This is a genomic window from Streptomyces sp. NPDC001852 (assembly GCF_042891825.1).
Lineage (GTDB): Bacteria > Actinomycetota > Actinomycetes > Streptomycetales > Streptomycetaceae > Streptomyces.
Window position 1 is genome coordinate 117,629 of sequence record NZ_JBIATN010000014.1, and the last position, 57,671, is coordinate 175,299.

A 57,671-nucleotide genomic window follows, 5' to 3' on the forward strand; every position below is an offset into this window, starting at 1 on the left:
CCTCATCCGTGATACCCATTTTCAGGAGTTGGAGCCCAATCGAACTGACTTCTTCCCCTGCTGCGACGGCACGCTCCAGCCATGCACGCCCCTCATCCGTGATACCCATTTTCAGGAGTTGGAGCCCAATCGAACTGACTCCTTCCCCTGCTGCGACGGCACGCTCCAGCCATGCACGCCCCTCATCGGTTTCACCGCTGCTGATTAAAGAGGTACCGACGATCGCCGCTTCTCCGGGGGTCACGTGCGCTGTGAAATGCTCAAGCCATGCACGCCCCTCCTCCACCAGATCTTCATTCACAAGCGAGCTGTATACTACGAGGATAAGGGTCAGCTTTTCGTCGCTTTTTTCAACGGCGCGCTCAAGCCAAGCGCGCCCCTCTACCGCTTCACCCTGCGCGATCAACTGACATCCAATTACGACGGACAGCGCCAATCGATCATCATCGTCTACGGCACGGTCAAGCCATGCACGCCCCTCTGCCGTTTTACCTAGGGTTATAAGCCCGAGGCCAATTTCCATGGCTACAAGTGCTCGATGATCACTACCTGCGGCACGCTCAAGCCAGCTATGCCCCTCAGTCGCCTCGCCTTGCTCAATGAGAAACAGTCCGAGATCCGCTGCCGCATCAATATTCCCGCCGTTCGCGGCGCGTCTGAGCCACTCACTCCCTTCATGTTCTTTTCCTTGCTCAATGAGGAGCAGTCCGAGTTCTTTTGCAGCGTCAAGGTTTCCGCCGTTTGCGGCTCGCTTCCAAGCAAGCTCTGCAATAGACGGTAGGTCGTGCGAGTGAGCAGTCGACCCGATGGCCAAACATGCATCGAGCGCCGCATTCTCTATAAGTACTGTCCATTGCGATTCGGGAATGGTGATTGCCAGGTGGCTCCTGTTCTGAGCACGCTGGACGAGGATGTCTGTAACGCGATAGCCGTCAAGATGACCAATCTCCGTCGCGTCAGGAGCCAAAAGAGAAGCTGCCCCTCGGACTGGCCTGCAGGCCCATTCCATCGCCCGATCAAACCAGTCCTCGACCGGCTGAATCCGCTGCGATCGGCTCAGATGTGCGGCACACAAAACCTCAAGCGCCCTTGCTGGGAGGGGCTCCGGGTGTCCGCACAATCGTGCATCCACAGCTGCACTGACAACAGCTGCACCAAATGGGTCCGCGGCCTGTTCCCACCGGTGAATTAGCTCAGGAGCAGCAGCCAGTGCCTCGGTGAGGCGAGCGCCTTCTTTCTGAGCTAGTGCCTCCGCAAGCCGAGGATCCGCGTCGGCCAAGTCCCTTGCTCTCGCCTGTTCGGAGGGGCTAAATTCCGAAATGGTGAATTGGCGAGCCAGCCGGAGAATTTCTCTAGCATCCCTGTCTATCTCCTGGCCATCTCGAAGAGAAGCCAGGCCGCTCATTCTTTCATAGTCAAGCGAATTCATCGTACCCACGAGCACGACTGGCCTCGTGCGGTCTAAGAGTATCCGCCGTACCGTTTCCAACTTCAGTTGTCCAGGCCCGATGAAGATCTGGGTTTCATTAAGCCAAACCACTGTTCGCGTAAGGTCCGAGCCGCTGTTTACTAATGCTGTCAACTGCTCAGCACTGGAAGGCATGCACATGCGCCAATCGGGCAGCACTGCATTGACCGCCTCGTATGCGCACCGGGTCTTTCCTGCTGCGGCTGGGCCAACGAGCAGAATGAACCCTCCATTCAGGCTTGCTCGCCGCAGCGCGCTATGCATATCTGTATCGACATCACGTGATACGTACGTTGGGAGCTCAACCGGTAACTCGGAATTAGCGCCAGGCGGCAGTGGGATAGAAGGATGGATACCCAGGAGCGCCCGGTCATTTACCTCTCGAACCAATGGCAAGGCACGGTCGGCCCCAACCAGCAGTCGAAGGGACGATTCTTCTTGCTGAGCTTGTTCCCCATCCAATCTTGCCCGCTGTGTCAAGGTGTCAAGTCGGGCCTGCATCAGTGGCGTGGCCACCAGGAGCAACACGCCGCCCAGTCCGGCGACGACAGTTGTCACCCACGCTGGTCCTGGCAACTTCACTACGTTGAGTACCGCAGGTCCCACAGTGAACAGAGCTACCGCAAGCAGTGGGCCAATCAGCGCAGCCCATGCCATCCCTCGCCGTCGCATGTCATACAGGATGCCGCATCACGCCTGTATGGGTGGAGTGTTGCTGGCTGAGCGGGGGCGGGGGCGGGTGGAGCGAGAGCCGTGGCAGTACAGCAGTGGAGTACAGCAACAACCGTGACCGCAGCCAACCGACAATGGCCCTCGACGGTCGACCGACCAGCCCACCAGACCTCTATGACTGCCCAGCCGATAGTTCGGGACGAAGAGGCCGTGCCAGAACCGTGCCAGGTCGTGCGGGGAACCACGGGGAATGGCGGGGACCAGGTCGCCGGCCAGTCAGGCGCCGTAGCCGCTCCACCACAGGTCAGCCCAGCAATCGCCCCTACAAGACCCGAGCTTCCCAAGCTGAGAGCGCGAGTTCGATTCTCGTCACCCGCTCCACGATGAAACCCCAGGTCAGTGACCTGGGGTTTGTTCATTGTCCAATCCGTCGGGGATGCGGCTCCTCAGGTCGCGATCATGGTGAGCTGCTCGATGCCGTGGCGCTTGCGGAGTTCGACGATGGCCTCGGGGCCGACCTGGTTGTTGACCAGCCGGCCAGTTCGCGCAGGTACTCCTCGTGAGGGGGCACGAAGATCATGCTGCCGGGGCCCGCCCGCAGCACGTTCCGGCCGTGCCCAGGAGTTCGGTGACCAGTTCGCGCAGCGCGTCGACCTGGGAGCCGGGGCGCATCAGCGCGACCTGCGCGTGGGTGTGGTGCAGCACGCGCGCGGCGACCGGGCGGCGCTCGGCGTCGTAGGCGCTCGCGCCGCTGCCGGCCCACGCTCAGCCGGTGAAGAAACGGTTGTCGAGGGCGATCGTCAGTAGCCGGTCCATGGTCAGTGCCGGCTGCGGGCGGGTCACCGGGGCGCTCTCGGCGTACGAGTTGACCTCCCGCACCGCCACCCGGCGGCCGTCCGGACGCAGGGTGTCGACCAGCCACACCACGGCCGGACCGCCTTTCTCCGAAGGCTCCTTGACCTTTTTGACCTCGGTGCCGTCGGCCAGGGTCAGGGCCTCGCAGTCACCGGAGACACCGGCGCAGCCCATGTTCCCGGCCAGGTCGGCGGTCATGTCGTACTGCGCGTCGGCCTCCACCATGTTCTTCCCGTGGCCGTCGTCGTACACCAGCTGGACCAGACCGTCGCTCGCGTTCAGGTCGGAGACGGTCCCGGTGTGGGGCAGGTGTGACTTCAGCACGCTGGTCATACGGGCCCCGGGCACCTGCTTCCTCCCGGCGGAGGGGCTCGCGGAGGGGGCTTCGTGCCGGGCCGGCAACGCGGCGATCGCCTTGTCCCAGGCCGGGCTGCGCACGACGGAGGCCAGCTGGGCCATCGACAGCAGCGGGTCCGCTCCGCCGGACGAGCCCTTCTCACCGCCGCCGCCGTACTCCTGCACGGTCAGCTGCACCCCGTCGGAGGTGGTGAGCACCACGTACCAGCGCTTCTGCCCGGTGTCACTGCTGGGATAGGTGAACGACTTCGTGGTGTTGAGCACCGCGCCGCGGGGGAGCTTCTGCGTGGTGCACTTGTCGTACGGGCGCACCTCGACCGGAAGGCAGCCGCCCTGGCCCTGCTGGTCCGCGGGGACGCCGGGGTCCAGGCGCGCGATGTCGATGTCGACACCGGAAGAGCCGTGCGCGGTGGAGTAGGTGAGCCGGGCGGCCGGCCAGACGACGGGGCCGTCCGACCGGGAGCCCCGGCCCGAGGCGGCGGAGACGGTGCCGCCGGGCGGCAGCAGGCTCGTCAGCGTACGGACCATCTCCTCCCCGCTGACGGACGGCCGAGGGGAGGACGGCTGCCCGGTGGAGTGGCCTCGGGCGCCCGGCCTCAACTGCTCCGGCGCGCCGGCACCGCCCGGACCGCGGAGGGTGTCCGTGAGCGTCAGGGTGCCGCCCGCGGCGACCAGCGCGAAGGCGGCCGTGGCGGTGGCCACCTGGGTGGCGCGGACCAGCCGCATCCGCCGGCCCCGCGCGATGGAACGGCGCACCAGGTCGGCGGAGTGGGGTGGGAACTGGGCGGCGGCGCGGCTCATGGCGCGCGTCAGCCGTTCGTCGCGGTCCTCGGTGGGTGACATGGTGGATCTCCGTTCGTCTGGGCGTCGGTCGGCCCGGGGGGAGCGCCGTCAGGCCGGGCTCGTCATGCGGCCAGGTCGGCCAACTGGTCGCCGAGTAGGGCGCGCAGCCGCTCCAGGGCGCGCAGGCTCCGGACCCGGACGGCTCCCGGCGTGAGGCGCAGGATCTGCGCGGTCTCCTCCACCGAGCGGTCCTCCCAGTAGCGGAGCACCAGCACGGCACGGTCCTTGGCCGTCATCCTGGCCAGGCCGTCCAGCAGGGCCATCCGCAGTTCCGCGTCCGGCGCGGGGCCGGCCGTCTCGGGCAGCCGGTCGCTGGGGCGTTCGGTGGAACTGCGGCGGCGGCGCTGGGAGATGAAGGTCCGCACCAGCACGGTGTTGGCATAGGCCACCGGGGAGTCGACCCGGTTGATGCGCCGCCAGGAGCGGTACATCTTGGCGAGGGTCTCCTGGACCAGGTCCTCGGCGAGGTGCCAGTCGCCCGCGAGCAGGCAGGCGGTCCGGAACAGGGGCCCGCTGCGGGCGGCTGCGAACTCCAGGTAGTCCGCGGGTGCTTCCCTCACCGTGTGTCCTTTCATGGTCGGACGTCATCTCTCACACGCGCTGGGGGTGCCTCCGCGTTACGCGTCCGACAGGGGATGCGGAGGGTGCCGAGCGCCTCGGCACGACGCGGGCGTTCCGGACGTACCGCAGGGGGCGGCCGGCGTCATGGATCGGGGATCCGGGGAGCGTGGGTGGCGTCGGGTGCTGCGGCGGTACGGTGTGCGGCAGCCGATCGCGTGTTCTGCGATCGCTGACCACCAAGGGGGTTACATGAAACACCGCCGCCCGCGCCACCGTCGCAGAACGATCGCCAGAGCGGTCGGTACGGCGGGCGCACTGGCCGTCGCCCTGGGTGCGGGGATGACACCGGCGATGGCCGCCGGGAAGGCGTCCACCCAGCCCGCGGCCACCGGCTTCTCGCCCGACGAGCCCGACCGGAACGCGCCCTGGGCGCCCGAGAACGACGAGGGGGCGCTGCACCACAAGGCCGTGCACCCTGAGGCCCTGAGGTCCGGCCGCACGGACACGTCCGGTCTCCAGCTCAACATGCCCGCGCCGACGGGGCCGTACAGCGTGGGCATGGTCGGCCTGCACCTCGTCGACAAGTCCCGTACTGATCCCTACGTGCCCGGCAGCACCTCTCGCGAGCTGATGGTGTCGCTCTGGTATCCGGCCACCAGCACGTCCGGGCACTACCAGGCGCCGTGGATGCCGTCGATCTCCGGCGCCCACTTCCTCGCCACGCGCGGGCTGTCGCCGCAGGAGGTGACCCTGCCGAGGACCGCGGGCCACGTCCTCGCCCCGGTGAACACCCATCTCGGCAAGCTGCCCGTCCTGCTGTACTCGACCGGGCTGCACTCGGACCGCGCCATGGGCACCGCGCTCGCCCAGGACCTCGCCAGCCGCGGCTACCTCGTCGTCACCGTCGACCACACCCACGACGCCAACGAGGTGCAGTTCCCCGGCAACCGGCTCGAGGTCAACACCATGCCGGCGGGCGCGCACTCCTCCGACACCCTCAACGTGCGCGCGCACGACATCCGGTTCGTCATCAACCAGCTCTCCACGATCAGCAACGGCGGCAACCCGGACCCCGGCCACCCCACGCTGCCCTCCGGGCTGTCGGGCGCCGTGGACATGTCCCGGATCGGGATGTTCGGCTGGTCGCTGGGCGGTGCGGCGGTCGACACCTCCATGCAGCTCGACAAGCGCATCGCCGCCGGTGCCGACCTGGACGGCCAGTTCTTCGGGTCGGCGCCGAGCAAGGACCTGGACCGGCCCTTCATGCTCTTCAGCTCCGGCACCCACAACCGCAACAACGACGGGTCGTGGCGCACGCTGTGGTCGCATCTGAAGGGGTACCGGGTCGACATCCAGCTCCACGGCGCGGCGCACCTGTCGTTCAGCGACAACGAGTGGATGGTGCCGCAGGAGGCGGCCCTGCTCGGGCTCTCCCAGGCACAGCTCCAGCAGCAGTTCGGCACGATCGATCCCGACCGGGCGGTCAAGGTCCAGAGTGACTACCTCGCGGCCTTCTTCGACCAGGAGCTGCGCCACCAGCACAGCACCCTGCTCGACGGCCCCGACAAGAGGTACCCGGAGATCTCGTTCGTCCGCTGACCGGACGCCGGCCGGGCGCTGCCCGGCAGCCGGCCGGACAGCCGGCCTGACGTCCGAAGGGCGGGTCCCGTTCGCGGGTCCGCCCTTCGGCGTGCCGGGGGCCGGCGGTCCCGCATGCGGCGGCCGTCGCCCGTGGCCCTTCACACGTACGACACAGGGACGTAAGTGTGATGGAAATGTGATCGCACGAGGCTAGAGTGTTTGTCCTATCGAACATTCGGGCGCTCGGCGCCAATTGAGGAAGGATCCCCTGCCCTGCCCTCCGCACCCCGGGCGCCGCGCCGACACCGCACCCGCCGCCGCGCCGATATGCCGATGCTCGGCGGGGTGCGCCCGCCGATCGCCTCACTCGTCGTACTCCTGCTGGTCGTGGCCGCCCTGACCGTGATCGGCCTCGACGGCGTACACACCGACCCGGTACCGCAAGCCGTGCTGAACGGCGAGCAGCAGACCGCCGCGGACACCGCGCTGTCGGTGCGCACCGCGATCGACGTCGAGGCGAGCACCGTACGCCGTACGGCGGGCGCGTACCCGGCGACGAGCACCTCGACCCCCGCGACCGCGCTCAAGGCGCTGACCTCCGCCAGGAAGCCGGTCCTCGGCAGCGCGCTGCTCGACCCGCACACCGGCAGACTGCTGGCGGCCGGCGGCAAGCCGGTGCCGCTGGCCGGGGTGGACGTCGCCAGGACGGCGTCCGGGCACGGCGCGATCCGGCCCCGGCTGGTGGCCTCGGGCGGCACACGGCAACTGCTGTACTTCGCCAGGGTCACGCTGCCCGCACAGCAGGAGGACGCCAACCAGGACCAGAACCAGGCCCCGAGCCGGACCGAGCGGCAGTGGCTGCTCGTGCTCTCCGAGGCGCTCCCCGCCCTCACGACGTACGGCGACGGACGCACCGCCGAAGTGCTGGACGCGAGCGGCACGGCGCTCGCCACCACGGCCCACGGCACCTCGCCGGCCGGCGCCGACAGCGGTCTGCCCGCCGCGGCGGCCGGCGCGGCGAAGGGGTCGGGGAGCGGCACCGACGCCTCGGGGAGCCTGCTGGGCGCCGCCACGGGCAGCCGGCACACGGTGGCCGGCTGGGCCCAGGTCGCCTCGATGACCGGTCCGGGCGACACCGACGACCTCGGTCTGGTGGTGCTGACCACCCGCCCGGTGCCCACCACGACCAGCGCCGCCGACTACTCGCGCTTCGCGCTCGAGGCCGCGGGGGCGCTGGCCGGTCTGGCGCTGCTGCTCGGGCTGGCGCTGCACTTCCTGGTGCAGCGGCCCCTGCTGCGGCTGTATCTGTCCGCCGGCCGCCTGGCCCGGGGCGCGACCGAGGACGGGCCGGGCACGCTGGAGGAGCTGTACCGGCCGGTTCCGGTGCACGGCTTCGGGGAACTGGCCCGGATCGGGCGGGCGCTGGAGTCCCTGCGCCGGCAACTGCTCGGCGAGAGCGGCCCCGAGGAGTTCCCGGCCCGGCGCGGACCGGGCTACCGGGCGCTGGCCGTGGTCGGCGTCGTGGTGGTGGCCTGCTGGGCGGTGCCGATGATCTTCACGCTGAACCGGGCCGACACCGCGACCGCGGTTCCGGGTCCGGTCCTCGCCGACCAGCAGGCGCGCACCCAGCTCGCGGCGAACCGTATCCGGCAGTCCCTCGACCAGTCGTACACCGACCTGAGCGACGTGGCGGCGGGTCTGCCGGGCAGGAGCCGCGCCGCCCAGACCGAGGTTCTGCGGCACACCCTCACCGACCACAAGCAGTACCGCTCGCTGTATCTCCTGGACCGCTCCGGCGGCATCACGCTGAGAGTGGGCGACACCCCGCTGCGCACCCTCGTCCACGTGCCCGACGGCGGCGGGATCACCACCGTCAACACCTCGGGCCGGATCCCGGCGATCGCCGCCTACGCCCAGGTCCGGGCGGTCAAGGGCAAGGCCCCGGCCGCCGGGGTCGTCCTGTTCGGGGAGATCGACGTGAAGGCGCTCAACTCCGTCCTGCCCAGGCCGAAGCTGGGCAGCGTCTGGGTGACGAACGACGAGACCAAGGTGCTGGCGGCGAGCGTGGGCTACCGCGCCTTCCAGTCGCTGCCCGATTCCGGCCTGACCCGTCTCGCCCGCTCCACCCAGGGCGCCGCGGGGACCGCGGGCACCGCGACCTCGGCGGTGCTCCGCTCGTCCTCCGGCCCGTCGGTCGACGCCGCCGCTCCGCTGGCGCAGAGCGGCCCGACGGCCCGCCTCGGCTGGCACGTGGTGACCGCGGAGCCCGCGGCGGCGCTCCAGATCCCCGCGGTGCAGGCCGAGCAGCGCACCATGCTCGCCGGGATCCTGGGTCTCACCCTGGGCGCGGCCTGCCTGGGCTGGCTGCACGTCGTGGTGATCCGGCCGCTGCGCTCGGTCGCCGTACTCGTCGAGCGGCTCGCGGGCGGCGACCGCCGCACCGTGCTGCACCCGGTCAACCACGACGAGGTCGGCTCGGTCACCCGCAGCCTGGAGTTGATGCGCCAGGCCCTGGCGGAACGCGACCGGGCGGCCAGATCCGGTCACGCCGCCGGGCCCTCCCGGTCCCTGCGCGAGACCACCCTCCAGCGGTAGAAGGACGGAATCGGCGTGCTCTTCCTCTATGTCATCGTCCTGCTGTGCTGCGCCGCGCTGTGGATCGCCGGAATCGTGGAGCAGCGACGGCACTTCGCCTCGCTGGAGCAGATACCGACGCGGGTGCTGGTCAACGGCATCCGCGGCAAGAGTTCCATCACCCGGCTGTGCGCGGGCGCGCTGCGCGGCGGCGGCCTGGTCACGGTGGCCAAGACCACCGGCACCGCGGCCCGGTTCATCCACCCGGACGCCACCGAGGAGCCGGTGTACCGCAAGTTCGGGCTGTCCAACATCGTCGAGCAGATCGGCATCGTGCGGCGGGCGGCGACCTACCGGCCGGACGCGCTGGTGATCGAGTGCATGGCGGTGATGCCCGCGCTGCAGGAGATCAACCAGGAGAAGCTGATCCGCTCCACCATCGGCGTGCTGTGCAACGTCCGCGAGGACCATCTGGAGGAGATGGGGCCGACGCTGGACGACGTCGCCCGCTCGCTCTCCCGCTCGATGCCGGTGGGCGGGGTGTGCGTGACGGCGGAGAAGGACCGCTTCCACATCCTGCAGGAGGAGGCCGCCGCCCGTGACTGCAAGCTCGTCTACGCCGATCCGGAGACGGTCACCGACGAGGAGCTGCGCGGCTTCAGCTGGTTCACCTTCAAGGAGAACGTGGCGATCGCCCTCGCCGTCGCCGAACTGCTCGGCATCGACCGGCAGACCGCGATGCAGGGCATGTGGGACGCGCCGCCCGACCCGGGCGTGCTGTCGGTGGAGCGCTACATCACCCCCGAGGGCAAGAAACTGCGGTTCGCCAACGTCTTCGCGGCCAACGACCCCGAGTCGACGCTGATGAACGTCAAGCAGCTGGAGGACCTGGGCGCGATCAGACGGCCGCTCAACGTGGTCATCAACTGCCGCCCGGACCGGGTGGAGCGCAACGGCCAGATGGGCGCGATCGTCCCCGACCTCGCCGCCGAGACGGTGTTCCTGATCGGCCACCCGACCAAGAGCGCCCGCGACGCGATCCCGGCCTCTTTCACCGGGCGGGTGGTGGACCTCGGCGGCGACAAGCGCGACCCCGAGGAGCTGACCGCGGCGATGCTCGCGGAACTCGGCCCGGCCTCCTCCCTGGTGGCGATCGGCAACATCCACGGCCAGGGCGAGCTGTTCCTGGAATGCCTCGCCGAACTCGCCCTGGACGACTCCGAGGACCCGCTCGACGCCGTACCCGACGGCGACGGACTGGACCAGGAGACCATGCAGATCGCCGTACCCCGCCGGCAGATCGCGGTGGCCCGGCCGCCCGAGCCGGAGCCGTACAGCTGGGTGGCACCGCTGGAGACACCGGCGTACGGCTTCCACATCCCGGAACAGCGCGAACTCGCCCGCCGGTACGCAGCCCGCCAGGGCCGGCCCGACGGCAAGGGCGCCGCAGACGACCACTCCTACGACCCGTCCCAGTCCTCGAGGAACCCGTGATCCCCGCCCACCTCACCGCACAGACCGCCGCGCTCGGGATCGCCCTCGGGCTGGTCTTCTCGCTCGTCTGCTACCTGACCACCAACCTCTCCCCCGGGGGCATGATCACCCCGGGCTGGATCGCCCTCACGCTCGTCACCGACGTGCAGATGGCCGGCCTGATGGTCGCCGTGGCGGCGGTCACGTACTTCCTGACGAAGCTGCTGCAGCGCACCGTGATCCTCTACGGCAAGCGGCTGTTCGCCGCCGTGGTGCTGTGCGCGGTGCTGGCGCAGACCACCGTGATGCTCGCCCTCAACCACGAGTTCCCGCTGCTGTACACGTCACAGACCCTTGGCTTCATCGTCCCCGGCCTGGTCTCCTACCAGATGGTCCGCCAGCCGATGGCGGCCACGCTCATCTCGACCACGGCGGTGACGCTGGCCACGTACGTGGTGCTGGTCGCCGGTCTGCTGATCGGCGCCCTGCCCACCGGCTGACCTGTCCACCGCCCCTCACCTCGCACTTCCAGGAGGATCGGCCATGCACTCCCAACCCGTCGGCAGGGGCAGCCGCCCGACGCGCCGCGCCGTGCTCGGCACGATCGCGGGCCTGGCGGCCGCCGGGGTGGCGGGCGGGTACGCCTGGGACCACCTCGGGCACGGCAGCGGCGGCAGCGACGACCGCACCGGTACGGCCGCCGACGGCACGGGCGCCGGCCCGAGCGCCCGGGCCACCGGGCCCCACACCTTCGAGCGGCTGTCCGCCCCCGACCGCACCGTGGTCCGCGCCGCCGACGGCGGCACGCTCGCCACGTTCACCGACGGCGCCCGTACGGCCGTACTCACCGGGCCGAACCGCACCTTCAGCGAACCGCGGACCACCGAGGCCAAGGTGAGCACGGACGCGTGGGTGCGGGTGCTGCCGCACGAGTGGCAGCCGGGCATGGAGAAGTCCGCCTGGTTCAAGGGCTGGTTCCGCAAGGCGCTCGGCGACACCAGCCCGGACGTCTTCGCGGTGGCGTTCGAGTACAGCAGTGCCGGGGCGCCCGACAAGCACAACGCCGCCGGCGTGCGCTACGCGGGCACCGCCCACTTCGGCCCGCGCAACGCCAAGGTCAACAACCCGCTGGACTTCGCCTACCACGACGAACAGTCCGACTTCTACGACTATCTGGGCATCGACTGGACCTTCCCGGACGGCACGCGCGTGCAGCCGGAGCAGGACCGCTACGGCGACGTCGACTGCTCCGGCTTCCAGCGTCTGGTGTGGGGCTACCGCATGGGCATCCCCCTGCACAACACCAACACCCGGGGCGCCGGCCTGCCGCGCCGCGCCTTCGCCATCGCCGCCTACGGCCCCGGCCGCCTGGTGATCCCCGACACCGGCACGCAGCCCACCGATCTGGGCGCGCTGCAACCCGGCGACCTGGTCTTCTTCGCCATCATCAAGGACCGGCCCAACTTCATCGACCACTGCGGCATGTACATGGGCCTCGACGACCAGGGCCGGCACCGCTTCTACTCCAGCCGCTCCGCCGCCAACGGCCCCACCCTGGGCGACCTGTCGGGCCGCTCGCTGCTGGACGGCACCGACTTCTACGCCCGAGGCTTCCGGGCGGCCCGCCGCCTGTGAGCCGGCCGCCCGTGCACCACCGCCCCACCTGACCTGCTGATCCGAGGACCACTGCCATGACCGCCATCCCCGCCGTCCAGCCCACCGGCGCGCACCGAGGCCGCCGGGCGGCCGGCCGCCGCTCCGGCCGGCCGGAAGACGCCCCGCGCTGGGAGCGCCCGGCGCTCGCCGCGGTCCTGGTCACCGCCACGGTGCTGTACTCCTGGGGCATGGGGCACGCCGCGCTCCACCCCTTCTACGGCGCGGCGATACGGTCGATGGCCGCCGGCTGGCGGGCCTTCTTCTTCGGCGGGCTCGACGCCGCCGGTTCGATCAGCATCGACAAGCTGCCCGGCGCCTTCTGGCCCGACGCGGTCTCCGTCTGGCTCTTCGGCCCGCACACCTGGGCGGCCGCACTTCCGCACGTCGTCGAGGGCGTGCTCACCGTATGGCTGCTGCACCGGATCGTCCGGGCCTGGGCCGGTCCGCTCGCCGCGCTGATCGCGGCGCTGACGCTCACCCTGACCCCGGTCACCGTGGTCCTCAACCGTGCCACCATCCCGGACACCGCGCTCACCCTGCTCCTGGTGGCGGCCGCCGGAGCGCTGCAGAAGGCGGTGCGCACCGAGCGGCTGCTGCCGCTGATCACCTGCGGGGTCTGGGTCGGGCTCGCCTTCCAGACCAAGATGCTGCAGGCGTGGCTGGTGCTGCCGGTCTTCGCCGCCGTGTACCAACTCGTGGCGCCGGGCGCGCCGTTGAAGCGGGCGCTGCGCGTGCTGCTGAGCGGTGTGGTCGCGCTGGCGGTCTCCTGCTCCTGGGTGCTGATCGCCTGGGCGACACCGGCCGCCGACCGCCCGTACCTCGACGGAACCTCCGACAACAGCCCGTTCGCCCTGGTCTTCGGCTACAACGGCCTGAGCCGCTTCAGCAGCGACGCCACCGCGTTCGGCGCCGTCGCGGGCACCGCCGCCAGCCGCACCACCGGCAACACCGGCTGGGACATGCTGATCAACCACGCGGTCGGCCCGCAGATCGCCTGGTTCCTGCCGCTCGCCGTGCTCGCCGCGGTCCTCGGTGTGGTCCGGCGCGCCGGGCAACCGCGAACCGACCTGCTGCGCACGGGATTTGTGCTGTGGGGTGGCTGGCTGGCCGTGCACGCCGTGGTGTTCAGCGCCTCCAACGGCAACCACGCCTACTACACGGCCGTCATCGCCCCGGCGCTCGCCGCACTGACCGGCGGCGGGTTCGCGCTGTTCTGGTCGGAGCACGAGGCGACGTACGGCGCGAAGCGCGAGGCGCCGGGCGAGGCGCCGTACGACGCCATGCACGACGCCACGTACGGCGCCAGGTACCACGGCACGTACGAGCCGGTGCGGGAGGCGGGGCACCCGACGGGGCACGAGGCGGGCGGCCGATGGCACATGGCGCTGCCGGCGGCGATCGTGCTGACGGCGGCGTGGGCGCTGGTGCTCGACTGGCCGACCCGGTTCGTCGCGTGGCTGCTGCCGGTCGCCGTGATGCTCGCGCTGTGCGGCGTGGTGGGCCTGTGGACCCGCGGCCCGCGCACCTCCCCACGGTTGGTCCACGCCGCCCTCGCCGCCGGGATCGCGGCGACCCTGGTCGTACCGGCCGGCTGGGCCTTCTCCAGCCTCGACCCGCTCTACGCGGGCGCCTCCACCTCGCCGATGACCGGTCCGGTCGGCAGCGCGTACCATCCCCGCCACGCTCCGCGGCGGATAGGGCTCGACCAGCCCAGCGCCCGCGACACCGCCCTGCTCGACTACCTCACCACGCACCGCCACGGCGAGAAGTACCTGCTCGCCACCCAGGCCGCCTACACCGCCGAGCCCCTGCTGCGCGCGAAGTCCGAGCCCATCCTGGTCATGGGCGGCTTCACCGGCAGCACCCCCTTCCCCAGCGCCCAGGAGCTCGGCGGCCTCGTCAGCGCCCACCAGGTGCGCTACGCGCTGCTCACCACCCAGCGCCCCACCACGCCCGCCACCACCTGGGTGAAGTCCCACTGCACCCGCATCCGCCCCTCCGCCTACGGCCGCCGCACCGGCGGCAGCTTCACCCTCTACGACTGCAGCCCCAAGGGGTGAGGCGACACCCCCTGGCAGGACGGGACAACGAACAAACCCCAGGCCGCTGACCTGGGGTTTCATCACCCGGTGGGGTGGCCGGGGCCTGGTCGCCCCGGCCGCCCCACCGCCCTGCTCAGTAGCGGGGCTTACGGGTGAGGGCGATGCCACCGAGCAGGAAGGCGACGCCGAGCACACCGGCGACGATGGCCGAGGTGGTGTCGGCCGGCTTGTGGCTGGCGTCCATGACGGCGGTGAGCAGTCCCGCCACGGCGCTGATGTAGCAGAAGATCGTGATGAAGATCTTCACGTTGGGGTTCACTTGGGTGCCTTTCGTTCGGTGGTGCGAGGGGTTTTCCCAGGGGTTTCCTGCGGTCCGCGACCGGCGGGAGCGGTCGCGGCGACGGTGAGGCCGAGCAGCATCACCCAGGCGTCGGGGTCCGCCCGGAAGCGGTTCCAGCGGTCCGAGGCGAGGGCGAGTTCGGCCAGGGAGAGGACGCCCCGGGCCACCAGGGGCTCCAGGCGCTGCGGGCCCAGCTGCGGGGCGAAGGCGTCCGTGGGGTGATCGTCGTTGGTGGTGGCGAACGGCCTGAGGACGACGTCCTCGAAGCCCGCCGCCCGCAGCAGCCGGGGCAGGCGGCGGCCGATCGCACGGTCCCCGCCCGCGGCGCGCTGCGCGGCGGCCATCTTGGCGTGCACGCCGCCCAGTTCCGGGTAGGACGGGTCGGCCGCACCCCAGCAGGCGGAGTCGACCTCGGTACAGGCGACCCGGCCGCCCGGCCGCAGCACCCGGCGCACCTCGGCCAGTACGGCGGCCGGGTCGGGCACGTGCTGGAGCACATAGCGCAGCAGGACGAAGTCGACGCTGCCGTCCTCCAGGGGCATGGCCGCGGCATCAGTGACCAGCAGGGTGACGCCGGGGCCGGCGGCGTGGGCCAGCAGGTCGGCGTCGATGTCGGCGGCGACGAGCGCGGTACCGGCCGGCAGCGCGGGGCGGAGCCGGCGGGTCACCGCGCCCGATCCCGCGCCGACCTCGACAACGGTGGGGCGGGGACCACCGGCGGTGGAGCAGATGCCGAGGTCGCGGAGGATGCGCAGTTCCTCGGCGAAGGAGAGTTCGGCCTGGGCCTCCAGGCGGGCCAGCTCCGCCGGCAGGCCGCCGCCGGTGGTGCGGGCCGGGTCGTACGAGCCGCCCGGCGGGCGGGCCGTTTCGGGGACGAGCGCGCTCATCGGGGCCTCGCAATCATGGTCATGCCGTGCTTCGGGCGCAGGGTGACCAGGGCCTCGGGCTCCACCTCGAACCCCCGGGCGGTCTCCAGCCGCACGGACTGGGCGAGGGTGGCGAGCACCAGCACCGCCTCGAGCATGGCGAGGTGCTGACCGACGCAGATCCGGTCGCCGCCGCCGAACGGCAGGTAGAGGTGGCTGGGCAGGGCGGCACCGTCGAAGCGGTCCGGGCGGTACGCGTCGGGGGCGTCCCAGTACGCGGGGTGCCGGTGCAGCACCCACTGGCTGACGCAGACGAGCGTGCCGGGCTCGACGTGGTAGCCGCCGATGACGTCGGCGCCCACCGCCCGGCGGGAGATCAGCCACACGGGCGGGTAGAGCCGCATCGCCTCCTTGACGGCCCGTTGACACACCGGCAGGTCGGCGAGGTCCGCGGCGGTGGGAGGACGGCCGCCGAGCACCCGGTCGACCTCCTCGCGGACCTTCGCCGCCTCGTGCGGGTGCCGGTCCAGCAGATGGAGTGTCCAGGTCAGGGACTTGGCGGTGGTCTCGTGCCCGGCCATGACGATGGTCAGCACCTGGTCGCGCAGATCCTCGTCGGAGACCAGGTGGTCGGCGGACATCATGGAGTCCAGCAGGTTTCCGGCAGGGCCGGAGCCGGGCGCCGACGGCCCCGCCGCACGCCGTGAGGCGATCAGTGTGCGGGTCACCATGTCCAGGAAGGCCCGCGCGCGGCTGAAGCCCGCGAACCGGCGTGCGGTGTCCGCCGGGTCGGGGTCCGGGTCGGGCACGTAGTGGCCGATGCACCGGTTGACGGCGTCCACCGCACGCCCGAAGCCCTCGCCGATGCCGTCGAGGTCGGCGCCGAGGATGGCCCGGGTGAGGATCCCCAGAGTGAGCGCGGTGAGGTGCTCGTCCACCGCGAGCGGGGTGCCGGCCTCGATCGCCGGGCGCCAGCGCTCCAGCATGCCGGAGGTGGCATCGGTGACGATGCCGTCGAAGGTCCTGACCGAGCTGGGCCGGAAGGCCGGGGCGGTCAGCTGGCGTTGGCGGGCCCAGTCGTCGCCGTTGCTGGTCAGGAGCCCGTTCCCGAGCAGCGGACGCAGCATCGCGTCGTCCGGGGTGCCCTCCTTGGTGTAGTTGGCCCCGTTGTCCTTGAGTACATGGCGGGCGTATTCCGGGGTGTTGAGCAGGTAGACGGTCTCGCCGTCGGCCCGGTGACGGGTGATCCCGCCGTAGGTGCGGGCCAGTTCGGTGATGAAGGACAGGGGCGACTCCCGCATCACCGCCATGTCGATGTCCCCCGGCGGGCCCGGTGGAAGGGCCTCGCCCCGGGGGCCTGACCGCGGGACGCCCTGCGTCGTCGTGTGCGTAGGCACGGTGCGGACCACCTCCGTTTCTTCTCTCATGTCGCATACGCCGTACGTATTCCACGCGCCATACGTAATCGGAATTCCCGAATACGTACGCCGCGATCGGCCATACGCATTCGGATACGTATTCCGATGCGTAATCCAATACGTATTCATGGCTTCACTCGACTCGGAATCTACCGCACCCGCCGAACGTGCTCAATACTTATCCCTGGAGCCGGAACTGACGTCTTGGCAGCCTTCCAGACGGCGTGCAATTGTTCATTCGCCGGCAGCGGAAAGCAGACGCCGCAGGCAAACCGGAACCAGAAAAGGAAAAGTCTCATGGCTTTGGACCAGCGGAAGCGGGCCGAGTTCGTCAACGGCTACACCCGCGCCCTGATCAGCGCCTGGTCGAGCGAGGAGTACGCGGCCCGGCTCCAGTCGGACCCCCGTGCCGCGCTCGCCGAGGCCGGCCTGGAACTCCCGGCCGACGCGGAGATCGTCATCGTCTCCACCGCCGCCGAGGGCGAGCAGGAGGGCAACCTCGAGGTGCAGGTGGAGCTCTACGAGATCGGTCTGGCGACCGGTCGCTACGAGTTCCACATCCCGAAGACGCCGCAGATCGACACCGCCGAACTGAGCGAGGGCGACCTGTCGGACATCGCGGCCGGCGGCAACTCCTGCTGCTGCCCGTGCTGCTGCTGCACCTGATCCACCCGATCAATCTGAAATCCACCTAGGAGCGATCCAAGTGGCAACTGCCGTCGGGGAGAACCCGGTCTCGGTCCGCGGTCTTCGCAAGAGTTATGGCGACTGGCACGCGGTGCGTGGGCTGGACTTGGACATCCATCCGGGAGAGGTCTTCGCCCTGCTCGGGCCCAATGGCGCGGGAAAGACGACGACCGTCGAGATCCTGGAAGGCGTCCGCCAGCGAACCGGCGGTGACGTCCGAGTCCTCGGCTGCGACCCAGCCGAGGACCGGCGCGGGTGGCGCGCGCGCATCGGCGTGGTGCCCCAGAACACCGGCGCCTACGCGGACCTGACGGTACGCGAGGTCGTCGAGCACTTCGCGGCGTTCTACCCGGCGCCGCTCCCGGTCGGCCAGGTCATCGACATGGTCGGTCTGGGCAAGCACGAGAAGAAGCAGAGCACCGACCTGTCCGGCGGACAGGCCCGGCGCCTCGACGTCGCCGTGGGCATCGTCGGCGACCCGGACCTGATCTTCCTGGACGAGCCCACCACCGGGCTGGACCCGGTGGCGCGCCGGGAGGCCTGGGACCTGGTCCGGTACTTCTCCGAGCGCGGTACCACCACCGTGCTCACCACCCACTACCTCGACGAGGCCGAGGCGCTCGCCCAGCGCGCCGCGGTGATCGTCGCCGGCCAGGTCGTCCTGTCCGGATCCCTTGCCGAGTTCGGCGCCCGCTCGCAGACCCCGACCACGGTCTCCTTCCGGATGCCGCCGGAACTCGCGGGACGTACGCTGCCTGTTCTGCCGCCGCAGTCCCAGCCGCTCGCGGACTCCGCGGACGGCGTGCTGCGCATCGCCACGCAGACCCCCACCGCGCTGCTGTCCGCGCTGCTCCCCTGGGCGCGTGAGGCGGGCGTCGCAGAACTCCCCGAGCTGCGGGTGCACCGCCCCACGCTCGAGGACATCTACCTCGATCTCATCAGGGAGAACGTCAGCGGCACCGACCGCGGCACCGACGACCTCACCAGCGACCGCACCACCGAGGCGGGCACCCGATGACCCTCACCGAATCCTCTACGGGCCGCAGCGACCGGGCCGTGCCGACAGCGGAGCGTGCGATGGCCGAGTCGACGGCCGAGTCCCCCCGAATGCCCGGCGTCTGGCGGGCCTCCGCGGCCCGCTCCAAGGTCGAGCTCAGGGCGTTCTTCCGCAACAAGCAGTCGCTGGTCTTCACCCTGATGTTCCCGGTGATCCTGCTGGTCGTCTTCGGCTCGATCTTCTCCGGCAAGGTGGCCGGCACCCAGACCGACCTCAAGCAGGTCTTCATGGCCGGCATCGTCGCGGCCGGCGTGATGAGCACCGCGTTCTCCGGGCTCGCGATCAGCATCGCGATCGAACGGGACACCGGTACGGTGCGCCGGCTGGCGATGACGCCGATGCCGAAGTCCGCCTACTTCATCGGCAAGCTGGTGCGTGTGATCGTCACCACCGCGCTGGAGACGGCACTGCTGCTCGGCATCGCGCTGACCCTGTTCGGCCTTCCGCTGCCGAGCACGGGCGAACGCTGGGCGACCCTGGGCTGGGACCTCGCCCTCGGGACCGTCGCCTGCGCCATGGCCGGTGCCGCGTACTCGGCACTGATCCCCAACAGCCGTTCCGCGGCGGCGATCGTGACGCCGGTCTTCATGGTGCTGCAGTTCATCTCGGGTGTCTTCTTCCCCTTCGGCCAGCTGCCGCACTGGATGCAGACGGTGGCCGCGTTCTTCCCCGTCAAGTGGATGGCGCAGGGCTTCCGTTCGGTCTTCCTGCCGGACTCCTTCACCGCCGTGGAGCCGGCCGGCAACTGGGAGCTGGGACATATCGCGCTGGTCCTCGCGCTGTGGGCGCTCGGCGGCCTGGTGGTCACCGCCCTGACCTTCCGCTGGCGCGGGCCGCGGGTCCGCTGACGTCCCCAGGAGCGGGAGCGGGAGCGGGAGCAGAAGCACTAGCAGAAAGCAGGAGCAGGACCATGACCATGGCGCCGGTGCGCCTGCCGGAGCACCTCCACCACCCCTTCTCCCCCGTGGGGCGGACCAACCCCCATCCGGCGTACCGGTGGCTGCGGACGCACGATCCGGTGCACTACGACGCCGCCTCCCGGCTCTGGCTGGTCACCGGGCACGCCGACTGCCAGACGGTGCTCCGCGACCCGCGGTTCTCGGCGGCCAAGGGGCAGCGCGAACGCGCCCGTGACGACGCGCTCCCGCCGTCGATGCTCACCACCGACCCGCCGGACCACCACCGGCTGCGGGCCCCAGGGGCACTGCTCCTGGGGCCGTCCGCCGTCCGGTCCATCGCCGGGGATCTGGCCCGCGACGTCGACGAGCTCCTCGACCGGCTCGGCCGCCGCCCGGCGGCCGAACGGCCCGACGCGGTGGCCGACATCGGCCGGCCGCTGGCCACCGCCGTCTTCGGCCGTCTCTTCGGGCTCCCGACGGCCGAGTACGCCCGCTTCGAGACCCTCGCCCGGGCCGCCTCGATCAACCTCGACCCCATGGTCCCGCCGGCGCGTGCCGCCCTCGGGCGGACCGCGGCCGCCGCGCTCACCCGTCATCTGGACGCGCACACCGCCACGCTGACGCCGGGCGGCAGCGCCGCGCCGCTCGCCGCGTTCGCGGCCGACGACCGGCTCACCAGGGCGGAGATGCTCGGCGTCCTCAACCTGGCGGTGGTGGGCGGCTGGCAGCCGCTCGCCGAGCTGGTCGGCAACGCGCTGTGCACCCTCCTCCCCGACCGCGCCGCGGTGCACCGGCTCGCCACCGCCGACGACACGAGCGGGGAAGGCGGCGACGCGGGCGGAGCAGGCGGCGATGGGGGCGGTGAAGCGGCCCGTCGCGCCGTGGACGAGCTGCTCCGGCTCGAGGCCCCCATCCCGTTCACCGCCCGGGTCACCACCGACACCGTGGACCTGGCCGGCGGCACCCTCCCGGCCGGCGCCCGCGTCCTCGCGGTGATCTCCGCGGCCAACCGCGACCCGGCCGTCTTCGCCGCCCCCGACGAGCTGCGCGTCGACCGGCACCCCAACCCGCACCTGGCCTTCGGCGGCGGCCCGCACTTCTGCCTGGCCGCCCAGCTGGTCCGGCAGGCGGGCGCCCTGCTGCTGCCGCGGCTGCTGCGCCGGTTTCCCGGGATGCGCGGCCCGCACGGTACGCCGGACTGGGACCGGTGCCTGGTGCCGCGGCGCCTGCGCGTCTTCCCCGTGGACCTGGGCGTCCCGGGCCCGGACGGCACGGAACCCGGAACGGCAGAGGAGGACCACCGCTGATGCGGGCCGATGTCATCGTGGTGGGCGCCGGCGCCTCCGGCCTGGCCTGCGCCGGGCGCCTGCGCCGGGAGGGACTGACCGTGGTCGTCCACGAGGCCCGGGACCGGGTGGGCGGCCGTATCCACACCTTCCGCCCCGCCGACGGCGGACCTGCGCTGGAACTCGGCGCCCAGGTGGTGCACGGCGCGCGCAATCCGGTGCACGCGCTGGTCGGCGCCGACCGGATGACCACCGTGCCGCGCCGGATCACCGCCCGCATCGTCCAGGACGGCGCCAACCAGGACATGGGCGTCCTGGGCGGCCACGGCCGTCGTCCCCCCTGGCTGCTGGAGGCCGGGCTGCACCGGGCCCTGGGCCCGGCGGGCGGGTCGGTCGGCGCCTGGCTGGACGCCCGCGGCAGCGCGCACCCGGAAGGACGGGCCGCCAAGGAGTGGTTCCGGCAGAACTGGGCCGCCGAACCGGACGAGCTGAGCGCCCGCGCAGTGGCCGACGCCCACCGGGGCGATGCCGCCGTCGGCGAGGGCGAGTTCGCCGTGCACGGCGGATTCGACCGGCTTCCGCTGCTGCTCGCGCAGGACCTGCGGATCGAACTCGGCGATCCGGTACAGGAGATCCGCTGCCTGCCCGGACGGGTCGAGGCCACCACCGTACGGGGTACGACCAGCGCCTCCGCCGCCGTGATCACCGTGCCGCCCCCGGTGCTGGCGCAGGGGCGGCTGCGCATCACCGGACCGGACCCCGCCGTGCCCGCCGCGAAGCTCGCGGCCGCCTGCCGGATGCCGCTCGGCGACGGATTCTGTGCGGTGGTCACCCTGACCCGCGAAGCGCCCGACGACGTCATCACCTTCGACGTCGACGGCAGGGGCGGTTTCGTCCGTTGCTCCGCGGGCCGGCCGGAGGTGCTGTTCGTGGCGAAGGCCGGGGCGGCCGGGGCCCTGCGCGCCGCCGTGCGCAGGGCCCCGGCGCTGTCGGGGCTGCTGGAGACCGTCATGCCCTGGACGGCGGGCGCCCGGGTGGCCGGCCTGACCGTCGCGGACTGGGGGCGGGATCCGTGGACGACCGGCGCGTTCACGGCCCCGCGCACCGGCCGCGCGGACGCGGTACGGCAATGGGCCGCACCGGTGGACGACACGCTCTTCTTCGCCGGCGAGGCGACGGTCACCGGCAGCCGGCTGCCCTGGGTGCAGGGCGCCCTGGCGAGCGGCGAGCGGGCGGCAGAGGAACTGCTCAAGGTATTGGCGAATCGATGACCATGGAATCCACGACAGTGCACAACGGCTGGTATCTGCTGGCCTTCCGGTCCGAACTGGCCCGGGAGATCACCCCGCTGGCGGTCGGCCACCGCCGTCTGATCGCCGTGCGGGACGACGACCGGATCCGGGTCTTCGACGCCGACTGCCCGCATCGCGGCGCCCACCTCGGGTACGGCGGCACGCGCCAGGGCGACTGCGTGGTCTGCCCCTTCCACGGCAAGCGGATCGCCCTCGGGGACGCCGCCAGGCGCTGGTCGGTGGCCGAGCACCCGGTGCTCGCCTGGGGCGAGGCGCTCTTCGTCCGGCTCACCGACGACCCGGGCGGCGACCGCGGCTTCGAGCAGGCCGTGAAGGCGTGGGAGACCACCTACCCGCTGGTCAAGGCCGTCACCCTGCCGGTCGCGGTGGCGTCCGAGTACGTCGTGGAGAACGCCTTCGACCCCGACCACTTCAAGGCCGTCCACGGGGTGCCCGGCACCCGGGGAATGGCGACACGGGCGGGCGACGGCGGGGAACTCGTGATCGAGGGCGAGTTCCTGATGCAGACCTCGCCCTGGCAGGACGCCCGCCGGCTGGAGGAGGTGCGCTGGGAGGCCGTACGCACCAGGACCGTGCGGTGGGACTACAAGCCGCGGTTCCTCGCCCACGCGTTCAGCCCGTCCGTCGTGGTCACCGAGTTCGGGCCACCGGACGAGGTGCATGTGATCGTCACCGGCTCGGTGCCGACGGCCGAGGGCGGCTGCGTCGCGCGGGTCGCGATCGGCGTGCGCGGCGATCAGCGGTCCGCGCTGCCCGCGCTGATCGAGGGCAGCGAGAAGGCACTCGGCGAGGACAAGGTGGTCTGGGAGCACCTGAACCCCCACGCGGCCGTCGAGTACGACGCACGCGACGCACCCGTGCGTGCCTTCCGCGCCTTCTGCGCCGACTTCGGCACCCTGCCGGACCGGGTGGGCGAGGAACAGGCGGCCGACGACGCCGGGGCGGCTCGGTGAGCGGGCTCCGTCTGCATCGTTCCGGCAGCGGACCGGGCGTGCTGTGGCTGCACGGCTACACCATGGACTCCACCGTGTGGCGGCCGCTGTGGGACCGGCTGCCCGGCTGGACCCACATCGGCGTGGACCTGCCCGGGCACGGCGGCTCCGCCCCGATCCCGGCCGGGCTGACGCTCACCGGACTCGCCGGGCAGCTCGCCGAGATCGCCCAGGACACCGGGGCCCGGCGGGTCGTCGCGCTGTCCTTCGGTTCGATGGCCGCGGTGGAACTCGCCGTACGGCAGCCACAGGTGGTCGAGCGCCTGGTCGTGGCGGCACCCACCCTCGCCGGTACGGCCAACGACGCGGCGGCGAAGGTGCGTTACCGCCAGCTGGCGATGCTGTACCGGATGACCGGCCCCGGGGAGCAGCTAGCCGATCTGTGGATGCAGTCACCGCCCGACATCTTCAAGGGCACCGAACGGCACCCGGAGCTGCGGGCCGCGCTGCGGGCCGTCGTCGCCCGGCACAGCTGGGCCGAGCTCGGCGACCGCGCGATGGACGGGCTGACCGCCTGCCGGCACACCGAGGACGATCTGCGCCGGATCACCGCGCGCACCCTGGTGGTCGTCGGCGCCGAGGACATGCCCGCGTTCGTCCGCAACGGCGAAAAGCTTCAGGCCACGGTCCCGGACTGCCGGCTGCTGACGCTGCTCGACTCCGGGCACCTGCCGCTCCTGGAACGACCCGGGGCGGTGGCCCCGCTGATCGCTTCGCATCTGAACTGAACGGCACACGGAACTGAACTGATCCACGGATGGGGGGCGGGGCATCGCGCCCGGCCCCCCGTCCGCCTGTGCGGCCCTCGCCTCAGCGGCCCCGGCGCAGCGGGTTGATGACGCCGAAGGCGCCGGTCAGCGTCGAGGGGTCGACGAAGGAGCCGCCGGGACCGTGGGTGCGCCGGAAGTTGGCGACGAGTCCGGCGAAGGACGGGTCGACCCTGGTGCGGTAGGCGGCGAGCATGTTGACCCGCTCGGGAGTCGAGATCTCCTGCTCCGCGCGCAGCTCATGGCTGCGGGACAGGTGGTACATGCCCTCGACCGTGTAGCCGCGGTCCAGCCAGCTCTGCCACAGCGCGTCGCGGTCCGCCTCCTGGCCCGCGAAGTACTCCAGGGCGCGCGGGCGCGGGCCCTCGGGCGCCGGGGTCGCCGGCACCGGCTCCGCCCGCAGCTCCACCCGGCGCCCGCACAGGTACAGCACGCCGATGCCCTTGCGGACGCAGAGGTTCAGCGCCTCGGCCGCGGTGTCCACGATGGCCTCGCCCTTGTCGTTGAGCGAGGTGTTGCACAGGATCGGCACGCCGGTCGCGGCCCGGAAGGCGTCCAGCGCCCGGTGCAGCGCCGGGTTGGCCCGCGCGGTGACGGTCTGGTGCCGGGCCGAGCCGTCGAGGTGGACGATGGCGGGCACCAGATCGCGCACTTCGGGCCGCACCTGCACCGCTTCCAGCATGTACGGCGACTCACGGTCCGAGGCGAACCACCGCGGTGCGTGCTCCGCCATCACGACGGGCGCGACCGGCCTCCACCACTGGCGGCGCTTGATGTCGTTCAGCAGGTCCTTGACCTTGGCCGACCGCGGGTCGCCGAGCAGGCTCCGGTGACCCAGCGCGCGCGGCCCGAGCTCGGCCCGGCCGTCGACCCAGGCGATGACGCCGTCGCTGACATCGGCGACGAACCGCTCCGCCGAGAAGTCGGTGACCGAGGCGATCCACGGGGCGAACTCGGCGAGGGCGTCCTCGGTGTCCGTGACGTCACGGCCGAAGTAGGCGGAGTCGATGCGCAGGTCGGCCGTCTGAAGTGCGCCCGAGCCGTACAGGCCGAGCAGGCCCAGGCCGATGCCCTGGCCGGAGTCGTTGGCACAGGGCGGGGTGATCAGCCCCTTGAAGCCGAACCGGTCCATCAGCAGGGTGTTGGTGGGGCAGTTGAGCGCGTAGCCACCGCTGGTCGACAGATACGTGTCCTCGGCCCGGATGCCGCCGGCCGCGAGCAGCCGCTCGACGTTGCGGACGGCGATCGACTCGCAGCAGCGCTGGACGACCTTCATCACCGCGCTGCGCAGGTTGTCCTCGCGGCTGAGCGCGGGGTCGAGGGGCGTTCCCTCCAGCTGGCGTTCGGCTTCGGCGACGATGTCGCGCACCAGGTCATGTGCCTGCTTCCACGGCTGCGTCGTCGATCCGCCGAAGAATGTCACGCCCTCGATCGCCGCTTCGGCGTCGAACTCGATGCTGGTCGGTGACGCCGAGGCCAGGGCCATCAGCGAGCCCGGTTCCAGGCCGAAGACGGTCTCGGCCGCCGTGTAGAGAGGCCCGGGTGACTCGACCGGCTCGAAGCTGAGCTGTCCGGCCTTGGCCACGCAGCCCGCGTACCAGTAGCGGTTGGGACGGTTCTCCTGCGCGTAGTCGGGGAGGGCGTCGATGGCCAGACCGATGATCTGTCCCTCGCGGAAGAGCCGGGTGTCGCGCAGGACACCGCTGAAGAGATGGGCCAGGCTGTGCACGGGGAAGTCCTCGGCACCGGCCGGCTTCGGCACGGGCCGGTCCTTCGGCAGGCCGGGAGTGCCCCAGCAGGCGCTGATGTCGGCGAGGGTCAGGCCCTCTTCGGCCAGCAGGGCGTCCAGGAACGCCGTGGCGCGCTCCTCGGTGTAGAGCGGCCAGAAGTGGTGCTTCTGTCCGCTGATCCGTTCCAGCTCCCAGACGCGGACCAGCGTCAGCGCCGATCCCTCCCGCCGCCAGAGGGCGACGTTCTGGTCGTGGCGCACGGAGAACACCGCGCCCGCCCCGGGCGGCGTGAGATAGGCGGACAGGAAATGCTCGGTCACGATTCCTCTTTCCTCTCGCTGCCAGGACGAGGTATTTCCGGTCCACCGCGAGGGGAGGAGTCATCCCCGCCAAAGACCAGCCGCCTTCCCCGGCGTCGGTGACAACGCGGTCATTCAAACACGCCCACCGGAGGCCGTACATACCGAAAAACCGCCGTACGTATGGCCGCTATTTCCGGTGTACGTATGCGCAGTAACCGAATTGGGTATTCCGGCTGTTCTCGCGCCGGACGGCCGTCGCGCGGTCAGAGCCAGCCGCGGCGGCCCGCGTGGAGTCCGGCCTCGAAACGGCTGCGCGCACCGAGCCGCTCCATCAGGTCCGCCATCATCCGGCGGACGGTGCGCAGCGACAGCCCGAGGTGCTTGCCGGCGGCCTCGTCGGTGTAGCCCTGGCCGAGCAGCCGGAGCAACTCGCGCTCCTGGCGGGTCAGTCCCTGCTCGTCCGGCTCCTGCGGGGTGCCGAGCGGCGTCGCGTCGGCCCAGACCTGCTCGAAGAGCGAGACCAGCGCGGTGATCACGCCCACCGAGGTGATCTGGACCGCTCCCTTGCGGGTGTTGGCCGGGTCGATGGGGACCAGGGCGACCTCCCGGTCGAAGATGATCATCCGCAGCGGCAGCGCCGGCACCGTCCGTACCTGGCCGCCCAGTTCGGTCAGCCACTCGGCGTGCCTGGTGGTCGCGCGGTCCTTGCGGACGCTGTCCAGGTAGACCGTGCGCATGTGCACGCCCCGGGAGAGGGCGTCGGAGTTGAGCGGCCGGCTGGACTCCAGGGAGGTGACGGACTGGGCACCGCCGGGGCTGAACGCGAGGCACTCGGTGGAGATCGTACGGGTCAGCTCCTCCAGCCTGGCCTGCACGGTGGCCATCCCGAGCAGCCGCTCGATCCGGTGGTTCTCCTCGTTCGCCGACTCGTCGCGGTACTCGGCCAGCAGCCGGGTGATCGCGGCCTGGCTCTCCTCGAACTCCTGCTCCCTGCGCAGCCGCTGCGACTCGTTGTGCTGCAGCAGGGCCGCCAGGCCGACCCGCGGGTCGACGGGCCGCAGTCCGCCGGGCGCCTCGCCGGGCACCTCGTCGGAGGGCCGCAGCAGCCGGAGGTCGGCGAGCTGGTCGAGTGCCGCGCGTACCCCGTCCTCACTCATGCCCAGCCGGTCGGCGAGCTCCCCCACGCCCAGTTGATGATCGGTCAGCATCAGGCGGTACACCGCCTGCGCCGCACCATCGATTCCCCGCATGGCTGTCGTATCACCCCTCGCACGCACGCCCCTTGTCCCCCCGGCACTGCGTCCGGGCGTACCGCCCGCCGATCATCCCACGCGCCTGACGGGGACGACAACCGACGAGGAGGTGATCCCGGCCGCAGCACTCCGCCGCCGCGGCTTTCGCGTGGCACCAAAGTGCCAAAGCGCTTTTCATGCCGCCCGGAAGACCTTCCGATGCGTGGACCGCTCCCGCAGAATCTTGCTTGCCGGAAGGCCACGGGGGCCTTCTCGTTCCGAACCATCCGTCGATGATGATTCGCCGTCACCCGGTGATGGCCGGCCATCAGAAATCGACCTGCGACGGTATTTCGGGGTACTGCATTTTCCAGGGGGAATCATGCTTTCCTGTAACAGACTTGCCGCGTCCGCTCTGCTCGCGATGTTCGTTTCACTGGGCGCTTATGCCGGGTCGGCACACGCGATGACGGACAGCGCCCTGCCGACGGCCGCGAGCACCGGGGTCTCCGCAGCCGTGCAGACCGCCGTCGACGACGCGCCGCTCTCGGGGCTGCTCCCGGGCGGCCTCCGCATCACGATGCACACCGACCAGGACATCCGCTGGGACTGACCAAAAGGGCTGAACAACCGTGCACATGGCCACCGCCACGCTGGTCGGACCGACCGCCGACCACGTCCTGGACGGGACGTTGCTGGGCTCGCTGCTGTGGGCCGTGGCCGAGGAACGCAGCGGGCTGGAGCACGTCACCGTGGCCGCCCGTCCGGGACGGACCGATGTGGTCCTCTTCTACACCGGCCCCAGCCCCTGCGCGGCGGACGCGGCCGGCGCGGATCTGTGCCGCCGGGCGCTGTGGGCGGCCTCCCAGCTCCACGGCTGGCGCCTCGGCCCCGGGCCGCACTAGGGCGCATCCGCACCCGTACGACGCTCAAGGGACTGTGCAACAACCCGTCAGGAGGTGCTGTGACGGCCAGGGAACCGATCGTGCTGGACTTCTTCGGCATGGAAGTCGGTGTCATCGCGGCCGACCGGGACGAGGTCGCGTTCCACTTCGGTCCGCATGTGGTGCGCAACTCCGCAAGCCCCGATCAGCTCCGCGTGGAGTTCTTCGAATCGACCGGTTCCGCTCCGGCGGAGTTCCTGGTCCGGCGCGGTGACGGCACTCCCCTGCTGCGCCGGGCCTTCCGGGGCTGGGGGAACGTGCCGCCTGCCCTGCCGCCCTTCGCCGCGTTGCAGGACCGGTTCTGCCTGGTCCCGGCCGTCGTGCTGGCCAGGGGGAACACCCCGGTCGCGCTGATCGGCGGACCGTACGCGGAGCAGGCGAACGTCGGCGCGGCGCTGGCACAGCGTTCCTGGGAGTTCGTCTCGGGGCGGCTGCTGGTGCTGGACCGCCGTACCGGGGAGGTCCTGCCGTATCTCGTTCCGCTGGAGGCGCGCGGCCGGTCCGCCGCCTGGCTGCGGGGGGCGGGGCTGCAGAGCGAGCTGTGCCGCGCGGTCACTTCGCCGACCGGTGCGGAGGTGCTGCTGGTGCGGCCGGAGTGTCTCGGGCCGGTGGCGCCGGTCCGGGCCAGGCTGGGTCGGCCTACGCTGGTCCAGCTGTGCCGAAGTGCTGACGAACGGGTCCGGTTGACGCCTCGCGCATTCACCGCGCAGGCATGGCCGGACGGTTCTGCCGGGCTGCTCGAGGGAGCGCCCGCCTTCCGTCTCGAGCTGCCCGGTGTGAGCGGGGCGGAGGAGGCGGCCGGATTGATCGATCAAGAAGTGCCCCAGGAGGAGCGCGCATCATGCCTTTACGTACCCGATACGCTGTCGGCACACCGTGCTGGGTTGACTGCATCACTCCGGACCTGACCGGGAGCCAGGCGTTCTACACGGCCCTCCTGGGCTGGGAGTTCACCGCCGAGTCGTCCGGCTACCAGCTGGCCACGCTCGGCGGGCGGATCGTCGCCGGCTTCGGTGGCAGCCCGGCCGGACTGCCGCCCAGCGCCAGCTGGAACGTGTACCTGGCCACCAAGGACGCCGACCACACCTGCGTGGAGGTCGGGCGGCTGGGTGGACGGGTGGTGATGAGCCCGGTGCCGGCGGGTGACGACGGGCGGCTCTTCCTCGCGGTCGACCCCTCGGGCGTGGTCGTCGGCTTCTGGGAGGGCCACCGCGACGAGGGAGTGGTGCTCGCCGATGAGCCCGGCGCGGTGTCCGGGCACGAGCTGCGGGTGCCCGACGCCGTACGGGCCGCCGGCTTCTACGGCGAGCTGTTCGGCTACCGCCTCGCAACGCGGGACGAGCACCTGGAACTGGAGCTGGACGGATCCGGCCAGGCCCGCGTGGTCGAGAGCGACCAGGGCCGTCCGCTGTGGCTGCCGTACTTCGGCGCGACCGACCCGGCCGACGCGGTACGCCGTGCCCTCACTCACGGGGCGACGGTGCTCCGCTCCGGCCCGGGAGAGCCGACCGTGCTACGTGACCCGTGGGGCGCCGAGTTCGGCCTGACCGCCGTCACAACACCCTGACGGCGGCGGCGAGTTCGCGGCGGTCCTTGGCGGCGGACTTGCGGTGGATCCGTCCCGAGGGCGCCGACCGCGCTGCGCGACCCGCCGGGGGCGCCGAGTCCGGCCTGGCCGCCGTCACAACCACCCGACGACGGTGGCGAGTTCGGGACGCCACTCGGCGGCGACCCTGCGGCCGTGGCAGCGATGTCGGCACACTTTGACCTGCGGCAGATCCGGCCCACGCGGCCGACCGTGCTGCGTGACCCCTTAAGCGCCGAGTCCGGCCTGACCGCCGTCACAACGCCTTCACTGCGGCGGCGAGTTCGGGGCGGCCCTTGATGGCGAGCTTGCGGTAGATGCGGCCCAGGTGGGTGTCGACCGTGCGTTTGCTCAGGCAGAGCCGCTCGGCCACCTCCAGATTGCTCAGCCCCTGCAGGACCAGCTCGGTCACCCGGCGCTCGCTCGGGGTGAGCCGTACCGGGCCCGCGTCCCGCGTGCCGATCACAGGGCCGCGATCCGGTGCCGGGCGGGGACGGGTGTCCGCGCCGGGCAGCGGGTCGGCGGCGATGGTCCGGGCCGCGGCGTGCTCGCCCAGCGTCTGGTACGCCTGCGCGGCGTGGGTGCGCCACGGGACGCAGGCGGGGTTGGCGATGCCCCGCACGGCCAGCTGGTGGCCGCACTCCAGGAAGAGCCGGAGCGCTTCCTCCTGGTCGCCGCGCGCCGCCGCGACCAGCCCGCGGGCCTCCAGCACCACCGCCCGGATCAGCGGATGCGTGTCGGCGGGCAGCGCGGCCCGGGTGAGCGGCGACTCGTCCGGGGTCCGGCCGCGCCGCAGCAGCACCCGGATCCGCAGTGCGGCCGCCGCGCCGGCCAGTTCGTCGACGTGGATCTGCGCGGCCAGCCGGGCCGCCCGGTCGGCGTCGGACAGCGCGGTGTCCAGGTGACCCTGCCGGTAGGCGATGTCGGAGCGGGCCAGCAGCGCCAGCGCCAGCTCGCCCGGGTGGTTCAGGCGCTGGGCGGAACGGACCACCCGGCCCGCCCAGACGGCGGCCTCGTCCAGCCGGCCGCTCCAGGCGAAGGCCATCGCCGCCCCCAGCACCCCGATGCCCGCGTCGGCGGGCGAGGCACCGCTGACGCACCGGGCCGCCAGCCGGACCGCGCGCCGGGGTGAGCGCCCGCCGGCCGCGGCCATGGCGGCCAGCGCGCCGAGGAAACCCGAAGCGGCCGGCTCGTCCCCGGCCGTCCGCAGCGACGCGACCGCACGCCGTACGGCGGTGCGCTGCCCGGCCAGGACCGCCTGCGCGGCGAGCGGCAGCAGCAGCTCGCCCGCCGGGTCCTCGGTGGCGGCCAGCGTGCCGGCCGCCTCGGCGAACGGCACCGCGGCCCCGGCGGCGGTGAGCGCCAGCACGGGGTTGGCGAAGGGCAGCAGCAGCCGGGCCCGCTCGACCGGGTCGGCGGCCACCGCGAGACGGGCGGCGTACCGGGCGCAGGCGGCCGGGTCGCGGTGCAGCTCGACGGTGCCGAGCTGGACCGTGAGCGACTGGATCAGCCGGGGGTCACTCGCCTCGGCGAGCGCGCGCTGCAGATAGCAGGCGGCGGCGTCCAGGCGGCCGTCGGCGGCGGCTTCCCCGGCGGCCGTCCGCAGCACCGGCAGCGCCCAGTCCAGGCTGGCGGTGCCGGAGGACATCAGATGCTCGGCGACCCGGCCCGCGGGAGCGCCGAGCCGGACCAGCAGCGCCGCGGCCCGCTCGTGCAGCGCGACCAGGACGCCCGGATCGGTGCGGGCCAGCACGGCCGTGCGGACCAGCTCATGGCGGAAGGTCTCCGGCGGGCCGGGGTCGATCAGATCGGTGCGCCGCAGCGCCTCGCGGGCCTCGTCGGCCAGCAGGTCCCCCTGGCCGGCGAGCAGCGCGGCGGTGGTCAGGTCCGCGCCGGGGCCGAGCACGGCGAGGGAGGTGAGCAGCTCCATCGCCCGCGGATGGCTGCGCCGCAGCCAGCTGAGCATGGTGTCGGCGAGGGTCGCGGCGCCGATCCGCAGCACCGCGTCCGGATCGGGCGCACCGGGCGACGTACGGGCGTCCAGCAGCCGGGCCGTCAGCTCCTCGAGGACCAGCGGGTTCCCCCGCGACAGGTCGTGGCACACGGCGGCGAGCTCCGGGTCGACCGGGGCACCGAACGCCGCGCTCACCCGCTCGGCCACACAGCTGTCGCAGAGCGGTCCCGGGGTGATGGTGCGGGTGTGACCGAGCGCGCCGAGTTCGGCGGTGAGCGGGTCGGCGGCCTCGTCGGCGGTGGTGGCGAGCAGCGCCACCGGCAGGCCGTCGAGCCGGCGGGCGAGGTAGGAGAACCACTGCCGGGACGCGTCGTCCGCCAGGTGCAGATCGTCGATCGCCATCACCACCGGGGTGCGGGTGGTGAGGGAACGCGCGGCGTGGAAAAGGTTGTTCAGCACATGGTGACGGCCGTTTACGGCTTCTGCGCCGGAGGCCGCCGGTACGGCGCCCGGGAGCGCCTCCGCAAGGTATCCGCCGGGTGATTCCGCGGGGAATTCCGACCGCTGCGAACGGTCCGGTCGGCTCGGCCGGCCGGGCTTGTTCATGAACGGGTCGAAAAGCTGGCGGACGACGCCGTAGGGAAAGTCACGTTCGTTGTCGTGACACCGTGCCCGCAGCACCACGGCGTCGGCGGGTGTCCGGCCCAGCGCGGCGCGCAGCAGCGCGGTCTTCCCGATTCCCCTCGGTCCCTGGATCAGAACCACGGCGGGCCGTCCGGCGCCGGCCTCGTCGAGTGCCCGGCCCAGCTCCCCCAGTTCCCGCTCACGATGCAACAGACTGCCTGCCGACAATGCGTCCCCCCGTTGGCCCGTCGGCACACCAGTATCGCGCACCCGATCACGCTGTCAACGCGCGGCGGGATACGTATGCACCTACGTACTGGCGCCGTCGAATACGTAATGCGTGCCGATACGTAGGGAGTGACGGGCGCCTAATTTGCAGTATGTACACAGGTTTTGGCCGCGTGTTCGAATGCCCCCGGGGAGCAATTCAACTCTCAATCAGCGGAGACCGCAGTACTCGTGAACACGGGGGGATGACACATGGAACGGCCACGCCTCAAGGCCCATTTCCTGAGCGAAGTGGTGGACGGAAAGGTCTTCCTGCTCGGCGAGGGTCAGGACTACCTGGTCCCGGGAGCCGCCGCCGTGCGTCTCCTGCCGTATCTGGACGGCCGGCGCACGGTCGCCGAGATCCTGCAGGAGCTCGGCGGCAGTGTGCCGCTCGGCCAGGCGCTGACCGCGCTGCGGCGTTACGAGGCCGCCGGGCACCTCGCCGAAGGCCGCCCCGACCTGCCCGAGGAGGCGCTGGCCTACTGGGACGCCCAGGGCGTCGACCCGGCCGCCGTACGGACCGCCATGGACCGCACCGAGCTGCTGGTCCTGGCCCTCGGGGCGACCTCGGCCGCCCCGGTGGTCGAGGCGCTGCACGCGACCGGCTTCCGGGCGCGCGCGGTGGACGAGGCCGGGGCACTGGCCGGCGGTGCGGACACCCTGCTGATCGCGCTGACCGACGACTACCTCGACCCGGCGCTGGAACGGCTGAACACCGCCCGGCTGGCCGACGGGCGCCCCTGGCTGCTCGCGAAGCCGACCGGCACCAGCCCCTGGCTCGGCCCGCTGCTGCGCCCGGGCGCCACCGGCTGCTGGACCTGCATCGCGCAGCGGATCAGCGGCAACCGGCAGGTCGAGCGCTACCTGGCCGGCAAGCGCGGCCAGGCCACCCCGTTCCACCCGACGCGCGCGGCCGTCCCGGCCGGTCCGGCCATGCTCGGGCAGCTGCTGGCCGCGGAGACGGCGAAGTTCCTGGCGAGCGGAACCTCCGCCGCGCTGGAAGGGCAGATGGTCACGTGGGACCTGGCCACCCTGCAGACCACCGAGCACACCCTGGTCCGCCAGCCGCAGTGCCCGAGCTGCGGCGACCCCGGCCTGATCGCCGAGCGCAGCCCCAAGGTGGTGCTGTCGCCGAGCCCGGCCGGGCACACCACCGACGGCGGATACCGCGTCCAGGCCCCGCAGTTCACCTACGACCGGCTGAAGCACCACATCAGCCCGCACCTGGGTGCCATCACCCGCCTCGGCGCGCACGAGGACACCGGCAACGGCATCACCTACAGCTTCACGGCCGGCCACAACTTCGCCATGGTCAACGACAACATGGACCTGCTGCGCCGCAACATGCGCGGCCAGAGCGGCGGCAAGGGCCGGTCGGAGATCCAGGCCAAGGTCAGCGCCGTCTGCGAGGCGATCGAGCGCTACTCGGCGGTCTGGCGCGGCGAGGAGCCCGTGGTGCGCGCCGCCTACCAGGATCTCGACCCGGACACCGCGGTCCACATGGACCGGCTGCTGCTGTTCTCCCAGGCCCAGTTCGACGGCCGCGCCGAATGGAACGCCGAGCCGTCCCACCGGCTGCACCTGGTGCCCGACCCCTTCCCGGTCGACGCCGCACTCGACTGGTCGCGTGCCTGGTCGCTCACCCACGACACCGAGCGGCTGATCCCCTCCGGCTACGCCTGGTACGGCCACCCCGACCTGGCACGGCACTTCTACTGCGTCGGCGACTCCAACGGCTGCGCCAGCGGCAACACCCTGGAGGAGGCGATCCTGCAGGGGTTCTGCGAGGTCGTCGAGCGGGACGCGGTGGCGCTGTGGTGGTACAACCGGCTGCGGCGGCCCGCGTTCGACCTGGACTCGCTGAACGACCCGTACGTGCAGACCATGCGCGACTTCTACGCCTCGGTCGACCGTGAGCTGTGGGTCCTGGACATCACCTCCGACCTGGGCGTGCCCACCTTCGCGGCCGTCTCCCGGCGCAGGCACGAGGTCGAGGACATCATGGTCGGTTTCGGCGCGCACCCGGACGCGCGGATCGCCGCGATCCGGGCGCTCACCGAGGTCAACCAGTTCCTTCCGTTCGTGGACCGCCGCGACGACAGCGGCGCGACCCTGTACCGGACGGACGACCTGGAGACCCTGGAATGGTGCCGGACGGCCACCATCGCCGAGGAGCCCTGGCTGCTCCCGGCCCAGGACCTGGCGCCCACCGTCGTCACCGACTTCGCCCCGCCCGCCGGCGACGACCTGGCCGACCATGTGCGGGACTGCGTGGAGCGGGCGCGGGCCCGCGGCATCGAGATCATCGTGCTCGACCAGAGCCGGCCCGACCTCGACCTCAGCGTGGTCAAGGTGATCGCCCCCGGCATGCGGCACTTCTGGCGCCGCCTGGCTCCCGGGCGGCTCTACGACGTCCCGGTCGAACAGGGCTGGCTGGCCACCGCGCACACCGAGGACCAGCTCAACCCGAAGAACGTCTTCTTCTAGAACGGGCCGGGAAATCCCTGAGATGACCGCAGAGACGACAGCAGAGACGACACCCGCACAGACGACACCCGCACAGACGGCTGCCGCCCGCACCGACGCGCAGACGGCTGCCGCCCGCTCCGACGCGCAGACGGCTGCCGCCCGCTCCGACGCGCAGACGGCTGCCGCCCGCACCGACGCGCAGACGGCTGCCGCCCGCTCCGACGCGCAGGCGGCCGTTGTCCGGACCGGCATGCAGACAGCCGTTGCCCAGATGACCGCTGCTGGAACCAGCGCGCAGATTCCTGCCGCGCTGACCGCGGCACAGGCGACCGCTCCCTGGGCCGACGCACAGACGACCGCCGGGACGGGGGCGCCGACGACCGCCGGCCGGGCCGGCGCGGAGACGGAGGTTGCGCAGATGACCGGTGCTCACGCCGGTGCCGAGCTGACGGCCGCGCCCACGGTGGCCGCGCGGGTGGTCCGGCGGGTCCGGCTGCGGCGGGACGCCGGGTGCGAGGCGGCGCCGGCGGGCGCCCGTACCGTCCGGCTCGTCGCGCCCACAGGCTCGTTGAACCTGCCGGACCTGTCCGCCGGGGCCCGCGAGGCGGTGGCCGCGCTGGCCTTCGGGGAGCACACCGAGGACGAGCTGGGGGCCCTGGTGGCGGCGCGGGACGGTGAGACGGGGCTGCTGCGCTGGCAGCTGGCCTTCCGCCGGCTCGGCATGGCCGGGATGCTGGAGACGTCCGTCCACCTGGTGACGGAGGCCGCCGACGAACCACTGGCCCGGCTGCGGCCGATCGGCCGCGGCGCCGCCCTGCCGGGCCCCGTCCCCGACCCCACCCGGCAGGTGAAGCTCTCCCGGTTCGCCACCGCCGCGGCCGAGGACGGTGCGCTGCTGGTCCGCGCGCCGGGCAGTGCGCTGGCCGTGGAGCTGGGCACCGGGGCGGCGGGGCTGCTGCCCGCCCTCGCCGGATGGACCAGCCCCGCCGCGCTCGCGCAGCTGCCGGGCGGGCTCACCCTCGACGCCGTACGCCAGATCCTCCGGCTGTTCGACGTGGCCGGGCTGCTGGCGTACGGCTCGGCCGGGCAGGAACCGGAGACGGGCGAGCGGCGGTTCGCCCAGTGGTCGGCGCTCGACCTGATGTTCCACTCCCGCACCCGGCGGCCCTCGACCGTGGCCGGGTACGGCGGCACGTACCGTTTCGGCGACCGTTTCGCGCCCGAGCCCGCCTCTCCCCCGCCCTTCCCCGGCGAGAAGGTCGCGCCGGCCGTTCCGGACCTCGCCGCCCTCGCCCGTACGGACAAGCCGCTCACCGAGGTCCTGGAGCAGCGCCGTTCGGTCCGCGACCACGACGAGGAGTCACCGCTGACCGTGGACCAGCTCGGTGAGCTGCTCTACCGCACCATGCGCCGCCGGCAGACGTTCACCGGCGGCGACCGCCAGGAGCACGCCGACCGTCCGTACCCGAGCGGCGGCGCGGTGCACGAGCTGGAGGTCTATCCGCTCGTCACCCAGTGCACGGGCCTGAGGCCGGGGCTGTGGCACTACGCGACCGACCGGCACGAGCTGGAGCTGGTCGCCGAGCCGGGCCCGGCCACCGCGGCGCTGGTCACCGGTGCCCGCGAGTCCGCCCTGATGACGACCGACCCCCAGGTGGTGCTGCTGGTCACCGCCCGTTTCGGCCGGGTGATGTGGAAGTACGAGACGGTCGCCTACCCGCTGATCCTGAAGCACGTCGGCGTGCTCTACCAGACCCTCTACCTGGTCGGCACCGCGATGGACCTCGCGGTCTGCGGCCTCGGCGGCGGCGACGCGGCCGACTTCGCCACGGCCAGCGGCCTGGACTTCCTCACCGAGGGCACGGTCGGCGAACTGGTCGTCGGGAGCAGGCCCATGACGCTCCGTCAGGACGTCGGAGTGCCGCGAAGAGAGCCCAAGAGATGACGTTCCGAGGAGGGGACCGGCGATGAAGTTCCGTTTCAAGGCTCTGCAGCGGATGCGGGAGCCGGACGAGCTCGACTCGCCGACCCTGCTGGCCGCGCCACGCGGCTGGATCGCGCTGTTCGTCGTCCTGATCACCATGAGCGCGGCGGTGCTGTGGACCTTCGCCGGCCGGATCCCGATCACCGTGGACGCGCCCGGCCTGCTCACCCGTCCCAGCGGCACCGCGATGATCCAGAGCCCGTACGGCGGGATGGTGCGCGGCGTCCTGACCCGGCCCGCCGACAGTGTCCGGCCGGGGCAGACAGTGATCAGGGTGCAGGACGCCCGGGGCCGTCTGCAGGAGATCACCAGCCCCTTCGGCGGGCGGGTGGTCGGACTGTCCGTCACCGACGGACAGGTGGTCGCGCCGGGTTCGCCCGTCGCCTCCGTCGAGCGCACCGACCACGCGCAAGACCGGATGGTCGCGATGGTCTTCGTCCCCGCCACCCGCGCGGCCGGCCTCGGCCCGGGCGACTCCGTGGACCTCTCGGTGTCCACCGCGCCGTCCGGCGCCTTCGGCCTGCTGCGCGGCAGGATCAGCTCGATCAGCCCGTACGCGCTCACCAAGGAGGCCGTGTCCGGCCTGGTCGGCGGGGAGCTGGCGGCCCGGCCCTATCTCAACGGGGCACCGCCGCGGCTGGTGGTGGTGGATCTGATTCCCGACGCCTCCACCCGGACCGGCTTCGCCTGGACGTCACAGAGCGGCCCGCCGATGCCGCTGAGCACCCAGGTCTCGGTCACCGCGACGATCAACGTGGGCCGGCAGACGCCGTTCGATCTGATTCTCGGCCGCTGAGGGGGCGCTGCGATGACATCCACGATGCCTGAGACCCGGCGGGACGCGCCGGGGCCGGGCCCCGGCGGCACCCCCGGGCCCGGCGGGCCCCGTCCTGCGGGCCGCCGGCCCCGGCGGCCCCGCCGCTGGCGGCACGCCGTTCCCACCGTCCTGCAGATGGAATCGGTGGAGTGCGGCGCGGCCAGCCTCGCCATGATCCTCGCCTACCACGGCCGCCACGTTCCGCTGGAGGACCTGCGCGGCGTGTGCGGGGTGTCCCGGGACGGCGCCCGCGCCTCCACGCTGCTCTCCGCCGCCCGCACCTACGGCCTGACGGCCCGCGGCTACCAGACGGAGGCCGACCGGCTGCGCGACCTGACCGGCCCGGTGATCGTCTTCTGGGCCTTCCAGCACTTCATGGTGGTCGAGGGGATCCGTACCCGGTACGGCCGTACCGTCGTCGCGGTCAACGATCCGGCGAGCGGGCCGCGGCTGATGGAGTGGGAGGAGTTCGACTCCGGCTTCACCGGGATCGTGCTGTCCTTCGAGAAGGGCCCGGACTTCCGGCCCGGGGGCAGCAGAGGCGGTGTCGGGCGCGCGCTGCTGGAGCGGCGGCTGCCGACCGGCCGGGCGATGCCGCTGGTGCTGATGGCCAGTCTGCTGCTGGTCGTCCCGGGCATCGCGATCCCCGCCTACACCCGGGTCTTCATCGACCGCGTACTGGCCGGCAGCGGGAGCGGCTATCTCCTCCCGCTGCTGGTCGCCATGACCCTGACGTCGGTGGCGGTCTTCATCCTGACCTCGGTGCAGCGGCACTACCTGCTGCGGCTGGAGATCCGGATGGGGCTGGTGAGTTCGGCCCGGTTCTTCCGCCATCTGCTGCGGCTGCCCGTGGACTTCTTCCTGCAGCGGCGCCCCGCCGAGGTGGCCAAGCGGGTGGCCGGCAACGACACGGTCGCCGAGATCCTGTCCCGGGACCTCGCGCTGACCGTGATCAACCTGGGTCTGGTGCTCTTCTACGCGGCGGTCCTGATCCGCTACGACGTCCTGCTCGGGGTCATCGGGGTGGGCATGGCGCTGCTCAACGTCGTCGTGCTGCACGCCGTCTCCCGCGCCCGCACGGACGCGGTGGCCGCCCTGCGCACGGACCGCGGCAATCTGACGGCGACCACCTTCACCACCCTGTCGCTGATCGAGACGGTCAAGGCGACCGGCGCCGAACCGGAGGCCTTCAGCCGCTGGGCCGGCTTCCTGGCCAAGGTGGTCTCCGCCAAGCAGAAGCTCGGCATCCCCAGCGCGGTGCTCACCGTGGTGCCCCCGATGCTGGCCGCCCTCAACAGCGGTCTCATCCTGCTGGTGGGCGGGCAGCGGGTGGTGGACGGAGCGATGAGCGTGGGCCTGCTGGTCTCCTTCCAGACGCTGCTGTCCGCGCTCAGCCGCCCGGTCGCCCAACTGACCAACCTGGGCGGCCGGTTGCAGGACGTCACGGCCGACATCAAGCGGCTGTACGACGTCGAGCGCTACCCGGTGGCCGCCTGCTTCGCCACCGCCGACCCGCCGGCCACCGCGAAACTCGACGGCACGCTGGAGTTCGAGAACGTCAGCTTCAGCTACAGCCCGCTGTCGGAACCGGTGCTCAAGGACCTGAGCCTGACCGTGGTGCCGGGCCGCCGGGTCGCCGTGGTCGGCGGGTCGGGCAGCGGAAAGTCCACCCTGGGCCGGTTGCTGACCGGGCTCTACGCCCCCGGCGAGGGGCGGATCCTGCTCGACGGCCGGCCCCGCGAGGAGATCTCGCGCACCGTGCTGGCCGCCTCGCTCGCCTACGTCGACCAGGACATCTCCCTCTTCGAGGGCACCGTCCGCGACAACCTGACGCTGTGGAACGACGACGTGCCCGACGAGGCGGTCACCGCGGCACTGCGCGACGCGGCCGTCTTCGACACCGTGATGACCCGTCCCGGCGGTGTCCACAGCCCGGTCCTGGAGGGCGGACGCAACTTCAGCGGCGGGCAGCGCCAGCGCCTGGAGCTGGCCAGAGCACTCGCCACGGAACCCACCCTGCTGGTGCTGGACGAGGCGACGAGCGCGCTCGACCCGGAGACCGAGCGCACCATCATGGACAACCTGCGCCGGCGGGGCTGCGCCTGCCTCATCATCGCCCACCGGCTCTCCACGGTCCGCGACGCCGACGAGATCGTCGTACTGCAGCAGGGCCGGATCGTCGAACGAGGCACCCACGAGGAGCTGCTGGCGCTGGGCGGGCACTACACCGCCCTCATCGAGTCCGCGCGGCGCGAGGAGGAGGACGAGCTGTGAGCACCGCCGTCACCGACAAGGCCACCGTCACCGCAACAGCCCCCGCCGGCTGTGCCTTCGCCGCGTTCTTCACCGGGGCGGCCGATCCGGTGGACCAGCAGGCGGACCGCTACCTGGTCCTGGACGACCCGGACCGGATGCTGCTCGTGCTGGCCGGCGCCGTCGACCTGTTCGCGGTCCGGCTCTCCGACCGGGAACCCAGCGGCCGTTGGCACTTCCTGTGCCGGATCGAGGCCGGCACCCTGCTGCCCGGCGCACCCGCCGGCCCGCTGCACGGCATCGTGGCCCGCCCGGTGCTCGGCGCCGAGGTCTCCTTCCTGGCCACCGCCTGGACCGAGGGACTCGCGGCGCTGGGACGCCCGTGCGCCACCGCGGCCGGGGCCGCCGCCCGCGCCCTGCCCCTGTCCGAACAGCAGCAGGCCGTGGACCAGTTCCTGGGCGGACTCGCCAAGGGCATCACGGCGCTCGCCGGTGCCCTGCGCGACACACTGCCACCGCGCGACTTCACCCCGCTGTCCACCACCGGGCCCACCACCCTGAAGAAGGGACAGGCGCTGCGCTCGGTGGACGGGGTGCAGTGGGTGCGGATCGAGGACGGCACCGTCGAGTTGCCCGAGGGGGCGGACGGCGAGCTCACGGCGGGTGCGGACGTGTGCCTCACCGAGCGGGACTGGCTCGTCGCGAGCAGCGCCGCCACCGTGAGCGCCCGTTCGCTGCCCGAACTGCTCGACGGGGGCGAGCTGTGGGCACGGCTGCAGACGCACTGCGGCCGGCTGCTCTACACCGTGGACCGCCGGGTGGCGACCCGGCGCGCGGCCGAGACCGACCTGCTCGCCGCCCGCCGGGAGCGTGACGCCGGCACCCTGGCGCACTCCGCACGCGGCTTCGAGTCCATCCTGCACGACACGTCCTCACGGGTCCGCATCGGTGACGCCGCCGGCGACCCGCCGACCCTGGCGGCGGCCCGGCTGGTCGCCGGGCACCAGGGCTTCACCGTGAAGGCGCCGGTGGCGGCGGGCGGACACGACCGGCATCTGGACGAGCTCCAGGCCATCGCCCTCGCCTCGGGCGTCCGCACCCGTACCGTCCGGCTCGACGGCCGCTGGTGGCGCGGGGACCTCGGCCCCATGGTCGGCTACCGCAAGGTCGGCGGCGACGCGGTCGCGCTGCTGCCGGTGAGCGGCCGCTACGTCCTGGCCGAGAACGGCACGGTCACCCCGCTCACCCCCGAACTCGCCGGCGAGCTGCAGAACAAGGCGACGGTCCTCTACCGGCCGCTGCCGCTCACCGTGCGCACGGTCGGCGGGCTGCTGCGGTTCGGGATGCGCAACAACCGGCGCGACCTGTGGATGTTCGCGGGGATGGCCGTGATGGTCGCGGTGATCGGGCTGCTGGTCCCGGTGATGACGGGTGCGGTGCTCGGCACCTTCGTGGCCCACGCCCAGCGCAGCCTGATCACCGAGGGAGCGGTGGTGGTGATCGGGTCCGCGATGGCCGTCGCCGCGCTCTCCGTGGTGCAGAACATCGCCGTGCTGCGCATCGAGAGCCGTTCGACCGCCGCCATGCAGGTGGGGGTCTGGACCCGGCTGCTCTCGCTGCCCGCGTCGTTCTTCTCCGGCTACTCCACCGGGGAACTGGGGACGACCGTGCTGGGCGTCAGCGCGGCGCAGGAGACCCTGTCGGGGATGATGACCACCGCGACGCTCGGGTTGCTCACCGGCCTGGCCAACCTGGTGCTGGTCTACTTCTACGATCTGCGGCTGGCGGGCCTGGCGACCGCGCTGGTGCTGTTCGGCGCCGGTTTCGGGCTGCTCGCCGGGCGGCTGGAGCTGCGCTGGCAGCGGCGGCTGTACACGCACGAGCAGTCGATGTCCGCGCGTGTCTTCCAACTGCTCACCGCCGTACCGAAGTTGCGGGTGGCCGCGGCCGAGGACCGGGTGTTCGGGGTGTGGGCGGCGGAGTTCGGCAGGGGACGCGGCCTGGCCGCCTCCGCACGCCGGATCCAGAACGCGGTCACCACCTTCAACTCCGGCTTCCCCCTGGTGTGTTCGGTGGTCGTCTTCGGCGTGATCGCCGGCCCGCTGCACGGCGAGGTCCCGATCCCGGTCTTCCTCTCCTTCTTCACCGCGTTCAATCTGCTGATCGCCTCGAGCCTGCAGTTCACCTCGGCCGCCGTCACCGCCCTGGGCGTGGTGCCGATGCTGGAGCGGCTGCGGCCGATCCTTCAGGGCAGGCCGGAGGTGGACGACACCAAGGCGGACCCGGGTGACCTGTCCGGCCGGCTGGGCCTGAGCCATGTCACCTTCCGCTACGGCCAGGACGGCCCGGCCGCCCTGCAGGACGTCACCCTGACCATCGAGCCCGGCGAGTTCGTGGCGATCGTCGGACCGTCCGGCAGCGGCAAGTCGACGGTGCTGCGGCTGCTGCTCGGCTTCGAGCGGCCGGAGAGCGGGACGGTGCTCTACGACGGACAGGACCTGGGCGAGCTGGAGGTCTCGGCGGTGCGCCGGCAGTGCGGCGTGGTGCTGCAGCACGGGGCGCTGCTGGCCGGGGACATCAAGGCCAACATCGTCGGCAGCACCGACCACACCCTGGACGACGCCTGGGCGGCGGCCGAGATGGCCGGGATCGACAAGGACATCGCGGCCCTGCCGATGGGCATGAACACCGTGCTCTCGGAGGGCACCAGCACCCTCAGCGGCGGCCAGCGCCAGCGCCTGATGATCGCCCGCGCGCTGGTCTCCCGGCCCCGCATCGTCTTCTTCGACGAGGCCACCAGCGCACTGGACAACCCGACCCAGCGCCTGGTCACCGAGAGCACCCGGCGTCTGAACGCCACCCGGGTGGTGATCGCGCACCGGCTCTCCACGGTCGCCGAGGCCGACCGGATCATCGTCATGGACCAGGGCCGGGTCGTCCAGCAGGGCCGGTACGAAGAGTTGCTCGCCGACCGGGACGGGCTCTTCGCCCGCCTGGCGAGCCGTCAGATGTAGCCCGAGGGACAGGAGAGGAGACGACCATGGAATTCGCGCTGCTGGTCTTCGGGCAGGAGACGGACTGGGACCGGATGACCCCGCGGGAACGCGAGGAGCGCTTCACCGCCAACCGCGCGTACGGCCGCGCGATGGCGGAGGCCGGCGTCAGGATCGTCTACGGGGCGCGGCTCGCCCGCCCGGCCTGCGCCGAACAGGAGGGGCGCGCCGGTGAAGGGGTGCTGGAGGTCGGCGGGCTCTGGATCATCGACGTCCCCTCCGAGGAGGAGGCGCTGGGCTGGGCGCAACGGATGCCGCTCGGCGACGCGGGCCGGGTGGAGGTCCGCCGCTGCGACGGCCCACCCCGAAACCACGAACCGGCCCGAGGGCCCGCCTGACCGCTCCGGCCGAGCGAGCGGGGACACCCGGCGGTCAGGGCTCGTTCTCCCGCGCGCCGGGCCGCCGCTCCGGAAGCGGCCGGCCGGCTCGCCCACGGGTGGGCGGGCCGGCCCGCGTCAGCCCGACTGGGGTCGGGCCAGGCCGTGGTCGTAGGCGAAGATCACGGCCTGGATGCGGTCGCGGGCGCCGATCTTGGACAGGACGCGGCCGACGTGGGTCTTCACCGTGGACTCCGACAGGACGAAGTGCGCGGCGATCTCACCGTTGCTCCACCCCTTGCCGATGGCGACGAGGATCTCGCGTTCGCGGTCGGTGAGGGAGGCCAGTCGCGGGTCCTCGGCGGAGCCCTCACCCGCGGGTGGCACGAGACGGGCGAACTCGGTCAGGAGGCGGCGGGTGAGCGCGGGGGCGATCACGGCGTCTCCGACGGCCACCGCGCGGATGCCGGCCAGGAGTTCCTCGGGGCGGGCGTCCTTGAGGAGGAAGCCGCTGGCTCCGGCGCGCAGCGCGGCGTACACGTACTCGTCGATGTCGAAGGTGGTCAGGACGAGGACACGGGAACGATCGCCGGCGGCGACGATGCGGCGCGTGGCCTCGATGCCGTCCATGCCGGGCATCCGTACGTCCATGAGCACGACGTCCGGACGGAGTTCGGCGGCCTTGCGCACCGCTTCGGCGCCATGGGCCGCCTCCCCGACCACCTCGGTCCCGGGCACGGAGTCCAGGAGCATGCGGAAGCCGTACCGCTGCAGCGGCTGGTCGTCCACGACGAGCACGGTGGTCACCGGGCACCGTCCTCGGGAGTGAGGTCGAGGTCGGCCCGTACCGTCCAGCCCGCACCCGCGGGGCTCGCACTGACGTGCCCTCCGTAGAGCGCCGCTCGTTCCCGCATGCCCACCAGGCCGTGTCCTTCCTCGTTCGCCGTGCGGGGACGGCCGGCCGGGCCGAGCGGGCCGGAGTCCTGGACGGTGATGGTCAGCCGCGCGTCCTCCACGACGATCGCCAGGTTCGCACGCGCGCCGACCCCGGCGTGCTTGAGGGTGTTCGTCAGGGCCTCCTGCACGATGCGGTAGACCGTGAGCTGCACTCCGCTGTCGAGGGCGTCGGTGTCTCCGGCCGTACGGTAGACGACCTCCAGGCCGGCGGCGCGCACTCCCTCGCACAGCGCGTCGATGTCCGCGAGGCCGGGCTGCGGGCTCAGCTCGGGTTCGGCCGGCGGACCGTCCGCCTCACGCAGCACACCGAGCACCCGGCGCAGTTCGCCCAGAGCCTGGCGGCCGGTGTCCCCGATGAGGTGCAGGGCCTCCTCGCCCCGTTCCGGAGCGGCGCCGGCGGCATAGGCTCCCGCGTCGGCGAGGGTGATGATGACGGACAGGTTGTGGCCGACGATGTCGTGCATCTCCCGCGCCACCCGGGCCCGCTCGGCCGCGACGGCGAGCCTGCCCCGCTGGTCGCGTTCGATCTCCAGCCGGGCCGCGCGGTCCCGCAGCCCGGCCAGCTGCGCCCGCCTGATGCGGACCATCAGGCCGAGCGCGAGGGCCGCGGTCGCCGTGCTCAGCAGGAAGAAGAGCGCGTCCCAGACCGAGACCGCCGCCGAGACCCGCGCCGCGACCAGGCCCAGCGCACCCGCCATGACCACACAGGCCCAGGGCAGCTGCCGTAGCCGCCCGTGCAGGGTCAGGCTGTACAGGGCGACGAAGAGGGCCACGTCCGCACGGAGTGCGGCGCCGAGGGACCACTGGACGACGAACACGGCCGCGACGGCGCCGAAGGCCACCGCGGGCGCCCGCCGCCGCCACAGCAGCGGCAGCACCAGCCCGAGCTGCAGGGCCAGCATGCCGGCCACGGGCAGCTCGGTGAACGCCAGGCGGAAGCGGCGCCGGCCGTCGCCGTCCCCGCCGAACCCGTGGCCGTGCAGCAGGTCCGGCAGGCAGAACATCAGGAAGACCAGCACCACCACCGCGGTGTCCAGCACCCACGGGCGGGCCTGGTCGGCGTGCCGGAGCCGCTGGCCGGCCCGGCCGAGCCGGGCGACCAGCGGCCCCATCCCGCTGAGATCGTCGGTGGTCATGGAACTCACCCGTCCATGATGCGCGCCCGTGATGCGGGTGCCCTCGCTCAGACGTCGCTGCGCAGCAGCCGGTACGCCGCCCCGGCCAGCGCCAGTGCCGTCCAGCCGAGGAAGACCAGCAGTCCGGCGGAGGGCGACAGGGTGGTGGAGTCATGGGTCAGCGCGAAGATCGACTCGCCCGCGTGGCTCGGCAGGTAGGGGTCGATGTCGCCCTGCCACGAGGTGGGCAGCAGGGAGACCAGTCCGGGCACCAGCATGAGGGCGGCGACCAGCACCGAGATGCCGCCGGCCACGGACCGCAGCAGCGCGCCCAGGGCGGCGCCGATCACGCCGACCAGGCCCAGGTAGAGCCCGGCGCCCAGCAGGCTGCGTACGACGCCGGCGTGGGAGAGGCCCATCGCGGCGGGCGTGCCGGACACGATCGAGCTGCCGACGAGGAAGGCGACGAACGCGCCGGCGGTCGCGACCACCAGGGCGACCAGTCCGTACACGGCGGCCTTGGACCACAGCACGGGCAGCCGGCGCGGTACGGCCGCGAGGGTGGAGCGGATCATGCCGGTGGAGTACTCGCCCGCCGTGACCAGCACGCCGAGCACGCCGAGCGCGAGCTGGGCGAAGTTCGTGCCGAACAGGGACAGGCTCACGGCCGTCGCGGTGGCGAAGTCGCGGTCCATGTGCCGGCCGGAGTCGAGGTTGGACTTGTAGTGGCTCGCCGCGATGACGCCGAAGGCCACGAGGAACAGCAGGCCCAGGCCGAGGGTGATCCAGGTGGAGCGCAGGGACCAGAGCTTGGCCCACTCCGAGGCCAGCACGCGCCGTCCGGTCACCCGGTAGGCGGGGCGGGCCTCGGCCGCCGGGGCGGACTCGGGGGTCTCGGGTGTCGCCGTGAGGGTGCTCATGCCGCGCTCCCGGAGGTGTCGGCGCCGGTCGTGGAGCCGTGGTACTCCACGGCGTCCCTGGTCAGTTCCATGAATGCCTCCTCCAGCGACACCGCCTTCGTGGTCAGCTCGAACAGCGGAATCCCGTGCTCGGCCGCCTTCAGCCCGATCTCCCGGGCGGACGCCCCGGTGACCTGCAGTTCCTCCGTGCCGACGCGGCCGGTGATCTCCACGCCCGGCCCGGCCAGCACGTCCCGCAGCCGTGCGGGGTCGTCCGTCGCGACCTTGACGGTGTCGCCGCCCGCCTCGCGGACCAGGTCCCGTACGGTCGTGTCGGCCAGCAGCCGTCCCCGGCCGACGATGATCAGGTGGTCCGCGACCAGCGCCACCTCGCTCATCAGGTGCGAGGAGACGAACACCGTCCGTCCCTCGGCGGCGAGCGACGTCAGCAGATTGCGGATCCAGAGGACGCCCTCGGGGTCCAGTCCGTTCACGGGCTCGTCCAGCATCACCGTCTGCGGGTCGCCCAGCAGCGCGGCCGCGATGCCGAGCCGCTGTCCCATGCCGAGGGAGAAGGCACCCGCCCGCTTCTTCGCGACACTGCCGAGACCGGCGAGTTCGACGACCTCGTCGACCCGGCGGCGCGGAATGCCGTGGGTCAGCGCGAGGGCCCGGAGGTGGTTGTAGGCCGAGCGGCCCGGGTGGATCGACTTCGCCTCCAGGAGCGCGCCGACCTCCTGCAGCGGCGCCTGATGGCGGGCGTAGCGGTGGCCGTTCACCGTGACGGAGCCGCTCGTCGGCGCGTCGAGCCCGACGATCATGCGCATCGTCGTGGACTTGCCCGCTCCGTTGGGGCCGAGGAATCCGGTCACCGTACCCGGCTTCACGGTGAAGTCCAGGCCGTCGACGGCGGTCTTCTCCCCGTACCTCTTGGTGAGCTGCTGTGCCTCGATCATTCGCGTTCTCTCTCTCGGACTCCGGCGCCCGGCACGCCCGACGCCTCCTCCGCCACGCTAGGTCCGCGACCGCCCGGATCCGGTGGTACCGGGGACTGAACAGCGCGGGGCACGTGGTACCGGGGTACTACCCGGTCAGGGATCGACTCCGGCGGCCGGAAAGGGGTGGACCCTCCGCGCCGCGAAGGCCGATCGTGAGCACATGGACGATCACCGCACCGCGCCCGTCGACCCCGCCGAGGCCGATGAGGTCCGCCGTTTCTGGGGCCGGCTCGGTCTTCCCGGGCTCATCGACGTGCACACGCACTTCATGCCCGAGCGTGTCCTGCACAAGGTCTGGGAGTACTTCGACGCGAACGGGCCGCTGATCGGCGGGCTGGAGTGGCCGATCACCTACCGGCGGGAGGAGGCCGAACGCGCTTCGCTGCTCCGGGAGTTCGGCGTCCGGGCCTTCACCGCGATGCTCTACCCGCACAAGCCCGGCATGGCCCGCCGGCTGAACGACTGGGCGGTCGGGTTCGCCCGCCGCACCCCTGGCTGTCTGCACACCGCGACGCTCTACCCCGAGCCGGGTGCCGAGACTTACGTCCGCGAGGCGGTCGAGGCGGGCGCGCGCGTGTTCAAGGCGCATGTGCAGGTCGGGGACTACGATCCGGCCGACGAACTTCTCCAGCCGGTCTGGGGGCTGCTGGCCGAGGCGCGGATCCCCGTGGTGATCCACTGCGGCTCCGGGCCCGCGCCGGGCAAGCACACCGGTCCCGGGCCGATCGCGCGGGTGCTGGCCCGGCACCCGAGGCTGCGGCTGGTCGTCGCGCATCTGGGCATGCCCGAGTACGAGGAGTTCCTCGGCCTCGCCGAGCGGTACGACGAGGTGCGGCTGGACACGACGATGGCGTTCACCGACTTCACCGAGGCGTTCCTGCCGTTCCCGCGCCGGGCCCTGCCCCGGATCGCCGGGCTCGGCGACCGCATCCTGCTCGGCTCCGACTTCCCCAACATCCCCTACCGCTACGCGCACCAGCTGCACGCCCTGGAGCGCCTGGATCTCGGCCGGGAGTGGCTGCGGGCGGTGTGCCACGACAACGCGGCAGGGCTGTTCGGGCTGTGAACCGGGCCCGCCTCAGCTCCCAGTCGTCCTCGTCGTCCTAGTCGTCCTCGTCGCGCTCAGCCTGCTTGTGCTGCGCGCTCGACGACGGCTTGGCGAAGATGACCCGCCCGGGCGCGCCGTCCCTTCCCCTCGGGCCGCGACGACCTCTCCTGCCGGGATGGCCGTCATGCCCGTGCCGCCCCGGTCTGCCTGTCGGGCCGGTGGGGCCGGGCGGACCGGAGGGACCCGAGGGGCCGACCAGGCCGGGTGTGATGCCGTTCCCCTGGAGGTCGATGCGCCGGGCCTGGAGCTCGTCGAGCCGCTGCTGGTGGCCGATGAGTGCGGCTGCCTGCGCGGCCAGCAGGACAGTCAGCACCGCACCGAGCACAAGGCGGCGCCGCGGGCCACGCCGCGCCTCGTTTTCGCTGTTCACATCGCTCCTCATGCTGTGTGACGCCAAGGTGAAGGGGTGTTGTCCGCAACCGACGGAGGCGACTAGCTCGACGCCGGCGGGCAGACAGCGTCCTTGCCGTCCTTCCCGTCCTTGCCGGAACGACCCTCAGTCCCGTCTTTGCCGTCTTGCCCGTCCTTCCCGTCCTTCCCCGGCGGACCGATGGGGCCGGGAGGACCAGGGGGACCGGGCGGGCCGGACGGAGCGGCCTGGAGGCGCTCCTGGAGGCCGACGGGCTGTGCCTGCAGATCGTCGATCCGCATCTGCTGGGCGATGAGTACGGCTGACTGCACGACGAGCGCGACGGTCAGCACTGCGCCGAGCACAAGGGGGCGCCGCGGATTACGCAAAGCTTCAATCACGCTTCTCATATCATTTCCTCACACTGTGTGACGGGCGTGACCCTAGGCGAGGAAGCCTTCGAGGCGGCGGAACCCCGCGCGGTGCGGCGTCCGCACGTGCCCCGCTTGGCCGTACCCGTACACCCCTCCGGCCCACGCAAAGACCCCGGACCGGTCGCGGTCCGGGGCCTTCGGCATCCACTTCTCACATGAAGACAGCTAGCAATCCGTGAACTGCGCGCCTGGATTTCCCTCGCCGTTCAGCAAGTTGCCGGCGATGCCGTTGGCGATGCCCACCTCACCCAGGATGTCGATGCACCCGCCGCGATGCACGACCGCGCCTCGCGCGGTGGCGGCGGTGGCGGCGGTGGTGGCGGTGCCGGTGGCTATGAAGCTCACGCTAGCGATGACCGCAGCCGCCGCAGCGGCCTTGGAGAGCTGGCGCATGTGTCCTCCTTGGGTCGAGTGGAGCGCACCGTCGAAAGATCCATTTCGCGCTCCTTTCGGAGGCTAATCCGATATGCACCACAGCGCTCATCGGCAGCGCCATCCGGGGGCGCGCCCGCTCAGGTGAGAGGCCCCGGTGCATCCTGCTCCGGTCTCTGTGCCGCGTCTCTCCACACCGTGTGGAAAGCGAGCCGCAAACAGCCCGCCAGGGCCGGGTGTTCGATGAAGAGGGTGGTGGTGGAGTCGGTTCCGGCCACCGGGTCGGGCATGTCGCACAGGACGAGGGACGCGTCGGCGATGACGAGTTTCAGGGGGAGTTCGGGGGCGAAGCGGGCCTCCTCGCCCGCCGCGGCGAAACGCCGTACGTGGTCCACCGTCTCGGGATCGTCCAGAGCGTCGTCGAGGTAGATCGCGCGGACGGTGCCGCCCGACCGGTGGAGCCGGTGGACCACCGCCAGGCCGTCCGCGTTCTCGGTGGGGGCGACGAACGGCGGTTTGCAGAAGGTGAGCAGTTCGTGCCGGGCCTGCCGCTGGATGTCCGCGAAGCGTTCGGCGATCGCCTTCGGGTCGCGCAGGATCTCGATGTAGTCCAGCGGGTCGGTGTGGTCCCGCCCCTGGGACCACAGGGGTTGGAGGATGCCGGCCAAGTCCTGGGAGACGCGCTCCAGTCGGTCGACGGTCTCCCGTTGCGCGGCCATCAGGCGGGCGAGGGCCAGTTCGGGCGTGACGGCGGAGTACGTGGCCACCCGGCCGGGGCGGGTGGTGGCGAGTTGCCGTCGTACGAGCGCGTCCAGGACGTCGTACACGCGCTGGCGCGGCACGTCGGCCTCGCGGGCCACCTCGGCGGCCGTGTAAGAACCACGCCTGATGAGGGTCAGGTAGACCCGCGCCTCGTACCGGGCCAGACCCAGCGACATCAGGTCGTTGATGGTTCCGTCTTCAAGCTCCATGGCTGCACAACGTACCGGTCGCCGCCGAGGAGTTGAGGGCAAGGTTTTACCAACTGCCTCTGTTCTCTTCGGCAAATTCTCCATAACCTCGTACACAGCCACCACTGATCGTGGTGACAGCAACTGACAGCATGCCCGGAAGCGGCTCCACACGGCTACCCCCAACGGAAACCGCTTGTCATGTTCCTGATGACATACAGGTTTCCGGCCGCCGTCGTGGTGCCACCCATCCCCCCACGGAGGGCAGTTCTTTGCATTCCCATCGCAGAAGGAACCCGATACGCCGCAGCGCGCCCGTGCTCCTGTCTGCCGCAGCTCTGATCACCGGCGGCCTGGCCGTCGCCACCCAGTCGTCGGCCTTCGCCACGACCACCACCGCAGCGCACACGACGGCCGCCGCATCGACCACGACCTCCACGGTGCACACCCGCCCGCTGTGTTCCGAGCCGACCAAGCCCGGCTACATGGCCTGCCAGGCGGTCGTCCGCACCGACCTCGCGCCGCAGAAGTCCCTCGGCCGCCACGACACCCCCAAGGGCTTCGGGCCGGCCGACCTGCAGGCCGCCTACAACCTGCCCAAGGACGGCGGCAAGGGCGCCACCGTCGCGATCGTCGACGCGAACGACGACCCGAACGCCGAGAAGGACCTGGCGGCCTACCGGTCCCAGTACGGCCTGCCGGAGTGCAGCACGAGCAACGGCTGCTTCAAGAAGATCGACCAGGACGGCGGCACCAACTACCCGACCCCCGACTCCGGTTGGGCCGGTGAGATCTCCCTCGACGTCGACATGGTCAGCGCGGCCTGCCCGCAGTGCCACATCCTGCTCGTCGAGGCCAAGTCCGCGAACATGGACGACCTCGGCGCGGCCGTGAACCAGGCCGTCAAGCAGGGCGCCAAGTACGTCTCCAACAGCTACGGCGGCGGCGAGGAGGCCGCCGACACCCAGGCGGACGACAAGTACTTCAAGCACCCCGGCGTCGCCATCACCGTCAGCTCCGGCGACAACGGCTACGGCACCGAGTACCCGGCCGCCTCGCAGTACGTGACGGCCGTCGGCGGCACCTCGCTCAAGAAGGACAGCAGCACCCGCGGCTGGTCCGAGTCGGTGTGGGGCACGTCCGCCGGCGGCGAGGGAGCGGGCTCGGGCTGCTCGCAGTTCGACGCCAAGCCGTCCTGGCAGAAGGACACCGACTGCGCCAAGCGCGCCGTCGCGGACGTCGCGGCCGTCGCCGACCCGGCCACCGGTCTCGCCGTCTACGACACCTACCAGGCCAACGGCTGGAACGTGTACGGCGGCACCAGTGCCTCCGCGCCGTTCGTCGCCGGCGTCTACGCGCTCGCGGGCGCCCCGGGCTCCGGCGACACCCCGGCGTCCTACCCCTACGCCCACCCGGACAAGCTGAACGACGTCACCGACGGCTCCAACGGGTCCTGCAGCAACTACCTGTGCAAGGCGGGCAAGGGCTACGACGGACCGACGGGGCTCGGCACCCCGAACGGCGTCGCCGCCTTCACCAAGTAACCCGCGCAACCGGACAGTTCGCACCGCCCCGCCGGTCTTCCGGCGGGGCGGTGTGCTGTCAACGGCACTTGTGCGGGCGGCACTTGGTCCCGGTCGAGGGCGGCCCCGGTTTGGGGGCGGCCGTGGTGGTCGTCCGTTTGCCCGGTCTGCCGCCGGGGTGCTTGGCAGGGGCCCGGGTGGGCGAGGGTGAGGGGACTCCCGGCTCGTCGCTGCCGTGGCCGAGGGACGCCGGGGCCGGGAACGGGAGGTCGGGCAGCCCGGCCAGGGCATCGCGCATGTACCGGGTCCAGATCTCCGTCGGGATGTCCCCGCCGAACACCTTCTGCAGACCGCCGACACCGGCCAGGGACTGCAGCTGGGGGTGGGCCGGGTCCTCCTTGAACAGGACGACGGACGTGGCGAGTTGCCGGGTGTAGCCGATGAACCAGGCCGACCGGTAGTCGTCGGTGGTCCCGGTCTTGCCCGCCGCCGTACGGCCGAGGGCCCGTGCCCTGGTGCCGGTGCCCCGGGCGATGACGCCCCTGAGAACGTCGGTCACGTTGTCGGCGACCGCCGCCGGCAGGGCCCGTACCGGAGCGGGGACCGTGAATCCGGGCAGGACCGCCCCGTCGTGGGTCACCTCGGTCACCGAGTACGGCGTGGCCCGCATCCCGGACGCGGCGAACGTCGCGTAGGCGCCCGCCATGCGGATCGCGCTCGGGGTGGAGGTGCCGATGTAGAAGCCGGCGCTGGGCGCGGCGAGGCTCTCCGGGCGCAGGCCCAGGGTCTTCGCCGTACCGGCCACGTCGCCGTAGCCGACGTCCTCGCCCAGCTGCACGTACGGCGTGTTGACCGACTGCTCCATCGCCGTGCGCAGCGAGATGTACCCCCAGCGGTGCGAGGTGTCGTTGTGCTGGTGCAGGAGGCCGGTGGGGTCCTTGTCGTCGGTGACGTAGTTGCCCTGGCGGTCCTTGATCTGGATGCCGTCGTCGCCGTTGAACCTGCTCGCCGGGGTGATGGGCGCCGGCGTCGTGCCGGGTTTCAGGACGGCCCCGTACTGCAGCGCGGAGGCGAGGACGACCGGCTTGAAGGTCGAGCCCACCGGGACGCCCGAGGTGTCGGCGTTGTCCGCGTAGTGGGCCTGCTGGTAGCCGAGGCCGCCGTAGACGGCCACGATCCGGCCGGTCGCGGGGTCCACCGAGGCGGCGCCGGCCTGGACGTCCCGGTCGGCGGCCCGGTGGGCGGGGTCGAGGCGCTCGGCGCGCACCTGCGCGACGGCCTTGGCCAGTTCCGCCGTCTTCTTCCTGTCGAAGGTGGTGTGGATCTGGTAGCCGCCCCTGCTCAGGCCGCTGTCGGTGATGCCGGGGTCGTGGGCCTGGACGTACGACCGGGCCAGCTGGACCAGATAGCCGGCCTGGCCGGTGAGTCCCGAGCCGGGGGCCCACTTCCTGGGCGCCGGGAAGCCGGCCGCCGCGATGCGGGCGCGCTGCGCCTGCGTCAGGCTGCCCGTCGTGACCATCCGGTCGAGCACCCAGGACCAGCGGGCCTGCGCCTGCGACCGGGCCCGGGGGTCGGCGTCGGCGTACTGGAAGAGGCTCGGTTCGTTGACCGCGGCGGCGAGGAACGCGCCCTGGCTCACGGTGAGCTTCTCGACCGGGAGGCCGTAGTACACGCGGGCCGCGGCCTGGACGCCGTTGGCCTGGCGGCCGAAGTAGCAGGTGTTCAGATACCCCTGGAGGATCTGCTGCTTGCTCATGCTCGCGCCGATCTTGGCGGAGATCAGCAGTTCCCTGAACTTGCGGGAGAGCGTCTGCGACTGGTCGAGGTAGGTGTTCTTCACGAACTGCTGGGTGATGGTCGATCCGGACTGGACGTCGCCGCCCTCGGCCATGTGCACGAGGGCGCGCGCGATGCCCTGCGGGTCGATGCCCGGATCGGTGTAGAAGGAGGCGTTCTCGGCGGCGATGAAGTCCGCCTGCACGTCCTTGGGGACCTGTGCCAGGGTGACGTTCTCCCGGTTGACGCTGCCGTCGGTCGCCAGCACGGTGCCGTCGGACCAGTAGTAGACGTTGTTCTGCAGCAGCGTCGAGGGGTTCGGGTCGGGGATGGTGGTCGTGGCGTAGGCGTACCCGACGGCCGCGGCCAGTCCGCCGACGCAGAACAGCAGCGACGCGAGCACCTGCCGCCACGACGGCAGCCAGCGGCGCGGGCCGGTCCGGCCGGCGCGCGGATAGTCGATCCAACGTTTCTGCGTGCCGCTGCGACGCCTGCCGCGGGCGCCCGCCGCACGGCTGCCGGAGCCGGTGCGCCGCGGCGGTCGGCGCCGGGTTCCGCTCATGGGCTCGGATCACGTTCCTCTCAGTACCGGGCCGGCGGGGGCGACGGGGCCACCGGAGCCGACGGCAGGCTGCCGTAGCGCTCCATGCGCTGCCAGCGCAGGCGCGAGCCGGACACGGCGGTGAAGACGGACTGGATCACCACCAGATACATCAGCTGCCGGTAGACGAACTGCTGCAGCGGCAGGCTCCACAGCGGGCCGGGGCGCTCGCCGTCCAGGCGGAAGGCGTACAGGCCCATGCCGAGTTGCAGCAGCACGAAGGCCAGCCACAGGCCGGCGACCCGGGGCGGGTCGAGGAAGACCAGGCCGTACACGGCGAAGATGTCCACGACCGGCGCGAGCAGCGGCAGCAGGACCTGGAAGAGGAGGAGGTACCCCAGACCCCGGCGGCCCAGTTTGCCGGCGGCGCCGCGCTGCACCAGGGCGCCGCGGTGCTTCCACATCGCCTGCAGGGTGCCGTAGCACCAGCGGTAGCGCTGCCGCCACAGGGCGTTCAGGGACGCGGGTGCCTCGGTCCAGGCCACCGCGCCCTCCTCGTACACCACGCGCCAGCCGTCGCGGCACAGCGCCATGGTGAGGTCGGTGTCCTCGGCGAGGGTGACGTCGCTGACGCCGCCGAGGGCGAGCAGCGCCCGGCGGCGGAAGGCGCCGACCGCTCCGGGCACGGTCGGCATGCACTCGGCGAGGTCGAACAGCCGGCGGTCGAGGTTGAAGCCGACCACGTACTCGATGTGCTGCCAACGACCCAGCAGGCCACGGCGGTTGACGACCTTGGCGTTGCCCGAGACGGCGCCCACCCGCGGGTCGGCGAGGGGCTGGACGAGGGTGCGGACGGTGCCGGGTTCGAAGACCGTGTCGCCGTCGACCATGACCACCAGCTCGCAGGAGGCCGCGGCGAGCCCGGTGTTGAGCGCGGCCGGTTTGCCCGCGTTCTCCTGCCGGATCACCCGCACCCCCGGCAGCCGGAGCGACTCCACCAGGCCCGCGGTGCCGTCGGTGGAGCCGTCGTCCACCACGACGACCTCCACCGGATGGTCCGAGGCGATCAGCGACCGCACGGCCGCCTCGATTCCGGCGCTCTCGTTGTACGCGGGGACGATGACGCTGACCGGTTCGGTCACCTGCGGCCCCCAGGACCGGCCCCGGCGCCCCGTCCTCAGCTTTCGGTGCCGGCGGGCCGCGACGAGCAGGACCGCCGCGCGCAGCACGCTGATCGCTCCGGCCGCGTACATCAGCACGCCCAGCAGCCGTACGGCCCAGTCACCGGTCCGCAGCAGCGCGATGAGGGCCATCCCCTGGAGGTGGTCGCCGAGGCCGGCGCTCTGGACGGGCCCGGCCATGCCGACGGCGGCGCCGGCCGTGGCGAACCGGAAGCCCCGGGCCTTGAGCCGCGGGATCAGGGTGTTCAGCGCGGCGACGGTCTGGGAGCGGTCACCGCCGCCGTCGTGCATCAGCAGGATCTGCCCGGCGTGGCCGTGCGGGGTCGCGTTCGCGAGGATGCGGGCGATGCCGGGGCGCTGCCAGTCCTCGGCGTCCTGGGTGGAGAGCACCGTGACATAACCCGCCTGGTCGGCCTGCTTCAGGACGGACCAGTCGGCGTCGTCCAGCGCGGCGTTCGACGAGGAGTACGGCGGCCTCAGCAGTGCGGTGGTGACCCCGGCCGCGCCGGCCACCGCCAGTTCCGTCTCGCGCAGTTCCAGGGAACGCTGCCAGGGGGCGAGGCGGGACAGGTCGGGGTGGGTGAAGGTGTGGATGCCGATCTGGTGGCCGTCGGCGACCATCCGGCGGACCAGGTCCGGGTGGTCGACGACCTCGCTGCCGACGACGAAGAAGGTCGCGTGCACATGGTTGCGGCGCAGCACGTCGAGGATGCGCGGCGTCCAGACGGGGTCGGGGCCGTCGTCGAAGGTGAGGGCGATGGTGCGGTCCTTCACCCGGACGGTGTGCGCGGCGGAGGAGGCGTCCGCGATCACCGGGCCGCCGTGGGTCACCCGGGCGGGCACCGCGTCGCTCCGGCCGCGGGCACCGGTCACGTCGTCCGAGGTGATCCCGAACATGTGGTGGGTGTAGCCCTGCAGCAGCAGGGCCGTCGACAGGGTCACCGCGAGCACGCTCAGCAGGAGCCAGTGGGTGCGGGGGGTGATCCGGCGGGTGCGGCCGTGGCGGCGGACGGGGGCCTTGCGGCGTCGGCGGTCGGTCACGTCGGGGCCCCGGCTCACTTCACGGGCTTGTGGGCCGCGCCGAGGGCGCGTCCCTTCGAGGAGGGCGGGCGGGTGGCGGCGCGGGCCGTGGCGGTGGTCCCGGCATGCGTCGCGGTGGGGCCGGCCGTGGCCGCGGCGGTGGTCGGGGCCACGGTCTTCCGTACCGGGTTGCGGGGGTTCGCGCCCACCGCGGCGGGGTGCGCGCCGGCCGTCGGGCGGCCGGTGCCGGACGCGGAGTCGGGGGCGCTCAGGCGGGGCGTCGCCGGATGCGCGGGGTCCGGCTGCGGGACGAACGGCGCGCTGATGCCGGGGCCGCCCAGCAGGGTGCTGATCAGCAGGGCGACATAGCCGCCGGCGGGGATCATCAGCAGCCGGGAGGCGCGCAGCACGCGGCGCTGGCGTCGCCCCGAGGAGTCCACGAAGACGGGCCGCGCCGGCTCGCTCACCGGTACGTCCGGTGCCGCGTTCCGGTCCGGTTCCGGCACGGGGGGCAGGGGGTACGTCCACTGCGTCTGCCACGCGGCGTCCCAGGACAGCGTGGCCGTGTCGGTGACGGCGCCGCCGCCCTCGTGGCCGTGGGCATACGGATACCCGGCACCGCCGTACGGCTCCTCGCCGTAGGCTCCGCCGCTCTCGTCCATCCACTGCACGGGCCGTGTCCCCTGTCCTGGCCGACCGACTCGGTCGTCCGCATGGACAGAGCGCGGCGGCCCGGAACTGTTACACCTCACTCCTCGGGCACCCACTTCACCACCGCGTCTCCACATTCGGCGGTGCGTGTGTAGAACGCCGTCAGCTCCTGGTGCGCCACCGCGAACGCGCGCCATGTCCCGGGCTCCTCCCGCACGCCGCCGTAGCGGGGCAGCAGTGCGTCCCGGGCGAAATCCCACAGCGCGTCGAAATCGGCCCTCGCCAGGTACCGGGACACCCGGCGGACCTGGGCCGCGGTCAGCACCAGCAGCGGTGGTCGGTGCCGGTCCGCGCGGAACACCGGCCGGCCGCCGAGCACCACCTGGGTCTGGGGCCGGTTCTGGGCAGGGGGGTGCGGGCGGGCGCCGGTGTAGATGCGCTCCTGGTCCCGGTAGCGCCGGACGGTCTCCGAGTCGCCCTCGAAAAGCCGTTCCAGCCAGGTCGAGCTGTTGCGCAGTGCCGGCGGCGGCACCGCGCGCAGACGGAGGTACGCGCT

The 57,671-nt window shown here is 72.1% G+C and carries 46 protein-coding genes and 1 pseudogene (1 of these 47 cut by a window edge); 25 read left to right on the top strand and 22 right to left on the bottom strand.

Annotation, left to right across the window (positions count from 1 at the left end; translation table 11 throughout):
- The 4 genes and pseudogenes from ACFYZB_RS24650 to ACFYZB_RS24665 form a co-directional block, all read right to left on the bottom strand.
- Positions 1-2,026, bottom strand: a pseudogene (locus ACFYZB_RS24650) (hypothetical protein); the annotation flags it as partial.
- 690 nt (positions 2,027-2,716) lie between these two features.
- On the bottom strand, positions 2,717-2,845 hold the full coding sequence (locus ACFYZB_RS24655) for a hypothetical protein (RefSeq protein ID WP_388762339.1): 129 nt from the start codon (positions 2,843-2,845) through the stop codon (positions 2,717-2,719).
- Positions 2,846-2,905: 60 nt separating this feature from the next.
- Positions 2,906-4,195: a hypothetical protein gene (locus ACFYZB_RS24660; RefSeq protein WP_388762342.1), complete on the bottom strand. Its 1,290-nt coding sequence runs from the start codon at positions 4,193-4,195 to the stop codon at positions 2,906-2,908.
- Positions 4,196-4,257: 62 nt separating this feature from the next.
- Positions 4,258-4,755 carry a SigE family RNA polymerase sigma factor gene (locus tag ACFYZB_RS24665; RefSeq protein WP_351209677.1) on the bottom strand — a complete coding sequence of 166 codons (498 nt, stop codon included), beginning with the start codon at positions 4,753-4,755 and terminating at the stop codon, positions 4,258-4,260.
- Positions 4,756-5,005: 250 nt separating this feature from the next.
- On the opposite strand from ACFYZB_RS24665, the gene ACFYZB_RS24670 reads away from it, so the two are divergent.
- The 6 genes from ACFYZB_RS24670 to ACFYZB_RS24695 all read left to right on the top strand — a co-directional run bounded on the left by ACFYZB_RS24670 (position 5,006) and on the right by ACFYZB_RS24695 (position 14,100).
- Entirely contained in the window at positions 5,006-6,355 is a 1,350-nt protein-coding gene (locus ACFYZB_RS24670) for an alpha/beta hydrolase family protein (RefSeq protein ID WP_388762346.1), read from the top strand.
- A 327-nt stretch (positions 6,356-6,682) separates the two neighbouring features.
- Positions 6,683-8,932 (top strand): HAMP domain-containing protein, encoded by a 2,250-nt coding sequence (locus ACFYZB_RS24675; RefSeq protein WP_388762349.1) that lies wholly within the window; start codon positions 6,683-6,685, stop codon positions 8,930-8,932.
- A 15-nt stretch (positions 8,933-8,947) separates the two neighbouring features.
- Complete coding sequence (gene pgsB / locus ACFYZB_RS24680; protein ID WP_388762352.1) at positions 8,948-10,405, top strand: poly-gamma-glutamate synthase PgsB; 1,458 nt, start codon at positions 8,948-8,950, stop codon at positions 10,403-10,405.
- Positions 10,402-10,884 (top strand): poly-gamma-glutamate biosynthesis protein PgsC/CapC, encoded by a 483-nt coding sequence (locus ACFYZB_RS24685; RefSeq protein ID WP_351209669.1) that lies wholly within the window; start codon positions 10,402-10,404, stop codon positions 10,882-10,884. Before pgsB ends, ACFYZB_RS24685 begins: the two co-directional genes overlap by 4 nt.
- 43 nt (positions 10,885-10,927) lie before the next feature.
- The gene (locus tag ACFYZB_RS24690; protein WP_388762356.1) at positions 10,928-12,019 is read left to right on the top strand and encodes an NlpC/P60 family protein; all 1,092 of its coding nucleotides are present in this window, start codon (positions 10,928-10,930) and stop codon (positions 12,017-12,019) included.
- A gap of 56 nt (positions 12,020-12,075) precedes the next feature.
- Positions 12,076-14,100 carry an ArnT family glycosyltransferase gene (locus tag ACFYZB_RS24695; protein ID WP_388762359.1) on the top strand — a complete coding sequence of 675 codons (2,025 nt, stop codon included), beginning with the start codon at positions 12,076-12,078 and terminating at the stop codon, positions 14,098-14,100.
- A gap of 115 nt (positions 14,101-14,215) precedes the next feature.
- Here the strand turns inward: ACFYZB_RS24695 and ACFYZB_RS24700 are convergent, their stop codons facing one another.
- The 3 genes from ACFYZB_RS24700 to ACFYZB_RS24710 are packed head-to-tail and all read right to left on the bottom strand — an operon-like array spanning position 14,216 to position 16,685.
- Positions 14,216-14,401, bottom strand: a complete 186-nt coding sequence (locus tag ACFYZB_RS24700) for a hypothetical protein (protein WP_351209663.1) — start codon at positions 14,399-14,401, stop codon at positions 14,216-14,218.
- Complete coding sequence (locus ACFYZB_RS24705; RefSeq protein ID WP_388762364.1) at positions 14,398-15,309, bottom strand: class I SAM-dependent methyltransferase; 912 nt, start codon at positions 15,307-15,309, stop codon at positions 14,398-14,400. The genes ACFYZB_RS24700 and ACFYZB_RS24705 overlap by 4 nt, the downstream gene beginning before the upstream one ends.
- Positions 15,306-16,685 (bottom strand): cytochrome P450, encoded by a 1,380-nt coding sequence (locus ACFYZB_RS24710; protein WP_388762368.1) that lies wholly within the window; start codon positions 16,683-16,685, stop codon positions 15,306-15,308. Before ACFYZB_RS24710 ends, ACFYZB_RS24705 begins: the two co-directional genes overlap by 4 nt.
- Positions 16,686-17,003: 318 nt before the next feature.
- On the opposite strand from ACFYZB_RS24710, the gene ACFYZB_RS24715 reads away from it, so the two are divergent.
- The 7 genes from ACFYZB_RS24715 to ACFYZB_RS24745 all read left to right on the top strand — a co-directional run bounded on the left by ACFYZB_RS24715 (position 17,004) and on the right by ACFYZB_RS24745 (position 23,668).
- A complete protein-coding gene (locus ACFYZB_RS24715; RefSeq protein ID WP_067299400.1) occupies positions 17,004-17,372 on the top strand; it encodes a hypothetical protein in 369 nt (122 codons plus the stop codon).
- Between the two features lie 40 nt (positions 17,373-17,412).
- Positions 17,413-18,411: an ABC transporter ATP-binding protein gene (locus ACFYZB_RS24720; protein WP_388762371.1), complete on the top strand. Its 999-nt coding sequence runs from the start codon at positions 17,413-17,415 to the stop codon at positions 18,409-18,411.
- Positions 18,408-19,298 (top strand): ABC transporter permease, encoded by an 891-nt coding sequence (locus ACFYZB_RS24725; RefSeq protein ID WP_351209653.1) that lies wholly within the window; start codon positions 18,408-18,410, stop codon positions 19,296-19,298. The genes ACFYZB_RS24720 and ACFYZB_RS24725 overlap by 4 nt, the downstream gene beginning before the upstream one ends.
- Before the next feature lie 62 nt (positions 19,299-19,360).
- Entirely contained in the window at positions 19,361-20,656 is a 1,296-nt protein-coding gene (locus tag ACFYZB_RS24730) for a cytochrome P450 (protein ID WP_388762374.1), read from the top strand.
- The gene (locus ACFYZB_RS24735) at positions 20,656-21,906 is read left to right on the top strand and encodes a flavin monoamine oxidase family protein (RefSeq protein ID WP_388762377.1); all 1,251 of its coding nucleotides are present in this window, start codon (positions 20,656-20,658) and stop codon (positions 21,904-21,906) included. Before ACFYZB_RS24730 ends, ACFYZB_RS24735 begins: the two co-directional genes overlap by 1 nt.
- A complete protein-coding gene (locus tag ACFYZB_RS24740) occupies positions 21,903-22,901 on the top strand; it encodes a Rieske 2Fe-2S domain-containing protein (RefSeq protein WP_388762380.1) in 999 nt (332 codons plus the stop codon). Before ACFYZB_RS24735 ends, ACFYZB_RS24740 begins: the two co-directional genes overlap by 4 nt.
- A complete protein-coding gene (locus ACFYZB_RS24745) occupies positions 22,898-23,668 on the top strand; it encodes an alpha/beta fold hydrolase (protein ID WP_388762383.1) in 771 nt (256 codons plus the stop codon). Before ACFYZB_RS24740 ends, ACFYZB_RS24745 begins: the two co-directional genes overlap by 4 nt.
- 82 nt (positions 23,669-23,750) lie before the next feature.
- Here ACFYZB_RS24745 and ACFYZB_RS24750 read toward each other — a convergent pair whose 3' ends face one another.
- Both ACFYZB_RS24750 and ACFYZB_RS24755 read right to left on the bottom strand, forming a co-directional pair.
- Positions 23,751-25,757: a carbamoyltransferase C-terminal domain-containing protein gene (locus tag ACFYZB_RS24750; RefSeq protein ID WP_388762385.1), complete on the bottom strand. Its 2,007-nt coding sequence runs from the start codon at positions 25,755-25,757 to the stop codon at positions 23,751-23,753.
- A gap of 245 nt (positions 25,758-26,002) precedes the next feature.
- On the bottom strand, positions 26,003-26,989 hold the full coding sequence (locus tag ACFYZB_RS24755) for a LuxR C-terminal-related transcriptional regulator (protein WP_388762388.1): 987 nt from the start codon (positions 26,987-26,989) through the stop codon (positions 26,003-26,005).
- Positions 26,990-27,395: 406 nt separating this feature from the next.
- Between ACFYZB_RS24755 and ACFYZB_RS24760 the strand changes: the two genes are divergently transcribed.
- From ACFYZB_RS24760 to ACFYZB_RS24775, 4 genes are read left to right on the top strand one after another with little or no spacing between them, the layout of a single operon-like run.
- A complete protein-coding gene (locus tag ACFYZB_RS24760) occupies positions 27,396-27,584 on the top strand; it encodes a hypothetical protein (protein ID WP_388762390.1) in 189 nt (62 codons plus the stop codon).
- Between the two features lie 25 nt (positions 27,585-27,609).
- Positions 27,610-27,876, top strand: coding sequence for a hypothetical protein (locus tag ACFYZB_RS24765; protein ID WP_388762393.1), 267 nt, complete (start codon positions 27,610-27,612; stop codon positions 27,874-27,876).
- Positions 27,877-27,935: 59 nt separating this feature from the next.
- A complete protein-coding gene (locus ACFYZB_RS24770) occupies positions 27,936-28,823 on the top strand; it encodes a hypothetical protein (protein ID WP_388762396.1) in 888 nt (295 codons plus the stop codon).
- Positions 28,757-29,482 (top strand): VOC family protein, encoded by a 726-nt coding sequence (locus tag ACFYZB_RS24775; protein ID WP_388762398.1) that lies wholly within the window; start codon positions 28,757-28,759, stop codon positions 29,480-29,482. The genes ACFYZB_RS24770 and ACFYZB_RS24775 overlap by 67 nt, the downstream gene beginning before the upstream one ends.
- Before the next feature lie 274 nt (positions 29,483-29,756).
- Here the strand turns inward: ACFYZB_RS24775 and ACFYZB_RS24780 are convergent, their stop codons facing one another.
- Positions 29,757-32,288, bottom strand: a complete 2,532-nt coding sequence (locus ACFYZB_RS24780; RefSeq protein ID WP_388762400.1) for an ATP-binding protein — start codon at positions 32,286-32,288, stop codon at positions 29,757-29,759.
- 270 nt (positions 32,289-32,558) lie between these two features.
- Here ACFYZB_RS24780 and ACFYZB_RS24785 point away from each other — a divergent pair, with 270 nt between their 5' ends.
- From ACFYZB_RS24785 to ACFYZB_RS24810, 6 genes are all read left to right on the top strand, one after another.
- Complete coding sequence (locus tag ACFYZB_RS24785) at positions 32,559-34,835, top strand: TOMM precursor leader peptide-binding protein (RefSeq protein WP_388762403.1); 2,277 nt, start codon at positions 32,559-32,561, stop codon at positions 34,833-34,835.
- A gap of 22 nt (positions 34,836-34,857) precedes the next feature.
- Entirely contained in the window at positions 34,858-36,762 is a 1,905-nt protein-coding gene (locus ACFYZB_RS24790; RefSeq protein ID WP_388762406.1) for a SagB family peptide dehydrogenase, read from the top strand.
- A gap of 22 nt (positions 36,763-36,784) precedes the next feature.
- Positions 36,785-37,597 carry an HlyD family efflux transporter periplasmic adaptor subunit gene (locus ACFYZB_RS24795; RefSeq protein WP_388762409.1) on the top strand — a complete coding sequence of 271 codons (813 nt, stop codon included), beginning with the start codon at positions 36,785-36,787 and terminating at the stop codon, positions 37,595-37,597.
- Positions 37,598-37,753: 156 nt separating this feature from the next.
- Positions 37,754-39,892, top strand: coding sequence for an NHLP family bacteriocin export ABC transporter peptidase/permease/ATPase subunit (locus tag ACFYZB_RS24800; protein ID WP_388762412.1), 2,139 nt, complete (start codon positions 37,754-37,756; stop codon positions 39,890-39,892).
- Complete coding sequence (locus tag ACFYZB_RS24805) at positions 39,889-42,885, top strand: NHLP bacteriocin export ABC transporter permease/ATPase subunit (protein WP_388762414.1); 2,997 nt, start codon at positions 39,889-39,891, stop codon at positions 42,883-42,885. The genes ACFYZB_RS24800 and ACFYZB_RS24805 overlap by 4 nt, the downstream gene beginning before the upstream one ends.
- Positions 42,886-42,911: 26 nt before the next feature.
- Complete coding sequence (locus ACFYZB_RS24810) at positions 42,912-43,262, top strand: YciI family protein (RefSeq protein ID WP_388762416.1); 351 nt, start codon at positions 42,912-42,914, stop codon at positions 43,260-43,262.
- Between the two features lie 117 nt (positions 43,263-43,379).
- Here the strand turns inward: ACFYZB_RS24810 and ACFYZB_RS24815 are convergent, their stop codons facing one another.
- From ACFYZB_RS24815 to ACFYZB_RS24830, 4 genes are read right to left on the bottom strand one after another with little or no spacing between them, the layout of a single operon-like run.
- A complete protein-coding gene (locus tag ACFYZB_RS24815) occupies positions 43,380-44,048 on the bottom strand; it encodes a response regulator transcription factor (RefSeq protein WP_351209617.1) in 669 nt (222 codons plus the stop codon).
- Positions 44,045-45,334 (bottom strand): sensor histidine kinase, encoded by a 1,290-nt coding sequence (locus ACFYZB_RS24820; protein ID WP_388762419.1) that lies wholly within the window; start codon positions 45,332-45,334, stop codon positions 44,045-44,047. The genes ACFYZB_RS24815 and ACFYZB_RS24820 overlap by 4 nt, the downstream gene beginning before the upstream one ends.
- Before the next feature lie 47 nt (positions 45,335-45,381).
- A complete protein-coding gene (locus ACFYZB_RS24825) occupies positions 45,382-46,233 on the bottom strand; it encodes an ABC transporter permease (protein ID WP_388762421.1) in 852 nt (283 codons plus the stop codon).
- The gene (locus ACFYZB_RS24830; protein WP_351209611.1) at positions 46,230-47,168 is read right to left on the bottom strand and encodes an ATP-binding cassette domain-containing protein; all 939 of its coding nucleotides are present in this window, start codon (positions 47,166-47,168) and stop codon (positions 46,230-46,232) included. Before ACFYZB_RS24830 ends, ACFYZB_RS24825 begins: the two co-directional genes overlap by 4 nt.
- Positions 47,169-47,370: 202 nt before the next feature.
- Between ACFYZB_RS24830 and ACFYZB_RS24835 the strand changes: the two genes are divergently transcribed.
- The gene (locus ACFYZB_RS24835; RefSeq protein ID WP_388762424.1) at positions 47,371-48,276 is read left to right on the top strand and encodes an amidohydrolase family protein; all 906 of its coding nucleotides are present in this window, start codon (positions 47,371-47,373) and stop codon (positions 48,274-48,276) included.
- Between the two features lie 37 nt (positions 48,277-48,313).
- On the opposite strand, the gene ACFYZB_RS24840 is transcribed toward ACFYZB_RS24835, so the two are convergent.
- The 4 genes from ACFYZB_RS24840 to ACFYZB_RS24855 form a co-directional block, all read right to left on the bottom strand.
- A complete protein-coding gene (locus ACFYZB_RS24840) occupies positions 48,314-48,688 on the bottom strand; it encodes a hypothetical protein (RefSeq protein ID WP_388762426.1) in 375 nt (124 codons plus the stop codon).
- A gap of 62 nt (positions 48,689-48,750) precedes the next feature.
- On the bottom strand, positions 48,751-49,077 hold the full coding sequence (locus ACFYZB_RS24845; RefSeq protein WP_388762428.1) for a hypothetical protein: 327 nt from the start codon (positions 49,075-49,077) through the stop codon (positions 48,751-48,753).
- 189 nt (positions 49,078-49,266) lie between these two features.
- A complete protein-coding gene (locus ACFYZB_RS24850) occupies positions 49,267-49,494 on the bottom strand; it encodes a hypothetical protein (RefSeq protein WP_388762431.1) in 228 nt (75 codons plus the stop codon).
- A 119-nt stretch (positions 49,495-49,613) separates the two neighbouring features.
- On the bottom strand, positions 49,614-50,444 hold the full coding sequence (locus tag ACFYZB_RS24855; RefSeq protein ID WP_388762433.1) for a TrmB family transcriptional regulator: 831 nt from the start codon (positions 50,442-50,444) through the stop codon (positions 49,614-49,616).
- Positions 50,445-50,740: 296 nt separating this feature from the next.
- Between ACFYZB_RS24855 and ACFYZB_RS24860 the strand changes: the two genes are divergently transcribed.
- On the top strand, positions 50,741-51,967 hold the full coding sequence (locus ACFYZB_RS24860; protein ID WP_388762435.1) for a S8 family serine peptidase: 1,227 nt from the start codon (positions 50,741-50,743) through the stop codon (positions 51,965-51,967).
- A gap of 58 nt (positions 51,968-52,025) precedes the next feature.
- Here ACFYZB_RS24860 and ACFYZB_RS24865 read toward each other — a convergent pair whose 3' ends face one another.
- The 4 genes from ACFYZB_RS24865 to ACFYZB_RS24880 form a co-directional block, all read right to left on the bottom strand.
- Positions 52,026-54,284: a transglycosylase domain-containing protein gene (locus tag ACFYZB_RS24865; protein ID WP_388762438.1), complete on the bottom strand. Its 2,259-nt coding sequence runs from the start codon at positions 54,282-54,284 to the stop codon at positions 52,026-52,028.
- Positions 54,285-54,304: 20 nt separating this feature from the next.
- The gene (locus ACFYZB_RS24870; RefSeq protein ID WP_388762440.1) at positions 54,305-56,485 is read right to left on the bottom strand and encodes a bifunctional polysaccharide deacetylase/glycosyltransferase family 2 protein; all 2,181 of its coding nucleotides are present in this window, start codon (positions 56,483-56,485) and stop codon (positions 54,305-54,307) included.
- Positions 56,486-56,499: 14 nt separating this feature from the next.
- Complete coding sequence (locus tag ACFYZB_RS24875; RefSeq protein WP_388762442.1) at positions 56,500-57,135, bottom strand: hypothetical protein; 636 nt, start codon at positions 57,133-57,135, stop codon at positions 56,500-56,502.
- A 77-nt stretch (positions 57,136-57,212) separates the two neighbouring features.
- Positions 57,213-57,671 carry the 3' portion of a DUF1877 family protein gene (locus ACFYZB_RS24880; protein ID WP_388762445.1) on the bottom strand. It continues 3 nt past the right edge of the window, so 459 of the gene's 462 nt are visible here — the last part of the coding sequence; the start codon falls outside the window, past its right edge — the gene reads right to left on this strand; it ends in the stop codon at positions 57,213-57,215.

Bases quoted from the DNA above. Each gene is read 5' to 3' on its own strand.
- ACFYZB_RS24850 (WP_388762431.1), bottom strand. From the start codon at position 49,494: ATGCGCCAGCTCTCCAAGGCCGCTGCGGCGGCTGCGGTCATCGCTAGC.
- ACFYZB_RS24785 (WP_388762403.1), top strand. From the start codon at position 32,559: ATGGAACGGCCACGCCTCAAGGCCCATTTCCTGAGCGAAGTGGTGGAC.
- ACFYZB_RS24865 (WP_388762438.1), bottom strand. From the start codon at position 54,284: ATGAGCGGAACCCGGCGCCGACCGCCGCGGCGCACCGGCTCCGGCAGC.
- ACFYZB_RS24735 (WP_388762377.1), top strand. From the start codon at position 20,656: ATGCGGGCCGATGTCATCGTGGTGGGCGCCGGCGCCTCCGGCCTGGCC.
- ACFYZB_RS24695 (WP_388762359.1), top strand. From the start codon at position 12,076: ATGACCGCCATCCCCGCCGTCCAGCCCACCGGCGCGCACCGAGGCCGC.
- ACFYZB_RS24800 (WP_388762412.1), top strand. From the start codon at position 37,754: ATGGAATCGGTGGAGTGCGGCGCGGCCAGCCTCGCCATGATCCTCGCC.
- ACFYZB_RS24795 (WP_388762409.1), top strand. From the start codon at position 36,785: ATGAAGTTCCGTTTCAAGGCTCTGCAGCGGATGCGGGAGCCGGACGAG.
- ACFYZB_RS24820 (WP_388762419.1), bottom strand. From the start codon at position 45,334: ATGACCACCGACGATCTCAGCGGGATGGGGCCGCTGGTCGCCCGGCTC.
- ACFYZB_RS24845 (WP_388762428.1), bottom strand. From the start codon at position 49,077: ATGAGAAGCGTGATTGAAGCTTTGCGTAATCCGCGGCGCCCCCTTGTG.
- ACFYZB_RS24825 (WP_388762421.1), bottom strand. From the start codon at position 46,233: ATGAGCACCCTCACGGCGACACCCGAGACCCCCGAGTCCGCCCCGGCG.
- ACFYZB_RS24660 (WP_388762342.1), bottom strand. From the start codon at position 4,195: ATGTCACCCACCGAGGACCGCGACGAACGGCTGACGCGCGCCATGAGC.
- ACFYZB_RS24835 (WP_388762424.1), top strand. From the start codon at position 47,371: ATGGACGATCACCGCACCGCGCCCGTCGACCCCGCCGAGGCCGATGAG.
- ACFYZB_RS24790 (WP_388762406.1), top strand. From the start codon at position 34,858: ATGACCGCAGAGACGACAGCAGAGACGACACCCGCACAGACGACACCC.
- ACFYZB_RS24715 (WP_067299400.1), top strand. From the start codon at position 17,004: ATGGCTTTGGACCAGCGGAAGCGGGCCGAGTTCGTCAACGGCTACACC.
- ACFYZB_RS24775 (WP_388762398.1), top strand. From the start codon at position 28,757: ATGCCTTTACGTACCCGATACGCTGTCGGCACACCGTGCTGGGTTGAC.
- ACFYZB_RS24705 (WP_388762364.1), bottom strand. From the start codon at position 15,309: ATGAGCGCGCTCGTCCCCGAAACGGCCCGCCCGCCGGGCGGCTCGTAC.
- ACFYZB_RS24690 (WP_388762356.1), top strand. From the start codon at position 10,928: ATGCACTCCCAACCCGTCGGCAGGGGCAGCCGCCCGACGCGCCGCGCC.
- ACFYZB_RS24830 (WP_351209611.1), bottom strand. From the start codon at position 47,168: ATGATCGAGGCACAGCAGCTCACCAAGAGGTACGGGGAGAAGACCGCC.
- ACFYZB_RS24730 (WP_388762374.1), top strand. From the start codon at position 19,361: ATGACCATGGCGCCGGTGCGCCTGCCGGAGCACCTCCACCACCCCTTC.
- ACFYZB_RS24670 (WP_388762346.1), top strand. From the start codon at position 5,006: ATGAAACACCGCCGCCCGCGCCACCGTCGCAGAACGATCGCCAGAGCG.
- ACFYZB_RS24810 (WP_388762416.1), top strand. From the start codon at position 42,912: ATGGAATTCGCGCTGCTGGTCTTCGGGCAGGAGACGGACTGGGACCGG.
- ACFYZB_RS24765 (WP_388762393.1), top strand. From the start codon at position 27,610: ATGGCCACCGCCACGCTGGTCGGACCGACCGCCGACCACGTCCTGGAC.
- ACFYZB_RS24760 (WP_388762390.1), top strand. From the start codon at position 27,396: ATGTTCGTTTCACTGGGCGCTTATGCCGGGTCGGCACACGCGATGACG.
- ACFYZB_RS24755 (WP_388762388.1), bottom strand. From the start codon at position 26,989: ATGCGGGGAATCGATGGTGCGGCGCAGGCGGTGTACCGCCTGATGCTG.
- ACFYZB_RS24725 (WP_351209653.1), top strand. From the start codon at position 18,408: ATGACCCTCACCGAATCCTCTACGGGCCGCAGCGACCGGGCCGTGCCG.
- ACFYZB_RS24855 (WP_388762433.1), bottom strand. From the start codon at position 50,444: ATGGAGCTTGAAGACGGAACCATCAACGACCTGATGTCGCTGGGTCTG.
- ACFYZB_RS24740 (WP_388762380.1), top strand. From the start codon at position 21,903: ATGACCATGGAATCCACGACAGTGCACAACGGCTGGTATCTGCTGGCC.